Annotated in this window: 52 protein-coding genes, 1 tRNA gene and 1 riboswitch (2 of these 54 running past the window's edge); of the genes, 21 read left to right on the plus strand and 32 right to left on the minus strand. The window is 72.7% G+C overall.

Features of this window, described 5'->3' with window-relative positions; all coding sequences use genetic code 11:
- The 5 genes from IO40_RS0120160 to IO40_RS0120185 form a co-directional block, all read right to left on the minus strand.
- Positions 1-950, minus strand: the 5' portion of a protein-coding gene (locus IO40_RS0120160; protein ID WP_016469158.1) for an ABC transporter ATP-binding protein. The gene continues 106 nt to the left of window position 1, outside the view; the window shows 950 of its 1,056 coding nt (coding positions 1-950); it begins with the start codon at positions 948-950; its stop codon lies off the left edge, out of view.
- Entirely contained in the window at positions 943-1,692 is a 750-nt protein-coding gene (locus IO40_RS0120165) for a phosphonatase-like hydrolase (protein ID WP_016469159.1), read from the minus strand. The genes IO40_RS0120160 and IO40_RS0120165 overlap by 8 nt, the downstream gene beginning before the upstream one ends.
- The gene (locus IO40_RS0120170) at positions 1,689-2,843 is read right to left on the minus strand and encodes a TIGR03364 family FAD-dependent oxidoreductase (RefSeq protein ID WP_016469160.1); all 1,155 of its coding nucleotides are present in this window, start codon (positions 2,841-2,843) and stop codon (positions 1,689-1,691) included. Before IO40_RS0120170 ends, IO40_RS0120165 begins: the two co-directional genes overlap by 4 nt.
- A gap of 136 nt (positions 2,844-2,979) precedes the next feature.
- On the minus strand, positions 2,980-6,720 hold the full coding sequence (locus tag IO40_RS34920) for a hypothetical protein (RefSeq protein ID WP_031175867.1): 3,741 nt from the start codon (positions 6,718-6,720) through the stop codon (positions 2,980-2,982).
- A gap of 569 nt (positions 6,721-7,289) precedes the next feature.
- Entirely contained in the window at positions 7,290-8,072 is a 783-nt protein-coding gene (locus tag IO40_RS0120185) for a GntR family transcriptional regulator (RefSeq protein WP_016469162.1), read from the minus strand.
- Positions 8,073-8,738: 666 nt separating this feature from the next.
- On the opposite strand from IO40_RS0120185, the gene IO40_RS0120190 reads away from it, so the two are divergent.
- Positions 8,739-9,812: a Gfo/Idh/MocA family oxidoreductase gene (locus IO40_RS0120190; protein WP_016469163.1), complete on the plus strand. Its 1,074-nt coding sequence runs from the start codon at positions 8,739-8,741 to the stop codon at positions 9,810-9,812.
- Between the two features lie 87 nt (positions 9,813-9,899).
- On the opposite strand, the gene IO40_RS0120195 is transcribed toward IO40_RS0120190, so the two are convergent.
- Together IO40_RS0120195 and IO40_RS0120200 are read right to left on the minus strand one after the other, a co-directional pair.
- Positions 9,900-10,769, minus strand: a complete 870-nt coding sequence (locus IO40_RS0120195; protein ID WP_016469164.1) for a fumarylacetoacetate hydrolase family protein — start codon at positions 10,767-10,769, stop codon at positions 9,900-9,902.
- 109 nt (positions 10,770-10,878) lie between these two features.
- Positions 10,879-12,255 carry a DUF445 domain-containing protein gene (locus IO40_RS0120200; RefSeq protein ID WP_016469165.1) on the minus strand — a complete coding sequence of 459 codons (1,377 nt, stop codon included), beginning with the start codon at positions 12,253-12,255 and terminating at the stop codon, positions 10,879-10,881.
- Between the two features lie 994 nt (positions 12,256-13,249).
- Between IO40_RS0120200 and IO40_RS0120205 the strand changes: the two genes are divergently transcribed.
- Complete coding sequence (locus IO40_RS0120205; protein ID WP_031175869.1) at positions 13,250-14,548, plus strand: SGNH/GDSL hydrolase family protein; 1,299 nt, start codon at positions 13,250-13,252, stop codon at positions 14,546-14,548.
- 30 nt (positions 14,549-14,578) lie between these two features.
- Here IO40_RS0120205 and IO40_RS0120210 read toward each other — a convergent pair whose 3' ends face one another.
- From IO40_RS0120210 to IO40_RS0120220, 3 genes are read right to left on the minus strand one after another with little or no spacing between them, the layout of a single operon-like run.
- Complete coding sequence (locus IO40_RS0120210) at positions 14,579-15,544, minus strand: ABC transporter ATP-binding protein (RefSeq protein WP_016469167.1); 966 nt, start codon at positions 15,542-15,544, stop codon at positions 14,579-14,581.
- Positions 15,545-15,560: 16 nt separating this feature from the next.
- The gene (locus tag IO40_RS0120215) at positions 15,561-16,400 is read right to left on the minus strand and encodes an ABC transporter permease (RefSeq protein ID WP_016469168.1); all 840 of its coding nucleotides are present in this window, start codon (positions 16,398-16,400) and stop codon (positions 15,561-15,563) included.
- A 4-nt stretch (positions 16,401-16,404) separates the two neighbouring features.
- Entirely contained in the window at positions 16,405-17,211 is an 807-nt protein-coding gene (locus IO40_RS0120220; RefSeq protein WP_016469169.1) for an ABC transporter permease, read from the minus strand.
- Positions 17,212-17,426: 215 nt separating this feature from the next.
- Here IO40_RS0120220 and IO40_RS0120225 point away from each other — a divergent pair, with 215 nt between their 5' ends.
- Positions 17,427-20,600, plus strand: coding sequence for a transglycosylase domain-containing protein (locus IO40_RS0120225; RefSeq protein ID WP_031175870.1), 3,174 nt, complete (start codon positions 17,427-17,429; stop codon positions 20,598-20,600).
- A gap of 79 nt (positions 20,601-20,679) precedes the next feature.
- Positions 20,680-20,741, plus strand: a riboswitch (guanidine-III (ykkC-III) riboswitch).
- A 30-nt stretch (positions 20,742-20,771) separates the two neighbouring features.
- A complete protein-coding gene (locus tag IO40_RS0120230) occupies positions 20,772-21,092 on the plus strand; it encodes a DMT family transporter (RefSeq protein WP_016469171.1) in 321 nt (106 codons plus the stop codon).
- 97 nt (positions 21,093-21,189) lie between these two features.
- Here IO40_RS0120230 and IO40_RS0120235 read toward each other — a convergent pair whose 3' ends face one another.
- Together IO40_RS0120235 and IO40_RS0120240 are read right to left on the minus strand one after the other, a co-directional pair.
- Positions 21,190-21,492, minus strand: a complete 303-nt coding sequence (locus tag IO40_RS0120235; protein WP_016469172.1) for a GroES family chaperonin — start codon at positions 21,490-21,492, stop codon at positions 21,190-21,192.
- A 73-nt stretch (positions 21,493-21,565) separates the two neighbouring features.
- Complete coding sequence (locus IO40_RS0120240) at positions 21,566-21,919, minus strand: DUF3618 domain-containing protein (RefSeq protein WP_016469173.1); 354 nt, start codon at positions 21,917-21,919, stop codon at positions 21,566-21,568.
- Between the two features lie 268 nt (positions 21,920-22,187).
- Here IO40_RS0120240 and bcp point away from each other — a divergent pair, with 268 nt between their 5' ends.
- From bcp to IO40_RS0120265, 5 genes are all read left to right on the plus strand, one after another.
- The gene (gene bcp / locus IO40_RS0120245; RefSeq protein ID WP_016469174.1) at positions 22,188-22,664 is read left to right on the plus strand and encodes a thioredoxin-dependent thiol peroxidase; all 477 of its coding nucleotides are present in this window, start codon (positions 22,188-22,190) and stop codon (positions 22,662-22,664) included.
- Between the two features lie 61 nt (positions 22,665-22,725).
- Complete coding sequence (locus tag IO40_RS0120250; protein WP_016469175.1) at positions 22,726-24,231, plus strand: MFS transporter; 1,506 nt, start codon at positions 22,726-22,728, stop codon at positions 24,229-24,231.
- 93 nt (positions 24,232-24,324) lie between these two features.
- Positions 24,325-24,406, plus strand: a tRNA-Leu gene (locus tag IO40_RS0120255).
- A 555-nt stretch (positions 24,407-24,961) separates the two neighbouring features.
- Complete coding sequence (locus IO40_RS33810) at positions 24,962-25,612, plus strand: class I SAM-dependent methyltransferase (protein ID WP_234336584.1); 651 nt, start codon at positions 24,962-24,964, stop codon at positions 25,610-25,612.
- Positions 25,609-26,628, plus strand: a complete 1,020-nt coding sequence (locus tag IO40_RS0120265; RefSeq protein ID WP_031175872.1) for an HNH endonuclease — start codon at positions 25,609-25,611, stop codon at positions 26,626-26,628. Before IO40_RS33810 ends, IO40_RS0120265 begins: the two co-directional genes overlap by 4 nt.
- Positions 26,629-26,721: 93 nt before the next feature.
- On the opposite strand, the gene rdgB is transcribed toward IO40_RS0120265, so the two are convergent.
- The 4 genes from rdgB to IO40_RS0120285 all read right to left on the minus strand — a co-directional run bounded on the left by rdgB (position 26,722) and on the right by IO40_RS0120285 (position 29,014).
- A complete protein-coding gene (gene rdgB / locus IO40_RS0120270; RefSeq protein ID WP_031175873.1) occupies positions 26,722-27,339 on the minus strand; it encodes an RdgB/HAM1 family non-canonical purine NTP pyrophosphatase in 618 nt (205 codons plus the stop codon).
- A gap of 73 nt (positions 27,340-27,412) precedes the next feature.
- A complete protein-coding gene (locus IO40_RS0120275) occupies positions 27,413-27,793 on the minus strand; it encodes a hypothetical protein (RefSeq protein ID WP_016469179.1) in 381 nt (126 codons plus the stop codon).
- Positions 27,794-27,956: 163 nt separating this feature from the next.
- Positions 27,957-28,682 (minus strand): ribonuclease PH, encoded by a 726-nt coding sequence (rph, locus tag IO40_RS0120280; RefSeq protein ID WP_016469180.1) that lies wholly within the window; start codon positions 28,680-28,682, stop codon positions 27,957-27,959.
- A 98-nt stretch (positions 28,683-28,780) separates the two neighbouring features.
- Positions 28,781-29,014, minus strand: a complete 234-nt coding sequence (locus IO40_RS0120285) for a PTS sugar transporter subunit IIB (RefSeq protein WP_016469181.1) — start codon at positions 29,012-29,014, stop codon at positions 28,781-28,783.
- 245 nt (positions 29,015-29,259) lie between these two features.
- On the opposite strand from IO40_RS0120285, the gene IO40_RS0120290 reads away from it, so the two are divergent.
- The gene (locus IO40_RS0120290; RefSeq protein ID WP_031175874.1) at positions 29,260-30,564 is read left to right on the plus strand and encodes a PTS transporter subunit EIIC; all 1,305 of its coding nucleotides are present in this window, start codon (positions 29,260-29,262) and stop codon (positions 30,562-30,564) included.
- A 265-nt stretch (positions 30,565-30,829) separates the two neighbouring features.
- On the opposite strand, the gene IO40_RS0120300 is transcribed toward IO40_RS0120290, so the two are convergent.
- Complete coding sequence (locus IO40_RS0120300) at positions 30,830-31,417, minus strand: ester cyclase (RefSeq protein ID WP_016469183.1); 588 nt, start codon at positions 31,415-31,417, stop codon at positions 30,830-30,832.
- Positions 31,418-31,558: 141 nt separating this feature from the next.
- On the opposite strand from IO40_RS0120300, the gene IO40_RS0120305 reads away from it, so the two are divergent.
- Entirely contained in the window at positions 31,559-32,482 is a 924-nt protein-coding gene (locus IO40_RS0120305; protein ID WP_031175876.1) for a LysR family transcriptional regulator, read from the plus strand.
- 568 nt (positions 32,483-33,050) lie between these two features.
- Positions 33,051-34,052 carry a hypothetical protein gene (locus tag IO40_RS33815; protein ID WP_016469185.1) on the plus strand — a complete coding sequence of 334 codons (1,002 nt, stop codon included), beginning with the start codon at positions 33,051-33,053 and terminating at the stop codon, positions 34,050-34,052.
- Between the two features lie 15 nt (positions 34,053-34,067).
- Here IO40_RS33815 and IO40_RS37695 read toward each other — a convergent pair whose 3' ends face one another.
- Both IO40_RS37695 and IO40_RS0120320 read right to left on the minus strand, forming a co-directional pair.
- The gene (locus tag IO40_RS37695; protein ID WP_016469186.1) at positions 34,068-34,346 is read right to left on the minus strand and encodes a transposase; all 279 of its coding nucleotides are present in this window, start codon (positions 34,344-34,346) and stop codon (positions 34,068-34,070) included.
- Between the two features lie 310 nt (positions 34,347-34,656).
- Entirely contained in the window at positions 34,657-35,208 is a 552-nt protein-coding gene (locus tag IO40_RS0120320; RefSeq protein ID WP_030407211.1) for a helix-turn-helix domain-containing protein, read from the minus strand.
- A 99-nt stretch (positions 35,209-35,307) separates the two neighbouring features.
- On the opposite strand from IO40_RS0120320, the gene IO40_RS0120325 reads away from it, so the two are divergent.
- Complete coding sequence (locus IO40_RS0120325) at positions 35,308-36,255, plus strand: alpha/beta hydrolase family protein (protein WP_030407210.1); 948 nt, start codon at positions 35,308-35,310, stop codon at positions 36,253-36,255.
- Between the two features lie 87 nt (positions 36,256-36,342).
- Positions 36,343-37,221, plus strand: coding sequence for a CPBP family intramembrane glutamic endopeptidase (locus IO40_RS0120330; RefSeq protein ID WP_016469189.1), 879 nt, complete (start codon positions 36,343-36,345; stop codon positions 37,219-37,221).
- Between the two features lie 162 nt (positions 37,222-37,383).
- Here IO40_RS0120330 and IO40_RS0120335 read toward each other — a convergent pair whose 3' ends face one another.
- Positions 37,384-37,980 carry a TetR/AcrR family transcriptional regulator gene (locus tag IO40_RS0120335; protein ID WP_016469190.1) on the minus strand — a complete coding sequence of 199 codons (597 nt, stop codon included), beginning with the start codon at positions 37,978-37,980 and terminating at the stop codon, positions 37,384-37,386.
- Between the two features lie 109 nt (positions 37,981-38,089).
- Between IO40_RS0120335 and IO40_RS0120340 the strand changes: the two genes are divergently transcribed.
- Positions 38,090-38,779, plus strand: coding sequence for a nitroreductase (locus IO40_RS0120340; RefSeq protein WP_016469191.1), 690 nt, complete (start codon positions 38,090-38,092; stop codon positions 38,777-38,779).
- A gap of 189 nt (positions 38,780-38,968) precedes the next feature.
- Positions 38,969-40,210, plus strand: a complete 1,242-nt coding sequence (locus IO40_RS0120345) for a PTS transporter subunit EIIC (RefSeq protein ID WP_030407208.1) — start codon at positions 38,969-38,971, stop codon at positions 40,208-40,210.
- 63 nt (positions 40,211-40,273) lie between these two features.
- On the opposite strand, the gene IO40_RS0120350 is transcribed toward IO40_RS0120345, so the two are convergent.
- Positions 40,274-41,035 (minus strand): MBL fold metallo-hydrolase, encoded by a 762-nt coding sequence (locus IO40_RS0120350; protein WP_016469193.1) that lies wholly within the window; start codon positions 41,033-41,035, stop codon positions 40,274-40,276.
- A gap of 180 nt (positions 41,036-41,215) precedes the next feature.
- Between IO40_RS0120350 and IO40_RS38865 the strand changes: the two genes are divergently transcribed.
- Positions 41,216-41,644: a type II toxin-antitoxin system PemK/MazF family toxin gene (locus tag IO40_RS38865; RefSeq protein ID WP_234336585.1), complete on the plus strand. Its 429-nt coding sequence runs from the start codon at positions 41,216-41,218 to the stop codon at positions 41,642-41,644.
- Between the two features lie 40 nt (positions 41,645-41,684).
- Here IO40_RS38865 and IO40_RS0120360 read toward each other — a convergent pair whose 3' ends face one another.
- The 7 genes from IO40_RS0120360 to clpS form a co-directional block, all read right to left on the minus strand.
- Positions 41,685-42,635, minus strand: a complete 951-nt coding sequence (locus tag IO40_RS0120360; protein ID WP_016469195.1) for a PLP-dependent cysteine synthase family protein — start codon at positions 42,633-42,635, stop codon at positions 41,685-41,687.
- A gap of 3 nt (positions 42,636-42,638) precedes the next feature.
- On the minus strand, positions 42,639-42,917 hold the full coding sequence (locus IO40_RS0120365) for a MoaD/ThiS family protein (protein ID WP_016469196.1): 279 nt from the start codon (positions 42,915-42,917) through the stop codon (positions 42,639-42,641).
- Between the two features lie 110 nt (positions 42,918-43,027).
- Entirely contained in the window at positions 43,028-43,138 is a 111-nt protein-coding gene (locus IO40_RS39685) for a putative leader peptide (protein WP_309505366.1), read from the minus strand.
- Between the two features lie 79 nt (positions 43,139-43,217).
- Positions 43,218-43,643, minus strand: coding sequence for a M67 family metallopeptidase (locus IO40_RS0120375; protein WP_016469198.1), 426 nt, complete (start codon positions 43,641-43,643; stop codon positions 43,218-43,220).
- A gap of 97 nt (positions 43,644-43,740) precedes the next feature.
- On the minus strand, positions 43,741-45,249 hold the full coding sequence (locus IO40_RS0120380; protein WP_016469199.1) for an amino acid permease: 1,509 nt from the start codon (positions 45,247-45,249) through the stop codon (positions 43,741-43,743).
- 494 nt (positions 45,250-45,743) lie between these two features.
- Positions 45,744-46,436, minus strand: a complete 693-nt coding sequence (locus IO40_RS0120385) for a DUF2017 domain-containing protein (RefSeq protein WP_031175878.1) — start codon at positions 46,434-46,436, stop codon at positions 45,744-45,746.
- Complete coding sequence (gene clpS / locus IO40_RS0120390; protein ID WP_016469201.1) at positions 46,436-46,750, minus strand: ATP-dependent Clp protease adapter ClpS; 315 nt, start codon at positions 46,748-46,750, stop codon at positions 46,436-46,438. Before clpS ends, IO40_RS0120385 begins: the two co-directional genes overlap by 1 nt.
- A gap of 179 nt (positions 46,751-46,929) precedes the next feature.
- Here clpS and IO40_RS0120395 point away from each other — a divergent pair, with 179 nt between their 5' ends.
- Positions 46,930-48,249 carry a nicotinate phosphoribosyltransferase gene (locus tag IO40_RS0120395; RefSeq protein ID WP_030407204.1) on the plus strand — a complete coding sequence of 440 codons (1,320 nt, stop codon included), beginning with the start codon at positions 46,930-46,932 and terminating at the stop codon, positions 48,247-48,249.
- Between the two features lie 216 nt (positions 48,250-48,465).
- Positions 48,466-49,059 carry an isochorismatase family protein gene (locus tag IO40_RS0120400; RefSeq protein ID WP_016469203.1) on the plus strand — a complete coding sequence of 198 codons (594 nt, stop codon included), beginning with the start codon at positions 48,466-48,468 and terminating at the stop codon, positions 49,057-49,059.
- A gap of 281 nt (positions 49,060-49,340) precedes the next feature.
- Here IO40_RS0120400 and IO40_RS38870 read toward each other — a convergent pair whose 3' ends face one another.
- Positions 49,341-49,607, minus strand: coding sequence for a hypothetical protein (locus tag IO40_RS38870; protein WP_225841804.1), 267 nt, complete (start codon positions 49,605-49,607; stop codon positions 49,341-49,343).
- Between the two features lie 901 nt (positions 49,608-50,508).
- Here IO40_RS38870 and IO40_RS0120410 point away from each other — a divergent pair.
- Positions 50,509-50,826 carry a hypothetical protein gene (locus IO40_RS0120410; protein ID WP_016469205.1) on the plus strand — a complete coding sequence of 106 codons (318 nt, stop codon included), beginning with the start codon at positions 50,509-50,511 and terminating at the stop codon, positions 50,824-50,826.
- A gap of 61 nt (positions 50,827-50,887) precedes the next feature.
- On the opposite strand, the gene IO40_RS0120415 is transcribed toward IO40_RS0120410, so the two are convergent.
- Both IO40_RS0120415 and IO40_RS0120420 read right to left on the minus strand, forming a co-directional pair.
- Entirely contained in the window at positions 50,888-51,610 is a 723-nt protein-coding gene (locus IO40_RS0120415) for an RDD family protein (RefSeq protein ID WP_031029708.1), read from the minus strand.
- A gap of 82 nt (positions 51,611-51,692) precedes the next feature.
- Positions 51,693-53,720 carry an RDD family protein gene (locus IO40_RS0120420; protein WP_158706067.1) on the minus strand — a complete coding sequence of 676 codons (2,028 nt, stop codon included), beginning with the start codon at positions 53,718-53,720 and terminating at the stop codon, positions 51,693-51,695.
- A 355-nt stretch (positions 53,721-54,075) separates the two neighbouring features.
- Between IO40_RS0120420 and IO40_RS0120425 the strand changes: the two genes are divergently transcribed.
- A complete protein-coding gene (locus tag IO40_RS0120425; protein ID WP_016469209.1) occupies positions 54,076-54,486 on the plus strand; it encodes an SsgA family sporulation/cell division regulator in 411 nt (136 codons plus the stop codon).
- Positions 54,487-54,722: 236 nt separating this feature from the next.
- Here the strand turns inward: IO40_RS0120425 and IO40_RS0120430 are convergent, their stop codons facing one another.
- Positions 54,723-55,851: the 3' portion of an FAD-binding oxidoreductase gene (locus tag IO40_RS0120430; protein ID WP_016469210.1), read on the minus strand. It continues 239 nt past the right edge of the window; the window shows 1,129 of its 1,368 coding nt (coding positions 240-1,368); its start codon lies beyond the right edge, outside the window; it ends in the stop codon at positions 54,723-54,725.

The raw sequence follows: 55,851 nt of genomic DNA on the forward strand, positions 1-55,851 counted from the left end.
CCCGCCACCTCGACGGCCACCCGGTGCGTGGCGCCCCGCCACTGGACAGCGGTCACGGTGCCCCGCAGCACGTTGGCGGCCTCCTCCCCCAGGGTGATCCGGTGCGGCCGGACGCACAGGGTGGCCTCGGCCCCGGCGGACGGCGCCGGTGAGGCGACCTTCAGCCGCGCGTCGCCGAACCGCACCGTGCCGCCGGGGGCGCCCACGACCGGCAGCAGGTTCGCGGCGCCCACGAAATCGGCCGTGAAGGTGCGCCGCGGCGCCCGGTAGAGCTGCTCGGGCGTACCGACCTCCCGCAGCCGGGCCCGGTCCATCACGGCGACCCGGTCGGCCAGCGTCAGCGCCTCCACCTGGTCGTGGGTGACGTACAGCACCGACACGTCCGGCAGTTCGCGGTGCAGCCGGTCCAGTTCGGCGAGCATCCCGCTGCGCAGCCGCGCGTCCAGCGCGGACAGCGGCTCGTCCAGCAGCAGCACACCGGGCCGTACGGCCAGCGCGCGGGCGATCGCGACCCGCTGCTGCTGGCCGCCGGACAGCTCCCGGGGATGGCGCCGGGCGTAGTCGGCCATCCCCACCATCTCCAGCGCCTCGGCGACCCGCGCCGCGATCTCGCCGCGCGGCGTCCTGCGTGCCTTGAGGCCGAAGGCGACGTTGTCGGCGACGCGCATGTGCGGGAAGAGGGCGTAGCTCTGGACGACCATGCCCACGTCCCGCGCGTGGGGCGGCAGACCGGTGACGTCGCGGTCACCGATCAGCACCCGGCCGGCGGCCGGCCGCACGAACCCGGCGACGGCACGCAGCGCGGTGGTCTTCCCGGAGCCGGAGGGCCCCAGCAGGGCCATGACCTCGCCGGGCTCGACGGTCAGGTCGAAGCCGTCGAGGACGACCGTCCCGTCGTAGGCGACGGTCACCTCCTCGAAGCGGATGCCGCTGCGCCGCGCCTCACTCATCGCGGCTCTCCGCGGCGGCGAGCAGGGAGGGCAGGGCGGTCACGGACGGCAGTACGTGGGTGGCACCGGCGGCGCGCAGGGTGTCGGCGTCGTGGGCGCCGGTGAGCACCCCGGCCACGACGCCCGCCCCGGCGCGGCGGCCCGAGCGCATGTCGTAGGCGGTGTCGCCCGCGACGGCGATCCGCCGCACGTCGTCGGCGGCGCCGGTGCGCAGCAGCGCGGCGAGCACCAGATCGGGGTGGGGACGGCCGCGCCCGTGCGGGCCGGTGTCGGCGGGGCACAGGGTGGCGGCGACCAGATCGCGCCAGCCGAGCGCGTCGAGGATGGCGTCCTGGGTGACGCGGGCGAAACCGGTGGTCAGCACCACGGTGCGGCCGTCGGCACGGAGCTGTTCGATGGCCTCCCGCGCGCCGGGGACCGGTGCGCAGTGCCCCTCGGCGACCAGCCGCCCGTAGGCGCGTTCGAACTCGGTGTTGGCCCGGTGCGCCCGCTCCTCGTCGCCGCCGGCCAGATGGCGGAAGACGGAGATCTTCGACTCGCCCATGGTGGCCCGGACGTGGTCGAGCATCGCCGCGAAGGCCGGGGTGCCGCTCTCGGTGCCCAGCGGGCCGGCCGCCGCCGCGAAGGCCCGTTCGACCAGGCCGTCGTCGGCGACGGTGGTGCCCGCCATGTCGAGCACCACCAGTGTGGTGGCCCCCGCGTCGGCTGCCGTGGTGCCGGTTGCTGTCGTCACTGTGTTCACCAGCCCAGTTCGTCGGCGGTACGTTCGGCGATGGCGGGCGAGCAGGTCATGCCGCGCCCGCCGGGCCCGGTCACCAGCCAGGTGCCGGGGCGGCCGGGGACGGGCTCCCGCAGGACGACCCGCCCCGGATCGGTGCACTGCGCGTACACCCCGGCCCAGCGCCGGCGCACCGGCGGCAGCCGGCGGCCCAGCAGCCGTTCGGCCACCTGTGTCAGATGCCGGTAGGGGTCCTCGTCCACGTCGAACGCGAACGGTGTCGCGTACTCGTGGGTGTCCCCGATGGTCAGCGAACCGTCCGCGCGCTGCACCATGAGCAGCTGCATCCGGTGTTCGGCGGCCACGGGCGGCTGCGGCTGGCCGGCGGTCAGCGCGTCGAGGGCGGGGCCGCCGTAGGCCGGGTAGTAGCGGAAGCTGTCGGCGTCCGCGACGGAGGTGGTCAGCTTCTCGTCCAGCGGTGCCGTCTGCATCATCTGGAGCCGCACCCGCCGCACCGGCGCCTCGGGCACCAGCTCCCTGACGAGTCCGCCCAGCCAGGCGCCGGTGCACAGGACGACGGCGTCCCCCTCGTGGACCTCCCCCCGGTCGTCCCGCACCGCGGCGGCGGCAGCACCGGGACGCGGGGCGAGCACGTCGCGGACCTCACGCCCGCCGAGGAAGGCGTAGCGGCCGGCGGCATCCTCACGCAGCGCTTCCTGGAGCGCGCGCTGCGCGGTACGCGGCTCCACGGCCGCGTCCCGCTCGCACCACAGGCCGCCCAGCAGCGCGCTGCCGCGCAGCGCCGGGTTCAGTTCCCGCACCTGGTCCGCGTCCAGCAGGTGGTAGCCGCGCCGGGCGGCGTCGGGTCGCTCCGCCGCCGCCCGGGCGACCGCCAGCTCCGCCTCGGTGGTGACGGCGGTGAGGGACCCGCCCGCGCGGAAGCCGAGTGCCGGCACCCGGTCGCCGATCTCCTCCCACAGTTCGCGGGCCCGCAGGGCCGCCTCCAGCTCGGGGCCGTCCGCCCGGCCGCCGACCCAGACCAGGCCGAAGTTGCGCACCGAGGCGCCACGCGCCTGCTCCTCGCGTTCGAGGTGCACGACCTCGTGCCCGCGCCGCACCGCCTGCCAGGCGTGCATGGTCCCCAGCACGCCCGCTCCCACAACTATGACTCGCATGGGGCCGACCCTCGCGGGCCGCGATGACCGGACGGCGACGGCCGGGTGAACGCCCCGGCAATTCTGGTCCGGACCCGTTACCGTTCCGTGACCAAGGGAGGGCGGGCCCGCCGGGCAGGCCCGTCCCCCTCTCCCGTCAGTCCAGCAGGGCGGCTACCGGGGAGACCGGGTCCCACTGCGCATCACGCCCCGTCAGACGGGCCGTCACCCGCCGCCAGGCCGTCTCGTCGGTGCCCAGCCGGGACCGGACCAGCACGGCCAGCTCCCGCAGCGCCTCCCCCGCCGGCGCGGGCGCGTCACCGCGGCGGGCGGCACTGTTCAGATAGGCCAGCACCTGGGCGGCGGGGGCCGCCACATGCAGCAGATCTCCGGCGGAGAGCATCCCCGAGGCGAGCAGCCCGTCGAACTGGACGGCGGCCGGCCAGTGGTACAGCCCGCCCAGACCGTGCCGCGCACGCGCCCGGGTGACCTCGGCACCGTCGGGCAGACCGTCCGGCCCCGGCTCCCGCACCAGCGCGGCGTGCCGCAGCCGGACACCGGCCGGTACGCCGGGCAGATTCACCAGGTCCTCCCAGTACGGCAGCGGCTGCTCCTGCCGGTGGGCGGCCTCCAGCGCGGTCCAGTCCACGGCCGTCGGGACGGACTCCACCACGTGCCTGGCCTGCCAGCGGTTCCCGGCCCGCCGCAGCCGCGCCACCAGCCTGGCCGGTGCCGTCTCCCGCTCCAGCCGGGCCCGCAGCACCGCGGCCGGATCGGGGCCGGACAGCGCCTTGGCGCACAGCTTCATGGCGCCCTGCCCCAGCCGCCCGGCGGCGACCAGCGCGGCGAGCTGCGGCGCGCCCCCGTGCTCGACCAGCCGCAGACAGCCCAGGACCTGCCGCACGAAGGACAGTTCGGTCCCCCGCCGGGCCAGCACCTCCCGGACGAGTTCCGGTTCGGCCGAGTCGAGCCAGCGGTCGCCGCCGGCCGGCTCGGCGGCGGGCTCGGCCCGCAACCGCTCCAGCACCAGCGCCCCCACCCGGCCGACCGCACCGGGACGGGACCGCGCCACGATACGGCGGGCGAGCCGCTCACCGGTGCCGTACCGCAGCAGCGCCAGATCGACCTTCGCGTCCACCAGGTCCACCAGCCGGTCCGTCATGCCCTCGGACAGCCACCGGGACTGGGCGGCCAGCACCCGCAGCGCGTCCGGGTCCCGCCCGGCCAGCAGCCGGTCCAGGACGTGCCGCGGGGTGCGGTCGTACCGCAGCAGATAGGCGGCCAGCAGCCACGGCCCGTCAGGTCCCAGACGCGGCAGGACGGCGTCCAGGACCGCCGCGTCGGCCAGACACAACAAGGTGCCCTCCGGCCAGGTCCACAGATGGTCGCCGTGTTCCAGCAGCCGGAGCGCCTCGTCCGGAGTGCGCGGACGGTGCGTGGGCCGGAACCACGCCGCGGCCTCCGCCGGACGCCGGGCGGGGCCGGCCGCAGCGGGCGGCTCGGCGGCACGCGGGCCGGCCGCGCCGGGAGCGGTGGCCAGGCGGATCAACTCCAGCCAGGAGATGTCCGGTGACGTGTCGTCGAAGGTCCGATCGGCGCGGGCGGCGGCCGTCGCGGCGAGCCGCAGCCACGCGTCCGCGTCGGTACCGAGAGCGGCCCGCAGCCGGCGCGCGAGGGCGTCGCGCCACGCCTGGACGAACGCGAACCGGCGCCAGTCGTACGGCACTTGCAGCAGATGACGGGCCGGCAGCCCGTCGAGCAGCGCCTCGGGGGTCACAATGCCCTGGAGGTAGGCCCGTTCGGTCGGCACCGCGCTCGACCCCAGGGTGGAGGGCGGGGACAGCGGCTGGTTGCGCAGCTGCGCGGGAAGCGGCGCGACGTACCAGAACCTCCCCTCGGGCGGCCGTATCCCCTGCGCGGCGCACGCCCGTCGGAGCCACACCGGGGTGGCCAGACCGGGTGCGTCCGCACGGCTGTGCCGGGCCAGGAACCGCAGGACGCCCGGGTCCTCGGGCAGGGGAGCGTCCCCTCCGGCCAGCGAACGGAGCAGGTCGAGCGCGGCGAGGGCGGCCCGCTCCACGGGCCCGCGCGGCGCGGCGGGCGGCGTGGCGGGCGGCGCCTCCCCGTGCGCCTCCCGCTCGCCGCCACCCGCAGCCGCACCCGCTTCACCGGCACGCCCGGCACCTGCGGCGCCGCCGCTCCCGATGTCCGGGCCGGCCGCTGCGGCGGGGGCGCTCCCGGTGTCCGGGTCGGCCCCGGCGGCGAGAGCACTCCCGGAGTCCGGGCCGACCCCTGCGGCGGGGGCGCTCCCGGAGTCCGGGCCAGCCCCAGCAGCCGGAGCGCTCCCGGAGTCCGGGCCAGCCCCCGCGGCCGGGGCACTACCGGGGTCCGGACCAGCCCCTGCGGCGGGGGCGCTCCCGGAGTCCGGGCCAGCCCCGGCGGCGAGAGCACTCCCGGAGTCCGGGCCAGCCCCAGCGCCCGGGGCATTCCCGGCGTCCGGACCGACGCCGGGACCGGGGACACCATGGGCGGCCGGGGCGGCACCGGCAGTGGAGGCCGCGACCGAGCCCCGGACGTCACCGAGGGCCGCAGCGGCACTAGGGCCCGGGACCGCACCGGAACCCGGAACCGCACCAGGGTCCGGGGCCTCACCGGCAGCCGGTGCGGCGTCAGCGGCCGGCGCGGCGGCGGCAACCGGCGCGGTGGCGACAACCGGCGCGGTGGCGGCAACCGGCGCGGCGGCACCAGCAGTCGGCGCACCGTCGGCCACCGCGGCGGCACCGGCGACAGACGTCGCAGCCGCGCCCGAGCCGCCGTCGGTGGCAGGTGCCGGTCCCTCCTGCGGGCCGGCGGTGCGGCCTGCCGCGGTGATGAGGTCGTAGAGGGTGCCGTCGTGGGCGGGCAGCAGGTCGTCGATGGCGGCCCAGGCCGCGGGGCGGTCGCCGAGGTGGGTGCCGGCCAGGGAACGCAGTTGGGCGTGGGCGGCGCCGGTGAGCAGACCGCGCCGGGCGAGCCGGTCGAGGGCGGCGAGGGCGTGGCGGGCCGGCCGTGCGGCGTGCACGAGCGCGGCCGGGTCGAGGAGCCCGGCCGCCGCCATGCCCTCGGCCCACCGTGCGGCGTTCTCGTCCAGTTCCTCCTCGGCGAGCCGCTGCCCGGGCGGCGTGATGTTGCCGGAGCGGCGACCGCCGCGCCGCCAGGGCTCGTTGAGGACGGAGAGCCGGAAGGCATGGCGCTGCTCGTCGGAGGCGTCCTCGTGGCGGGCGAGTTCCTCGCACGCCTTGGGCATGAAGGGCCGTGCGGCGTGCGCCCGGGACAGGGCCGCGATGTCGTGGACGTACGGCTCGGACAGCAGGTCGCGCAGGCTGCTGGTGCCGCGCGTGACGGCCAGCAGGGCCGGCAGGCGTGCCGGGTCCTCGTAGGGTTCGCCGCTCTCGTACAGCCGGCGCGGGGCGGCGCCCGGCCCGTCGTCCTCGTCCAGGGCGGCGAGGGTGGCCGCCACGACGGGCCGCGCCAGGTACCGGCTGACGTTCCGGTCGGCGAGCAGCGCCCGCACCGCGTCGGCACCGGCCCGCTCCCACACCCGTACCAGCGCGTACTGCTGGGCCACGCCCCGGACCTCGACGGCGGCCAGCGCGCGGCCCACCAGTTGCGGGTCGCCGCAGCCGAGCAGCGGCGCGAGCCAGGTGCGCGGCACCTCGCGGGCGGGGTCCGTCAGTTCGGCCCGGAGTGCCGCGTCCATCGGCACCTCGTCGAGCCGGTGGGCGAGGGTGCGGCGCAGGGAGGGGGTGGCGCGCTGGTTGCGGTAGACGGCGGCGCCGACCGCGGGGTCACGGGTGCCGAGCAACCGGGCCAGCACCCGGGTGTCCAGCCGCGGGTGCCGGGCGAGGGCGGTACGCACACGGGTGTCGCCGTGTGCGACGACGGCGGCGGTGAGCGAGGGTCCCGGCAGGGCGCCGCCGGCCAGCAGGTGCTCCAGCGTCCGGTCGGGCAGCGCGGCCAGTGCGGTGGCGGCGGCCTCGGGTGCCGCGTGTTCCAGCAGCAGGGCGAGGGTGGCGGGGACGCTGCGGGGCTCGGGGGCCGCGTCTGCCCGGGGGCGGCCGGCGGTGCGGGCGCGGGGACGGCGGCGAGCAGGGCGGGCAGGGTGCCGCGGTGACGGGCCAGGGCGTCGTGGACGCCCAGCCAGCGCGTGGCCGAGTCGCCGAGCTGTGCGGCCAGTTCACGCAGACGCCGCGCTGCCGGTGCGTCCACGCCGCCGGCGGCGTGGACGGCGGCGGCGACGGTGCGCGCCGGGCCGGCCGTCTCCACCGCCCGGCGGGCGGTGCCCCGCTGTGCCGGTGCTTCCGCCGCCGGGCCGGCCCCGGTGGTGGCGAGAAGGCCGCGCAGGGTCTGCGCGGCCGGTCCGTTCCCCGTTGTCGTCATGATCGTCATGCTAGGGACGGGGACCGACAGCGCCTCCGGGACAGCGGGTCACTCGCCGAGACGCACCGTGAAGCTGAACCGGTCACCGCGGTAGAGCAGCCGTACGCGCTCCAGGGGGGCGCCCGCCGTGTCCAGGGAGCGCCGGTGGATCAGCAGCATGGGCAGACCGGGCGGGGTACCGACGAGCAGGGCTTCGCGGGGCGTGGCCAGCACCGTCTCCAGCCGCTCCTCGGCCCGGCCGAACCGGATGCCGAGCCGGTCGCGCAGGTAGGCGTAGAAGGAGGAGTCGGGGTCGAAGTCCGCCTCCAGGTCGGGGACACGCGCCACCGCGATGTAGGTGGACTCCAGTCCGACGCGTTCGTCGTCGGCGAACAGCACCCGCTCCAGGTGCCAGACCGGTTCACCGGGTGCGGTTCCCAGGTCGGCGGCGAGCGGGGCCGGGCACGGGTGCCGGGTCAGGCCGATGAGGGTACGGCCCGGGACGCGGCCCTGTCTGCGGACGCCCTCGGTGTAGCTGGCCAGGGCGAGCGGCTGGGCCAGTTTCGGCCCGGCCACGACGGTGCCCCGGCCCGCACGCCGCAGCCGCCCTTCCAGCAGCAGTTCCCGCAGGGCCTGGCGGACGGTCTCGCGGGACACCTCGTAGCGCAGGGCCAGTTCGCGTTCGGTCGGCAGGAGGCCGCCCTCCCCCAGTTCCTCCAGCAGCGGGACCAGCCGGGCCTTGAGCCAGTAGTACTTGGGCACGCGGCCGTGTTCGGGAATCCCGGCACGAACGGGGGCCGCCCCGTCGGCGGGGATCTCGTAGGGAACGGTGCTTTCACGCGAGGCAGCCACCCGGGCATCCTGCCAGGCGCCACCCCGCACACGGGGTGCCGCCCTTCACGGCGGGGCCGGCCGGCGGGTACCGGCTGCGACAGCCGGCGCCTGCCCGAAGGCGGCCGGTGCGTGCCACCGGGAACCTGCCGGCGCCCCACCGACGGCAGCCGGTGCATGCGACGAAAAGAGCCGGTGCCCACCCGACAGTCGCAGCCCGTGGACGCCGAAACCCCGCCCGACAACGACAGTCGGCATCGCTCGACGGCGACAGCCCGTGCGTGCCGACAGAAAGCACTGGTACCCGCCCGACCAGGGCAGCCGGCACCCACCCACCAGTAGCAGTCGGCGCCTGCCGGGCCAGGGCAGTCGGCGCTCACCCGACACCGGCACCCACCCGCCAGCGGCAGCCGTCACTCGTCCGACCAGGGCAGTCGGCGCCCGACCGACACCGGCACCGACACCGGTCACCGGCACCCACACCAGCGGCAGCCGGCGCCTGCCCGGCCAAGAAACCGGCACCCCCCCGACGACAGCATCCGGCGCCCGCCCGCGCGGCCAGGGCACCCGGCACCCCGCGTCCGCCCGGCGGCAGCCCGCCCGGCCAGGGCGCGGCGGCCGGTACCACGTCGGCCGGGGCGGCGACCGGGGCGTGCCCGGTCGGGAGCGCTTTGTCAGGGTGGAAACATGAACCGCATGGACACCTCCCACGCTCCGCTCCGTGTCGGCCTGCTCGGTTACGGTCTGGCCGGCTCGGTCTTCCACGCCCCGCTGATCGCCACCACGCCGGGGCTCGCTCTGGACACCGTCGTCACCTCCGATCCCGAGCGGCAGCGGCACGCCCGGGAAGCGGGCGGGGCCGGCGGCCCGGTGCGGACCCTCTCCTCGGCCGACGAGCTGTTCGCCGAGGCGGACCGGCTGGACCTGGTGGTGGTCGCCACCCCGAACCGCACCCACGTCCGGCTGGCGCACCAGGCGCTGGACGCGGGGCTGCCGGTGGTGGTGGACAAGCCGTTGGCGGCCACCGCCGCCGAGGCCCGTGAGCTGGCGGCCAAGGCGGAGGCGGCGGGGCTGCTGCTGGTGCCGTTCCAGAACCGCCGCTGGGACAACGACTTCCTCACCCTGCGCTCGCTCCTGGCGGAGGACGCGCTGGGCGAGGTGCACCGCTTCGAGTCCCGGTTCGAGCGCTGGCGGCCCCGTCCCAAGGGCGGCTGGCGGGAGTCCGGCGACCCGGTCGAGGTGGGCGGTCTGCTGTACGACCTGGGCAGCCATCTGGTCGACCAGGCGCTGACCCTGTTCGGGCCGGCCGCCTCCGTCTACGCGGAGTCCGATGTGCGCCGTGCTGGCGCCGAGGCGGACGACGACACCTTCATCGCCATCACCCATGAGAGCGGGGTGCGCTCCCACCTGTGGATGAGCGCGACCGCCGCCCAGCTGGGGCCGCGCTTCCGGGTGCTCGGCAGCAGGGCGGCGTACGTCAAGTACGGCCTCGATCCGCAGGAGGGCGCCCTGCGGGAGGGTGCCCGGCCCGCGGAGGGGGTGCGCTGGGGTGTGGAGCCGGAGTCCGCGTGGGGCACGCTCGGCGCGCTCGACGAGGTGCGGCGGGTGCCGACGCTGGACGGCGACTACCCGGCGTTCTACGACGCGGTGGCCGCCGCCCTGCGCGAGGGCACGCCGCCGCCCGTGACGGCGCACGAGGCGGCGGCCACCCTCCAGGTGCTGGAGACGGCACGCTCGTTCACGCGGGCCCGCACCCTGTGAGCGGGCGCCGAGCCCACCCGGGCCCGCAGCCCGTGAGCAGGTGCCGAGCCCACCCGGGCCCGCAGCCCGCCGTGAGCGGGCGCCGGCTCACGCGGACTTCATGACCTGCCGCTGGCGGCCCAGGCCGGTGATCTCCAGTTCCACGACGTCACCCTCACGCAGGTAGGGCTTGGGTTCGGGCTGTCCCATGGCGACACCGGCGGGGGTGCCGGTGGAGACGATGTCGCCGGGGCGGAGTGTCATGAAGTGGCTGAGGTAGCGGACCACTTCGGCGACGGGGAAGATCTGGTCCGCCGTGGTGCCGTCCTGACGGAGTTCGCCGTTGACCCACAGGCGCATGGCCAGCGCCTGCGGGTCGGGCACCTCGTCGGCGGTCACCAGCCAGGGGCCCAGCGGGTTGAACGTCTCGCAGTTCTTGCCCTTGTCCCACTGTCCGCCGCGCTCGATCTGGAAGGCGCGTTCGGACACGTCGTTGGCGACGGTGTAGCCGGCGACGGCGGCCATGGCCTCCTCGTGGGAGGACAGATAGCGGGCGGTGCGGCCGATGACGACGGCGAGTTCGATCTCCCAGTCGGTCTTGCGGCTGCCGCGCGGGATCAGGACGGTGTCGTCGGGCCCGACGACGGTGTCGGGCGCCTTCATGAAGACGATCGGTTCCTCGGGGACGGCGGCGCCGGTCTCGCGTGCGTGGTCGTGGTAGTTCAGCCCGATGCACACGATCTTGCCGATGCCCGTCAGCGGCGGTCCGGTCCGCAGCCCGTCGGCCTCCGTGCCGCCCGCCATCTCGGGCAGCCGGCCGGCCTTTGCCGCCTCCCGTACCCGTGCCAGTGCGGCACGGTCGGCGAGGAGGCCGGAGTCGATGTCGGGCACGATCCCCGACAGGTCGCGCAGTGTTCCGTGCTCGTCCAGCAGCGCGGGGCGTTCGGCTCCCGCTGTTCCGACGCGCAGCAGTTTCACGTCGCTCTCCCTCCCAGGCGAATCAGCCGATCCTCCAAGAGGGTGTTCAGATCCACAAGACCGCGTTCACGTACTGGACCGTAGGGGGCCGTAGGGGGCCGTAGCCGGGTCAGGCCCCCAGCAGATGCGCCACCGTGTGGATGGCGAGACCGGCCAGGGAGCCCACGACCGTGCCGTTGATGCGGATGAACTGGAGGTCCCGTCCGATGTGCGCCTCGATCTTGCGGGAGGTGTGCTCGGCGTCCCAGCCGGCGACCGTCTCGGAGATGAGGGAGGTGATCTCGTCCCGGTAGGTCGTCACCAGATGGACGGCGGCCCCCTCGACCCAGCCGTCCACCTTGCCGCTGAGCCGGCCGTCGGCGGCAAGCCGCTGCCCCAGGGACAGCAGGGCGGTACGGGCCCGCACCCGCAGTTCGCTGCGCTCGTCCTCGGAGGCGGCCACCAGCATCGACCGCACGGCGCCCCAGGCGGAGGAGATGAGGTCCTGCACCTCGCTGCGGGCCAGGGTCTCGTTCTTGAGCCGTTCGACCCGGGCCCGGGTGTCGGGGTCGGAGCGCAGATCGGCGGCGAAGTCGGTGAGGAACCGGTCGACGGCCCCCCGCGCCGGGTGCTCGGGCATGTCCCGCATCTCCGTCACGAAGCGGAGCAGTTCGCGGTAGACGCGCTCGCCGACCTTGCGGTCCACGAACCTCGGCGTCCAGCCCGGTGCCCCGCCCGCGACGGCCGCCATCACCGAGTCGCCGTGCTCCTCCAGCCACTCGGCGGCCCGGGTGCACACCAGGTCGACGACGCGGCGGTGCCCGCCGTCGGTGACGATCCGCTCCAGCAGGCCGCCGAGCCCGGGCGCGATCTCCTGGGCAGTGGCACGGCGGGTGATCGCCTCGCTGACGACGGCCTGCACGTCGGAGTCCCGCAGCACGGTGAGCGCGCCGCGCAGCGCGGTGGACAGTTCGGCGGTCACCCGGTCGGCGTTCTCGGGCTGGGCGAGCCAGGAACCGAGACGGCTGCCGATACCCACCGCCCGCAGCCGGGCGCGGACCACGTCGGCGGACAGGAAGTTCTCCCCGACGAAGTCGCCGAGGCTCTGCCCGAGTTGGTCCTTCTTGGTGGGGATGATGGCCGTGTGCGGGATGGGCAGTCCCATGGGCCGGCGGAAGAGGGCCGTGACGGCGAACCAGTCGGCGAGCGCACCCACCATGCCGGCCTCCGCCGCGGCGGCCACGTATCCGCTCCACGCCCCGGCCCCGGCGTGCTCCGCCCAGGTGGCCAGGGCGAAGACGGCAGCCATCAGCAGCAGGGCGGCGGTCGCGATGGCCTTCATCCGGCGCACCCCGCGACGGCGTTCCTCGTCGGCGGCGGTCAGCCCGGCGCTCCCACCGGGCCCCCGCGCCCCACCGGGCCCCAGGGGACCGCCGCCACCACCGGCGCCGCCCGGGCCCCCCGCGCCACCCGGACCACTGGCCCCACCGGCCCCGCCCGAGCCCATGGGTCCGCCGACACCCCCGGGCCCGTCGCTGCCGCCCGGCCCGCTCGTACCCCCCGGAGCACCGGCACCACCCGGACCACCCGGACCACTCGTACCGCCTGCCCCACCGGCACCACCCGCACCACCCGGGCCACCCACGCCACCAGACCCATCGCCACCACCGGCACCACCGGCCCAGCCCGAGTTCCCCGCACCACCCGGGCCACCAGACCCACCAGCACCACCGGCGCCACCCGAGCCGCCCGTACCACCGGGGCGGTCGGCGTCCGCCGGACCGTCGGGGACCGGCGGCAGCGCCACGGACGTACGGGGTCCGGACACCTCCGTACCGGCACCCGCCCCTCCTACAGACCCGGCGCCCGGCACCTCCACGGGATCCGCGAACGCGACGCCCGGCACTTCCACGGGTCCGGCGGACCCGGCGCCCGGTGCTTCCGCAGACTCGGCGCCCGGCACCTCCACAGGTTCCGCAGCCCCGGCGCCCGGAGCCCCCGCGGGTCCGGCGCCCGGGTCTCCCGCCGACCCGGCCGGGCCGTGTGCACCCGTTCGGCGTACCGCTCCGTCCTTGTGAAGGCGGTGTGCCCCGGATGCGGGAGCGTCGTGTGTGACAGCTCTCACGCCGACATCTCCGCGACCGGGCAATTCATCCTCGTTCGTCCGTTCCATCCGCTCCCACCGTCCCCCTGGACGCCCTGGACACCGCCCCCCGCCCCCGGTCCGGCAGGGGGCCCGGGGGCGTCCATTCTCCCTCCGCCACCACTCGGTGGAACGGACCGAGGCTGTTGCGCGTCTGTCTGATCGGCAACACGGAAAACAACACGGAAAACAGCATCAGCAAGGACTCGGTGCCGTGCCGGGAGACCCCCCGGCCGGCCCTGCGGCGCACGGCCCCCCGACGGGTTCCGTGCCCCTTTCGTGGGATCATGGCACCGCCGACCAACCGGAGCCGCGGGCTTCGTTCAGCCGAGGAGAACCATCGCGCGTGACCAGGAACATGGGCTATGCCCTGCTCGCCGGACTTGCGGCGATCGTGGTCCTCGTGTCGACCGCGATATTCATCGGAGTGGGCAGCAAGGGCACCGGACTGGGCGAGGACTCCCCCCAGTCCCGCAACTCGGCGGCGCCCGCCTCCTCGGGCAACTGGGTCGGCACCTGGTCGGCCGCCCCGGCGGCGGCCGAGCCGAACAGCCGCGACGGGTTCGCCGACATGTCGATACGGAACGTGGTGCACACGTCCGTCGGCGGCACCCAGGCCCGGATCCAGCTGTCCAATCTGTTCGGCAACCGCCCGCTGACGATCTCGCACGCGACCGTCGCCCTCGCGGCGGCGCCCAGCAACCCGACGGCCGCGGCGGGCAGCATGCGCCGTCTCAGCTTCGGCAACAAGCCCTCGGTCACCATCCCGGCGGGCGGTGAGGTCACCAGCGACTCGGTGCGGCTGAACGTGCCGCACGCCGCCGATCTGCTGGTCACGACCTACTCGCCGACCCCCTCGGGCCCGGTGACCTACCACCCCTACGCACGGCAGACCAGCTACGTGGCCGAGGGTGACCGCACCGAGGACACCTCCGGTACGGCCTTCACCCAGCAGAGCCCGTACTGGCGGTATCTGACGGCCGTGGACGTGTGGAGCGCCGAGACGGACGGGGCCGTCGCCGTGCTCGGCGACTCGATCACCGACGGCATCACCTCCAGCCCCGGTGCGAACCGCCGCTGGACGGACTTCCTCGCCGAGCGGCTGCGCACCGAACGCGACGCGCCCCGGCTGAGCGTGCTGAACGCGGGGATCAGCGGCAACCGCATCCTGGTGGACGGCAGCAAGTTCTCGCCCAACAACGGGCCGAGCGGGCTGAGCCGCGTCAACCGTGACGTGCTCTCCCGTACGGGCGTGAAGGTCGTCGTCGTCGAGATGGGGCTCAACGACATCATCAAGCCGCCGCGGCAGCGCGATCCGCGGCAGATCGTCGACGGCATGCGGGACCTGGTGCGGCAGGCGCACTCCAGGGGGCTGCGGGTCGTCGGCGGGACCCTGACGCCGTTCGGCGGGCACCGCGGGTACAACCCGCGGATGGAGGCCGTCCGCCAGGCCGTGAACGAGCAGATCCGCAGCGGCAAGGTGTTCGACGCGACGGTGGACTTCGACGCCGCCCTGCGGGACCCGGCGCACCCCGAGCGGCTGCGTGCGGCGTACGACTCGGGCGACCATCTGCACCCGAGCGACAACGGCTACCGGGCCATGGCCCAGGCCCTGGACCTCAAGACGCTGAAGGGCTCGCGGCCGGCGAAGCTGTGAGCCCCGGCCGCCGCGCGCCGCGAGGGCCGGTCAGCCTCCGTACATCCGTGCGATGACGTCCTCGATGTCCGGCTCCCGTACGGAGAGGTCCACCAGCGGGTAGTCGGCGGCGATCCGGGCGACGAGCGGTGCGGCGCTCGCCGAGGCGGGGAAGGCCAGCCACTGGCGCGGCCCCTGCGTACGGACCGTGCGCGCACCCGGTATCCCCTCGATCGGGGGAAGCTCGCGCTCCAGGTCCACCACCAGGGTGCGCTCGCTGCGGCCCGCCTCGTGCAGCCCCGCAAGGGCGCCGTCGTACAGCAGCCGGCCGTGGTCGATGACCACGACCCGTTCGCACAGGTACTCGATGTCGCTGAGGTCGTGGGTGGTCAGCAGCACGGTGGTGCCGCGCTCGGCGTTCAGCCGCAGCAGGAACTCCCGTACCCGCGCCTTGCTCAGCACGTCCAGCCCGATCGTCGGCTCGTCCAGGTACAGCACGTCCGGGTCGTGCAGCAGCGCGGCCGTGATGTCGCCGCGCATCCGCTGCCCGAGCGAGAGCTGCCGCACCGGGACGTCCAGCAGCCCGTCCAGCTCCAGCAGCTCCACGCAGCGGGCGAGGTTCTCCTCGAACCGGTCGCGCGGGATGCGGTACATACGGCGCACCAGCCGGTAGGAGTCGCGCAGCGGCAGGTCCCACCACAAAGTGGTGCGCTGTCCGAAGACGACACCGATACGGCGCACCAGCCGGGTGCGCTCCCGCCACGGGTCCGTCCCGGCGACGCGCAGCCGCCCGCCGCTGGGGGTGAGGATGCCGGTGAGCATCTTGATGGTGGTGGACTTGCCGGCGCCGTTGGGCCCGATGAAACCGGCCATCTCGCCGCGCCGCAGCCGGAAGGAGACCCCGTCGACCGCCCGCACCTCGCTGGTGGTCCGGCGCAGCCACCCTGTTCTGCGGCGCACCCGGAACGTCTTGGTCAGGTCCGTCACGTCGATGAACGCCTCGTCGGTCGTCGGCACGGCCCGCCGTCCTCTCTCAGTTTCCCGTGCTGCGGTACGCCCGCAGCCCCGCCCGCCACACCAGCCCGGCCACCAGACAGCACACGAGCGCGACGGCGGGCGCGGCCAGGTCCGCCCAGCCCGGCAGGCCCAGCGGATCGTCGCGGCCCAGCATCCGCAGGGCGGGCAGCCAGTTCACGAACGCCAGCGGCACCACGAACGTCACCCCGCGCACCAGCTCCTTGCCGAAGACGGTGGGCGGGTACTGGAGCACCGTCGTACCGCCGTAGGTGAAGGCGTTCTGCACCTCCGCGGCGTCCTGCGCCCAGAACTGGAACGCACCGCCGACGACGAACAGACACCCGAAGATGACGCCCCCGCACAGCAGCATCGAGACCAGCAGCGCCACCCGCCCCGCCGTCCAGTCCAGCTCCAGCCGCGTCAGCGCCCAGCCCAGTACGAGCGTCCCCTGGAGGATGCGGCCCAGCCGGCGCAGCGCGAAGCGGTCGGCCGCCACCTGGCTGAGGACGGGCACGGGCCGGGTGAGCAGGACGTCCATGGTGCCGTCGCGCACCCGGCGGCCGACCCGCTCGGCCGTGCCCAGGATCAGGTCGGCCAGCCCGAAGGCGACGCAGGCGGTGCCGTAGAGGAAGGCGACCTCCGGCAGCGAGAAGCCGCCGAGCGCGTCCACCTGGGAGAACATCAGCATGATCGCGACGAAGTCGAGGGCCGTGGTGGCGAAGTTGGCCGCCAGCATCATCCAGAACGAGGCCCGGTACGCCCATGAGGAACGGATCCACATGGCCGCGATGAAGCCGTACGCACGCACCCCCCACACGGCGCGGCCCAGCACCTTGCGGACCCGGCCCGCCGCCATGGCCTCAGCCACCCTGGACCACCACCTTGCGGGTCGCCAGGGCCTGCAGGAGCCGGCCCGCGGCCAGCAGCACCACCGCCCACACCGCCTGGAAGGCGAGCCCCGCCAGGGCCCCGCCGGGCTGGGTGCCCAGCAGGACATCGGCGGGCACCTGGAGCGTCGCGGCCCACGGCAGCTGCCGCGCCACGTCGCCGAACTCGCCGGGGAAGACGTTCAGCGGCAGCAGCATCCCCGAGAAGAACATGCTCAGCAGCGTGGACAGGGCGCTCAGTCCCGTGGAGTCCAGCAGCCAGAACCCGCACAGCGCCCACAGGTAGCGCACCGCGAAGCTGACGACGACCGCCAGCAGTACGGAGAGCAGGAACAGCGCCCACACGAGGGGGGAGGCCGGCAGCGCCAGGTCGAAGACGAGCGCCCCCGCGACCATCGGCACCACCCCGCGGCCCACCAGCTGGAAGGCGGCCCTGCCCAGGTCGTGGGCGAGCCACCACAGCTGGAGGTCCACGGGCCGGTACAGGTCGACGGCGATGTCGCCGTTGCGGATCCGTTCGTGGAGCTCGTCCTGGAAGCCGCCGCCCATCAGCGCGGCGGCGGCCAGCAGCGCCTGACCGGTCCAGACGAAGGTCAGCGCCTGTGACTGGCCGTAACCGCCCAGCTGCGGACGCTCGTGCCACAGAGCGATGAACGTATAGGCGAGAATGAACCCGAAGACGGTGTTGGTGAAGACGCCGGCCGCCGTGGCGACGCGGTAGGTGGCGTACCGCCGGAAGCCGCTCGCGGCCACGGCAAGATTGAGGCGGAGCAGATGCATCCTTTCGCGCTCCTCCACCGTCTTCCTAGTAGCACTTCCGTGCGAGAACCGAGCCTGGGCAAGCGAGGAAGCTTAGTGCGGGGCCGGGCGGGTGACCACCGAATATTCACCGGTCCCCGCGGCCCCTGGGCTCGTTCCGCGGTGCGGAGGGTGCGAAAGTGTTCTACGGGGCGTACCACGAATCGCCCGCCATTGGACGAGGAGTCCCTGCAGACATGAGTGACGAGCCGAAACGCGACGCCGAAGGCCGAGAGCCGGAGTCGGACGGCCCGCCAGGAAAGAACCCGCCCCACAAGGACGCCCGGCCCCGGGGCGCCGCCCCGAAGAACGGCCCCGACCGGGGCAAGGGCACCCCCGACGACGCCCCCGGCGGCAACACCGGGGGTGCCCCCGGTGGTACCCCCGGCGAGAGGGACACCCCCGCCGCGCGCGGTACCTCCGGCAAGGGCGGCGACGCAGGGAAGAGCGGCAGTACCGGCAAGAGCGGCGGCACCAGTATGAGCGGCAGCTCCGGAGAGAGCGGCGGTACCGGCAAGAACGGCCCCGCGGACAAGAGCGGCCCCGCCGCCGAGGGTGCCTCCGGCACGGAAGGAGCCCCCGCCAAGGGGGCCGCCGCGCCCGGTGGCAACGGTGCCAAGGGGAGAGGCGGCAAGACCGGCGCTCCCACGGGTTCCGCCACCCCGGCGGAGGGCACCCCGAAGGGCACCGCCCCCGGGGGCACCCCGGCGCGGCCCGTCTCGTCGAAGGGCGCGGCGGCCGGCAAGAGCGCCGGCGACGGTGGTTCCCCCGCCAAGGGCACCCCGCCCGTCCCGGGAGCCCCCGGCAAGGCCACACCCACCGGTGCCGCACCCGGCAAGGGCGCACCCGACGGCGGCACCCCCGCCAAGGGCACCCCCGACAGCGGCGTACCCGGCAAAGCCACCCCCGGCAAGGGCGTACCCGCGGGCAGCCCCGCAGGCAAGGGCGTACCCGCAGGCGGCGCCCCCACAGGCAAGGTGCCCGCTGGAGGCGGGCCCGGTGCCGAGGAGACGGCTCTGCTCCAGCAGGCGGGCAGGCTCTCGGACGGCCCGGGTGCGGAGCGGACCCCGCCCCCGGACGGCAAGGGCAAGAAGAAGGGCCGGGAGAAGCGGCAGAAGCGGCGCCGCACCGGCTGGCGTCGGCTGCTGCCGACCTGGCGCATGGTGCTGGGCGGCGTCCTGCTGATCGTGCTGCTCGTCTCGGGCGCGCTGGTCGCCGGCTATCTGCTGGTGAGCATCCCGGCCCCGAACAAGGCGGCTGCCGCGCAGACGAACGTCTTCCTGTACGCGGACGGCACCCAGATCGCCCGGGACGGGGACGTCAACCGGGAGATCGTGCCGCTGAGCAAGGTGCCCAAGAAGACGCAGCACGCGGTGCTGGCGGCGGAGGACCGCGACTTCTACCACGAGTCGGCGGTGGACCCGCAGGCCATGCTCCGCGCGGGCTGGAACATGCTGACCGGTGGTGAGCGCCAGTCCGGCTCGACGATCACCCAGCAGTACGTGAAGAACTACTACCTGAGCCAGGACCAGACGGTCACGCGGAAGGCGAAGGAGTTCTTCATCGCGCTGAAGCTGGACAACGAGGTCGGCAAGAACGACATCCTGGCCGGCTATCTGAACACCAGCTACTTCGGCCGCAACGCGTACGGCATCCAGTCGGCCGCGCACGCCTACTACGGCAAGGACGTCGGTGATCTGACCACCGCCGAGAGCGCCTATCTGGCGGCGCTGGTCAACTCGCCGAACGCCTACGACACCCGCGTGCACCCGGAGAACAAGGGGCGCGCGGTGGCCCGCTGGAACTATGTGCTGGACGGCATGGTGACCAAGGGCTGGCTGAGCAAGAGCGAGCGGCAGGGGCTGAAGTTCCCCGAGCCGGAGGCTCCCAAGCCGCCCCGGAACATGTCGGGCGAGCGCGGCTACCTGGTCGAGGCGGTGAAGAACCACCTCATCGAGAACAAGATCATCGACGAGCGGCGGCTGCGGGCCGGCGGCTTCCGGATCACCACGACGTTCCAGCCGAAGAAGCAGAAGGCGATGCGGGACGCCGTGAACGACGAGCTGATGTCGCAGCTCGACAAGAAGAACCGCAAGATCGACAAGTACGTCCGGGCGGGCGGCACCTCGGTGGACCCGAAGACCGGCAAGGTCGTCGCCATGTACGGCGGCATCGGCTACACCGAGCAGTACACCAACAGCGCCACCAGCCGTGAGTACCAGGTCGGTTCGACGTTCAAGCCGTTCGTCTTCACCTCGGCCCTGCAGAACAAGGCCACGACGCAGGACGGCCGGCCGATCAAGCTGAACACGGTCTACGACGGCACGAACCGGCGCGAGGTGGTCAGCAACGGCCAGGGCACCGGCTACGCACCGGCCAACGAGGACCAGCGGTCCTACGGCCGGATCCCGGTCACCACGGCCATGGACAAGTCCGTCAACAGCGTCTTCGCCCAGATGGGCATCGACGTCGGCCCGAAGAAGGTCAAGAAGACGGCGACCGACCTGGGCGTGCCCGCGGCGGGCACCCAGATGCCCGAGGACGGTTCCATCTCGCTGGGTGTCGCCACCGCCTCGACGCTCGACATGGCCGAGGCGTACGCCACGCTCGCCAACCACGGCAAGCACGGCCACTACACGATGGTGGAGAAGATCACCCGCGGTGGCGAGGTGGTCAAGCTGCCGGACCGCGACGTCAAGCAGGCCGTGCCGCGGGCCGCGGCCGACACCACGACGGCCGCACTGCGCAGCGTGGTGGAGGGCGGCACCGGCCAGGCGGCGAAGGCCGCGGGGCGTCCGGCGGCGGGCAAGACGGGTACCGCCGAGGAGGACAAGGCGGCCTGGTTCGCCGGCTTCACCCCGGATCTGTCCACCGTGATCAGCGTGATGGGCAAGGACCCCAAGGACGGCGCCCAGAAGCCGCTGTACGGGGCGGGCGGGCAGGCCCGGGTCAACGGTGGCGGCTTCCCGGCGCAGATCTGGGGCGCGTACACCAAGGCGGCACTGGAGGGGCGTCCGGTCAAGAAGTTCGACCTGGACACCTCGGGCAACGGCAGCGTGCCGAGTTCCGAGGCGCCGGATCCCTCGGACACGGCGAGCGCACCGCCCAGTTCCGAGGGGCCCAGCGACAGCCCGAGCCAGTCGCAGCAGCCGAGCGACGACCCCCCGTCGTCGCACGAGCCGCCGCCCTCGCAGGAGCCGACGTCCGATCCGCCGAGCCCGCCGGGGATCGGCGGGGTCGACGGCGGTGACCCGGGCGGCAGCCCCGGCGGCAACGGCGACCCGGGCGGCAGCCCCGGCGGCAACGGTGATCCCGGCGGCATCGGCGGTGACCCGGGCAACGCCTGGGACGGCGGCGCGCGCGAGCACTGAACGGCGGAGCGGCCCGGGGTGGTGATCTGAGCCACCACCCCGGGCCGCTCCCTTTGCTACGGTCCAAGGGCCGGTCCCCGCACAGGTCGGGACCGGTCCCGACGAGACGCGCCGTACCGGGCAGAGCAAAGACGACGCACCCCCGCAGTCGTACGCAACGGAGGTGCCGTCATGGCCTGGATCATGCTTGTCGTCGCCGGTCTCGTCGAGGTCACCTGGGCGATCGGTCTCAAATTCACCGAGGGCTTCACCCGGCTGTGGCCCAGCGTCTTCACCGTGGCGGGGTTCGCCACGAGCATGGTGCTGCTGTCGCTGGCCGCCAAGAGCCTGCCGATCGGGACGGCCTACGGCGTGTGGGTCGGCATCGGTGCGGCCGGCGCCGCGGTCGTCGGCATGCTGGCGCTGGGCGAACCCGTCACGGCGGGCCGCCTCTTCTTCATCGGGCTGCTGCTGGTCTCGGTGATCGGTCTGAAACTCACCTCGGGCCACTGAGCGGCCACGGGCGCAGCAGGTGCCCCCGCAAGGCGCAAGGGGGTGTCGCGGGGCGCCGTGCGGTTCCCTTCCCGGGGAGCCGCACGGCGCCCGGGTGTCACAGGTAGAGGCCGGTCGAGTCGTCGGTGTCCTGGAGGCGTTCGGCCGCCACGGCGTGCAGGTCGCGTTCCCGCATCAGGACGTAGGCGACTCCGCGTACCTCGACCTCGGCGCGGTCCTCGGGGTCGTACAGCACCCGGTCGCCGGGCTCGACCGTCCGTACGTTCTGTCCGACGGCGACGACTTCGGCCCAGTCCAGCTTGCGTCCTACGGCCGCCGTCGCGGGGATCACGATGCCGCCGGAGGACCGGCGCTCGCCCTCGCTGGTGTCGGTCCGGACGAGCACGCGGTCGTGCAGCATGCGGATCGGCAACTTCTCATGTTGTGCGGAGGCAGGGGTCTTTGGGCTCACCGGAAGACCGTATCTCAGCCTCTCAGTGGCGTCGGCGGCGAGCCGCCCGACGGGACGCCGGCTTGCGGCGGGAGGAGACGGCGAGGGCGCCGCCGGCCAGCGCGAGGACGAGCACCGCGACGGGCACGATGCGCTCCACCCTGGGGGCGCCGTCCTCGGTGACGAACTGGGCGCGCACGTCGCTGACCGCGCGGTTGGCGACGACGTACGCGCGTCCCGCCGTGCGGTCCACCGCGGCGGCGGCCTTGGCCTTGGCGTCGCCGATGATCGTCTTCGGGTGCACGCGTACGGCGATCTCGTCGAGCGCTGCCGCGAGATCCTGCCGCCTGCGGACGATGTCCGCCTCGATGTCCGCGGGGGTCCTGGCTTCCGGCACCGAGCTGCCTCCGTCGCTGTCAGTCCTGCGTCCTACCGTGTTGACGGCCATCCTGTCAGCTCGCCCGGCCCGATGCCCCACGGCACCCCCGATCGGCGGCTTTTGGCTACGCTCGGGCAGGGTGAGCCCGGTGCCGTCGCCACCGCACCGTACCGGCGGGTAGGGGTGTGGGCCGCACACCGGCGGCACGACACCACCGGTGGGTACCGCGGCGGGCACCGGAGGAAACACAGCGCACGCAGTGACCGCCCCAGTGAAGGAGCCCCCGATGAGCCAGCGTCTTCAGCCCGGCGATGCCGCCCCCGACTTCACGCTCCCCGACGCCGACGGCAACAAGGTGTCGCTGGCCGGCCACCGGGGCCGCAAGGTGATCGTCTACTTCTACCCGGCGGCGCTGACCCCGGGCTGCACCAAGCAGGCGTGCGACTTCACCGACAATCTGGAGCTGCTGGCCGGCCAGGGCTACGACGTGATCGGCATCTCGCCGGACAAGCCGGAGAAGCTGGCGAAGTTCCGGGAGAAGGAGTCCCTGAAGGTCACGCTCGTCGGCGACCCGGACAAGGAGACGATGCAGGCGTACGGCGCCTTCGGCGAGAAGAAGCTGTACGGCAAGACCGTCACCGGCGTCATCCGGTCCACGGTGATCGTGGACGAGGAGGGCAAGGTCGAACGTGCGCTCTACAACGTGAAGGCCACCGGCCACGTCGCCAAGCTGATCAAGGACCTGGGGCTGGCCTCGGAGTGATCTGAGGCACCCGGACGGGCCGAGCGTGCTTCGTCCCGTCCGGGTGCGGTACTCATGAGGGATGAAGCAAGAGGAACAGCCCTACGACCCGGCTGCCCTCAAGCGGCACCGGCACCTCTTCCGCGCTGTCAGACGCAGGCGGGATCCGAAGGTCCGTCGTAGCGACATCACGGTGACGGACGAGGCCACCGTCAAGCGCGCCACCATGGCCGCCGCAGTCGGCAACGCCATGGAGTGGTTCGACTTCGGGATCTACGCCTATCTCGCGGTCACCATCGGCAAGGTGTTCTTCCCGGCGGGCAGCACCCAGTTGCTGGCGTCGTTCACCGCCTTCGCCGCCTCCTTCCTGGTGCGCCCGCTGGGCGGGCTGTTCTTCGGGCCGCTCGGTGACCGGATCGGCCGCAAACAGGTGCTCGCGCTGACCATGGTGATGATGGCGGCGGGCACCTTCTGCATCGGGCTGATCCCCTCCTACGCCTCCATCGGGCTGGTCTCGCCCGTGCTGCTGCTGATCTGCCGCCTGGTGCAGGGGTTCTCCACGGGCGGCGAGTACGGCGGCGCGGCCACGTTCATCGCCGAGTACGCGCCGGACAAGCGGCGCGGCTTCTTCGGCAGCTTCCTGGAGCTGGGCACGCTCACCGGCTACACCGGTGCCGCCTCGCTGGTGCTGGTGCTCAACACCACGCTGGGCGACCAGGCGATGCTCGACTGGGGCTGGCGGATCCCGTTCCTGGTGGGCGGGCCGATCGGCGTGGTCGGTCTGTATCTGCGGATGAAGCTGGACGACACCCCGGCCTTCCAGAAGCGGGCCGCACAGCTGTCCCACTCCCCCGAGGCCGGCGCGGAGGAGGCGGCCGAACCGCGGCTGTCGGAGAACGTCCCCCAGAAGGAACTCAAGACGATCTTCGCCCAGCAGTGGCGGACGCTGCTGCTGTGCATCGGCCTGGTGGCGGCCTACAACGTCACCGACTACATGCTCCTGTCGTACATGCCCGCCTATCTGACCGACGCGCTCGGCTACGAGAACTCCATGGAGCTGGTCGCCGCCATCATCGCGATGGTGGCGATGGCGCTGGTCATCCAGCGGGTGGGGCATCTGAACGACCGGTTCGGCCGCAAACCGCTGCTGCTGGCGGGCATGGGCGGCTTCGCCGTGCTGACCATCCCCGCCTTCGCCCTCTTCCAGCAGGGCAGCTTCGTGGCCGTGCTGATCGGTCTGCTGGTGATGGGCGCCTGCCTGGTGTGCCTGCTGGGCACCATGTCGGCGACGCTGCCGGCGCTCTTCCCCACGGATGTGCGCTACGGCTCACTGTCCATCGGCTACAACGTGGCCACGTCCCTGTTCGGCGGCACGGCACCGGGCCTGATGACGTATCTGGTGGACAGCACCGGCGACAAGCTGGCTCCCGCCTACTACGCCTCCGGTGCGGCCCTGCTGGGCATCGTCGCCGTGGTGTGCATGAAGGAGACGGCCCGCAAGCCGCTCCAGGGTTCGCCGCCGTCGGTCAGCACCCACGAGGAGGCCCGCCGGCTGGCCCGGGCCGAGACGAACGAGCCCACGTTCTGAGGGCACGCACAAGGCCCGCGCAGCTGCGGGCGCGGGCCTTGTGCGTGCCCCGGCCGGGGTCATCCGCCCGGCCCCGCAGTACGATACGTGCGCGCGCGAGTGCCGGAATTGGTAGACGGGACGGCTTTAGGTGCCGGTGTCTTCGGACGTGGGGGTTCGAGTCCCCCCTCGCGCACTCCGAGGGCGAGCCCCCTGACCTGCGAAGACGCGGCGGGAGGGCTTTTTTCGACGCTGCTCCCGTGCACACCGTGTGCGCACGGAGGTGCATCACCTGGCCTGTGCGGCGCGGAGGCGACGTCCACCTCGATCTCGTCCGCGTCTGCCAGGACTGCTTTCGCGTCTCCGGAGGAGAGGCGCGCGGTGATCGCGTTCGCCAGCGTGCGGGCGACAGAGTACGGAACGAAGTCGATGCACGCGGTGAGTCCCACGGGAAGCTCCTGCTGGTGCTCCGAGAGCGTCAGGGCCCGGCCGATCGCGGCTTCCGGCCGCGGCGCGGTCTCCCATTCGGGCGTACGCCCGGGCGCAGCCGTGCACGAGCAACCGAATGGCCTGTGGGTTTTCGGGAGAGAGATCGACTCCGGCCTGTGCCGCGCGCGCTGCTTCCGCGTAACGCCCCGCGTAGTACAGGCCGAGCGAACGGGTTCCGTGGACCCGGCATACGCGGTGCAGCTCCTGAGCGCGGCACTGAATGGCCATCAGCGCTGTCAGTGGGGCGCCGTACGCTTCCAGCATGGCGACGGGCGAGGCGAGCGAGACGGGCGATGACCCCTCGGAATCGGGGCTCCGGCACACGCGGGGCTCCGCGTACTACGCGCGGAACGCGGAGTGGTTGGCCAAGAGGTACGAGAGCCTGTCGTTCGAGACTGTTCACCAGGAGTCCTTGTCCTTCCTGCCCCCGGCTCCCGCCCGGGTGGCGGACATCGGCGCGGGCACCGGGCGGGACGCCGCCGCGCTCACCGAGCGCGGGTACGAGGTGGTGGCGGTCGAGCCGGTCGCGCGGATGCGCGAGGTCGCGCAGCGGCTGCACGCCGACGCGCCGGTGGTGTGGCTGGAGGGCGCGCTGCCGCACCTGGCGTGCCTGAACGGCCCGTTCGACGTGTTGCTGGTCTCGGCGGTGTGGATGCACCTGGCCGAGAGCGACCGCGAGCCCGCCATGCGCCGCCTGCACGAGCTGCTGACCCCGGGGGGCGTCCTCTTCCTCACCGTGCGGCACGGTCCGGGACCGGAGGAGCAGCAGCTCTTCGAGGTCCCGGACGACGAGACCCTCGACCTCGCCCGAGCCTGCGGACTGCGCCCTGTCAACGTGTGGGAGGGCGCCGACCGGCTGGGCCGCGGACAGGTGTGCTGGACCCGACTCGTACTGAGCAGGGAGTGCGCATGACCGGTGACGCCTTCTTCGCCGCCGACCCTGCGGCTCGCACGTCATGGCGCCAGGCGATCCTGATGGGCGCCAACTCCCGCACCTACAAATTCGCACTGGGGCGCGCGCTGCTCGTCCACGCGCGCGCCGGTCGGACCGAGGTCCCGCTCCGCGAACTGGCCCGTACCTACGCGATGGAGCTGGTCGAGCATCTGCGCACGGCGCCCCAGGCGCCCGAGATCACCTCGATGAAGGAGACGGACTTCCTCTCCGTCGCCACGGCGGAGAGCGAAGCGTCGCTGGCGGCGGGTGAGCCTACGGAGCGGCTGGTGGAGTCCGCGATGCGGTCCATGCCGGGCATGGTGATGCGTAAGTTCCACAACCTGCGGAACGGCTCGCCGATCGCCCACACCTTCTACGAGCTGATCCCCGACTCCCGCCCTCCCATGGTCCGTCTGCTGCCGGATCTGTTGCGCGTGGCCGCCCAGTCCGAGCAGGTGGACGGCCTCCTGGACGAGCTGACGGGGCGGTGGAACATCGTCGAGTGCTCCTTCACCACCGGGATCGGCCGCAGCCTGGTGACCGACGGCATGACGGTCGACTGGGCCACCGAGACCCTCACCGACAAGCGCCGGCGCCGCTCGGTGACCGGCGTACGGGAGGCCGTCCTCGGGTTCCAGCACGGCCGCTGCCTCATCTGTGACAATCCGATCGGCCCGAGCGACCAGGTCGCGATCGACCACGTCTTCCCGTACGTCATCATGGAGCGCTACGGCGGCGTCTCCGGCTGGGAGGGCCCCGACCTGGACGCGGTGTGGAACCTCGCACCGGCCCACCAGCATTGCAACGCCGAGAAGAGCGACGCCTTCCCCGGCCCTGAGCTGGAACGGCGCCTCGTCCAGCGCAACGAGGCGATCATGAGTTCGCTCAAGCCCCTCAGCCGCACCCTCCGCCTGGCCCTGGGCCGTAACCCGGGCGGCGCGGACGGCAAGCAGTGGACCCGTTTCGTCCACGAGGTGAGGTCACTGTGCAGGTGATCCGAGTCCCGCCCGAGGAAGGACGCCGATGGCACTCCATATTGGAGTACGCGCGGGTTCCCGGTGACCACCCAGTGGCCGCGGATCCGCATCTCAGCAGCCGAGGCCGAGCGCTTCCCTGACGAGGGGGGCCAGCGCGCGGAACGCCTTGCCGCGGTGGCTGATGGCGTTCTTCTCCTCGGCGCTCAGCTCCGCGCAGGTCCGGGTCTCGCCGTCGGGCTGGAGGATCGGGTCGTAGCCGAAGCCGCCGCTGCCGGCGGGGGCGTGCCGCAGGGTGCCGCGCAGCTGTCCGGCCACGACCCGTTCGGTGCCGTCGGGCAGGGCGAGCGCCGCGGCGCACTCGAAGTGCGCCGCGCGGTGCGGGGTGTCGATGTCGGAGAGCTGGGCGAGCAGCAGTTCGAGGTTGGCGCGGTCCTCGCCGTGCCGGCCCGCCCAGCGGGCGGAGAAGATGCCGGGCGCCCCGCCGAGCACGTCCACGCACAGGCCGGAGTCGTCGGCGACGGCGGGCAGCTTGGTGGCCTGCGCGAGGGCGTGCGCCTTGAGCAGGGCGTTCTCCGCGAAGGTCACCCCGGTCTCCTTGACGTCGGGCACCTCGGGGTAGGCGTCGGCGCCGACCAGCTCCAGGTCGATGCCGGCGTCGGCGAGGATCGCCTCCAGTTCGGTGACCTTGTGGGCGTTGCGGGTGGCCAGGATCAGGCGCTGGGTGCTCATGGGCACCCAGTATCGCGCTGCCGCCCCCGCCGGTGCCGCCCGGGGAGGGCGACACCCGGTGGGGCGGCGTGGCTCAGCCGGGTGTGCAGACCTTGGTCAGTTCGTCGGCGGCGTCGGTGACCGGGCCGGTCTGCGGCGTGCGGCCGGCCTCGACGTCTGAGCGGACGCCGTCGACGGCGTCCCGCAGCGAGGAGACGGCCTTGCCGACATCCCCGTCGTCGGTCTCGTCCTGGATCTTGGTGAGGTTCTTGTCTATCGCCTTGAGGGACTTGTCCGCCTGGGCGGGGTCCTCCCCCGCGTCGGAGACCGCCTGCTGGAGGTCGTCGACCGACTCGGCGATCGTGGCGGCGGTGCCGGCGCAGTCCAGTGCGCGGTCGACGGCCGAGCAGCCGGCCAGAACAGGAACAGCGAGCATGAGAGCCGCCGCAGCGGCGACGGCCTGACGACGGAGCACGTCCGGTCCCCTCCCGAGGTCTGGTCGGGCCGCACGGTTCGACACGTGCGGCCCGCACCTGTTCAGACGCGTAAAGCGGCGGCAAAGTTCCCCGGGCGGGACAACACCGTGCAACGGATCCGGCCGGGGCCCTCGCGGGCGCCCGGCCGGACCGCGGGCGGTCTCAGCGGCCCAGTGCGGTGCGCTGGGCGCCGTCGAGCTGGGCGCAGCCGGCCACGGCCAGGTCGAGCAGGCCCTCCAGCTCCTGGCGCGCGAACGGCACGCCTTCCGCGGTGCCCTGCACCTCGACGAAGCGGCCGTCGCCGGTGCACACCACGTTCATGTCCGTCTCGGCGCGCACGTCCTCCTCGTAGCGCAGGTCCAGCACCGGGGCGCCGTCCACGATGCCGACGCTGACGGCGGCGACGCTGCCGGTCAGCGGCTGGGCCTTCGGCTTGATCAGCTTGCGCTCCTGGGCCCAGGCCACGGCGTCGGCCAGCGCCACGTAGGCGCCGGTGATCGCGGCGGTGCGGGTGCCGCCGTCGGCCTGGAGGACGTCGCAGTCGAGGACGATGGTGTTCTCGCCCAGCGCCTTGAAGTCCACGACGGCGCGCAGGGAGCGCCCGATGAGACGGGAGATCTCGTGGGTGCGTCCGCCGATCTTGCCGCGTACGGACTCGCGGTCGCCGCGCGTGTTGGTGGAGCGCGGGAGCATGGCGTACTCGGCGGTGACCCAGCCCTCCCCGCTGCCCTTGCGCCAGCGGGGCACGCCCTCGGTGAGGCTCGCGGTGCACAGCACCCGGGTGTCGCCGAAGGAGATGAGGACGGAGCCCTCCGCGTGCTTGCTCCAGCCGCGCTCGATGGTCACCGGGCGCAGTTCCTCGGCCGTACGGCCGTCGATACGTGACATGCGGGTGAGCCTAGCCCCGGTGGGGGCTTCGGCAGAACGGGGCCCGCATCCCCCGGACGGGGCGGCGGGCGGCCCCGTCCGGAGTGCCCGTCGGGGCGTCACAGCTGGTCGTTGATCTCCTCGGCGATCGGGTCGGCGTCGGTGCCGATGACGACCTGGATCGCCGTGCCCATCTTGACGACGCCGTGTGCGCCGGCGGCCTTGAGGGCGGCCTCGTCGACGAGGGAGGAGTCGTTGACCTCGGTGCGGAGGCGGGTGATGCAGCCCTCGACCTCTTCGATGTTCTCCAGTCCGCCGAGCCCGGCGATGATCTTCTCAGCCTTGGTGGCCATGTCGTACTCCTGTGTTCCGGCCTGGTGGACGCGGGCGGCCCCGATGACGCAGTTGTCACGTTAGTCCACGATCAGCCCATCTACGCGGGCATGTGTCCGCTTGTTGGCGAAAGATGACGAGTGTCGGCGCCGTGGATGTCCGCCGGCACCGGCGGACGGGCCGCGGCCCGCTACCACTAGTGGTCTACACCAGTATGCGTCAGCCGTCCGGACGGTGGACGGGGGGCCGACAGTCAGGAGGGGCCGTGAGCGCCGACGCCGCAGCCGGGCCGAGCCGCAAGTGGGCCTCCACCTTCTTCCAGGGCCTCCAGAAGATGGGCCGCAGCCTCCAGCTGCCCATCGCGGTGCTCCCGGCCGCCGGCATCCTCAACCGGCTCGGCCAGCCCGACATCTTCGGCGACGAGGGCCTGGGCTGGACCGACGTGGCCAAGGTCTTCCTCGGCGCCGGCAGCGCCCTGCTGGACTCGGCACTCGGGCTGCCGCTGCTGTTCTGCGTCGGCGTGGCCATCGGCATGGCCAAGAAGGCCGACGGCTCGACCGCGCTGGCCGCCGTCACCGGCTTCCTCGTCTACTACAACATCCTCCACCAGTTCCCCACCTGCCCGCCGGGCACCTCCTTCGACACCGCGAAAGGGACCTGCCTGGGCGAGGGCGGCACGGCGGCGGGCGCCGCGACGTACCAGAACCCGGGGGTCTTCGGCGGCATCGTCGTCGGGCTGCTGGCGGCGTGGTTCTGGCAGCGGTTCCACCGGGTGAAGCTGGTGGACTGGCTGGGCTTCTTCAACGGCCGCAGGCTGGTGCCGATCATCATGGCGTTCGTCGCGCTCGTCTTCGCGGTGCTCTGCCAGTGGGTGTGGCCGCCGATCGGCGACGGGCTGACGACCTTCTCCAAGTGGATGACGGATCTGGGCGCCTGGGGCGCGGGGATCTTCGGCCTGGCCAACCGGGCGCTGATCCCGATCGGCATGCACCAGTTCCTCAACACCTTCATGTGGTTCCAGTTCGGCAGCTTCCGCAAGCCGGACGGGGAGGTCGTGCACGGCGACATCAACCGGTTCCTGGCGGGCGACCCGTCGGCCGGCCAGTTCACCTCCGGGTTCTTCCCGATCATGATGTTCGCGCTGCCGGCCGCCGCGCTGGCCATCACGCACGCGGCCCGTCCCGAGCGGCGCAAGGTGGTCGGCGGACTGATGCTCTCCACCGCGCTGACCTCGTTCGTGACCGGGGTGACCGAGCCGATCGAGTTCTCGTTCCTGTTCGTGGCCCCGGCGCTGTACGTCATCCACGTGGTGCTCACCGGTGTGTCGATGGCGCTGACGTGGGGGCTGAGCGTGCACGACGGGTTCAGCTTCTCCGCCGGACTGATCGACTACGTCATCAACTGGAGCCTGGCCACCAGACCCTGGCTGATCATCCCCATCGGACTGTGTTTCGCGGTGGTGTACTACGCGCTCTTCCGCTTCCTGATCGTGAAGTTCGACCTGAAGACACCGGGCCGCGAACCCGAGGAGGTCGCCCACGAGATCGAGCAGGACAACACCCGCGCCTAGGTGTGTTGTCCTGCCAGGGCCTTGCGCCCTCGCACCGTCGCTTTGGGGATTGCGGCGAGCAGGGACTGGTGGAAGGAGAGATCGAGGGACATCCGGATTCCCTCCGGCGTGCGAGGCCCGCAGGTCAACCGCATGTACGAGGAGATGCTGCAGCTCGGTGACACCGAGCGGGCCACCGAGCCGGCGGCCCGGCACGCCATCCCGACGACAGGGGCACCGCTGCCCTCTCCCGCGCGGTCCATCCAGGCCGAAACGTCTCCTTCACCTACCCGGGAGCGGCCACACCCGCGCTGCGCGGGGTGAGCCTCACCGTTCGCCGGGGCGAGGTGACCGCTCCCTGACGTCCCTTGAAGGCACCCGGGCGGCGGGACGCCCGCCGGGGTATCGGCCAGCGCCCCTCAGTGAGGTCGACGCCGAGCTGACGCAGGAAGCCGACGTTGTCGTACTGGACCCATTCCTCGGCCAACCGGCCGTTCTCGTGGTAGCGGAAGAGGTTGATCAGTTCGAGTCGCATCGGCTGCCCGTTCGGCGGGATCGTGCCGATCGGGGACGCCTCGAAGGGCGCGGTGAAACGCCCCGACATACAGGTACGCGCACCGATGTACTCACCCTCGCTGACAATGGTGCGCCGCTCGCACGCGAATCCCTCGAACGCGGCACGCATGGCCGCGAAGAAGGAACGGAGCTGCACGTACGTCATGTCGCCGTCGGGGCCGTGGAAAACGAAGTCGTCCGCGAAGTAGGCGTCCAGCTTCTCGTCGTCGGCCACGGCGATCGCCTCACGGCCTATCCGCACCAGGGCGCGCGCCCGCTCGTCGTAACGGGTGTCATCAGGGGAAATGAACTCACTCACGGGAAATCCTTTCGGGGGTAGTGGCATTGCCGCCGCTTTCGACACTAGCCCCCGCAAACTCCTTTTTGGCCCTGCGCAGCATGCAATTATCGACCATTTCCCATAACGAGCGTGCATGGCTCGGACGGCTACGATGACGCCGTGCCCGAACTCAGCATCAGCGCTCTGCGCGTCGTGCGCGCGGTGGCCGCGCACGGCTCCCTGAGCCGCGCGGCGCGCACCCTCGGCTACTCCCAGCCCGCCATCTCCCGCCAGGTCTCGGCCGCCGAGAAGGCCGCGGGGCAGCCCCTCTTCGTACGCGGGGCGCGCGGCGTCACCATGACGCGCGCGGGGGAACTCGTCGCCCGGTTCGCCACCGAGACCCTCGCCGGCCTTGACCGACTGGACGAACGGCTCGACGAGCTGGCCCACGGACCCGAGGTGCGGGTCCGGGTGGGAGCCTTCCCCTCCGCGAACGCCGCTCTGCTCCCCTTCGCGCTGGCCAGGGCGCTGGAGCAGCAGCCCAGGCTGACATTCGCACTCACCGAGGCGTCCTCGCCGCAGCTCGTGCACCAGGTCATCAGCAAGCGGCTGGACGTCTCGGTCGTGGCCTCCGGGCCCGGCCTGCCGCAGCCGGCCCTGGAGGGGCTGCGGACCGCCCCGCTGCCGGGCGGCGAGCTGACGGTGGGCGTGCCACGCGGGCACCCTCTCGCCGCGGTGGAAGGCACCGTCCCGGTGCGTGAACTCGTCCACGAGTCATGGATCGTGGGCAAGGGCGCACGTGACGAACCGCAGTTCGGCGCCTGGCCCACGCTGACCGATCCGCTCATCGCCTTCCGTACACGGACCTGGCACAGCCGCTTCGGACTCGTTGCCGCCGGTCTTGGAATCTGCGTCGTTCCGGACCTCCTCGCTCCGGTCGTCCCTGAGAACATTGCCCTGGTACGCGTGGACGACCCGAACTGGCTCGGCCGGAGCATTCTCGCGGTCACCAGGAATGACGGGGTGGAAACGCACGAAATCGTTGTCCGGGCCCTGCGGGAACCATTGACAATCAGAAGGGGCGCTGACGGAGGCGGAGGGTGAGGAATGCCCACGGCGAGTTCCGCGCGGCGCTTCTCGTTTCGGCCCCGTTACGGCGGTTTCGACGCGGAAACGGCCGGCGCTGCGTCGAGCCCGTCGGACGCGCCGCGCCGGAGAGTTGGCGGCCGGACACCTCGCGACGTTCGCCGGCGCGGTGGTCACCGGGTCGCCGGCGGCCCCGCCCGATCAACAAGTTCAAGGCCGGGCACGCATCGCCACCCTGGACGACAAGGCCACGGGCAACTACCTCGCCGGTCTCCACCTGCGTGCCGCGATGATCTGGATCAACGGCCTTGCACAGACCACTCATCGATCACGACCCGATACGTGCTCCGGTGCTGTGACCACTCACGTTCACGGGGTTCGGTGACACATTCGCCCGCTTCCGCGACGCCGGCGGCGCTGCCCTGCGTTCGTGGCACGCCGACGGCCACAGCCGCTCCCTGTAGGCTCTGCTGCGATCACGAGTGAGGACTCGGAGGACGGACGTTGACGGAGGCGGGGCGTCGCCACATCAACCCGATCGAAGCCGTGGAGCACCTGTTCGCACTGTCGGCTGCCGCGATGGCGCTTGGCGGTCATCGGCGGCGAAGCTCCGGCGTCCTACGAGGAAGACTGGACCACCGCTCCCTCCCTGGCCGAGGTTTCGGACTACGGGAGGTTCCCGTTGACGTTCGCCGGTCTCGACGGGCGGCGCTACCCGGTAGCCGTTGAGCGGTTTGGTATCGAAGCCCCGGACGAGACATCTGCCGGCCCCCTGCACGCCTCGTGGGGTCGGCCCGACGCGGGCGCTGAGCAGGCGTACGCGTTCCTCGTCGAAGCATTGGAGTCCGGGCCTGACGGCCTGGACCGGCGAGGCCGGGCGCTGGCCGGATATCTGGCAGGCTGCCTGGCAGCAGACGGTACGGACCTGCTGCGGGTCACGGTAGCTGCCCGGCCCGGTGCCCCCGCGCTGGACGATGAGCTTCATCTGCTGGTGCGCTCTGGCAAGACGACAACGCGTCTGGCACTGGCCCCCCTGCCGGCCACCTCCGCCAACGAGGAGACCGAATACCGGATCGCCTGCGTCACGACACTGCTCGGCGAGTTCCTCCGGATCAACAACGTCGACGCGGTGACCTTCGATGTGACCTTCGGAACCCATGACATCGACTTGAACGTCGCCGACCCAGACGCTGCCTTCCGTGCGGGCTGGGCCGGAGACGGCCACTGGCTGATCGCGGAGGACTCCGACGACGAAACCGACGATGTCCTCTGGGCACTGGACGCCGCCTCCTTGAGAGCCGCGCTGACACAGTCCGAACAGAACATGATCGAGGCGTCCCGGGCTCAGTCCCTGATCTGGGAGTTCGACTTCACCACGCCCGAGGCCCCCGGCGATGAGCTCGTCTCCTGGCTCGCCCGCGAGCTCCTCACAACAATCGTCACCAAGACCACTGGAAGCTCTCAAACCCCACCGCTCCTCGCCTACGCCAAGAACTTTCCCCTCGAATCGGTCCTGGCCGGTGAGGGAGATTCCTGTCTCCTGCTGGTCGGGGCACAACGCACCGCACTCGTCCACGTCAGCGGCTAGGCAGCGTCTTGTCGATCATGTCTCGAACAAGATGAGCGTGCCGGCCAGGGTGCCGGCGGCGAGGTAGCGGTCGGGCGGCTTGCCGTAACGGGTGGCGATGCCCCGCCATCGCTTGAGGCGGTTGCAGCAGCGTTCGACGACGTTGCGGCGCCGGTGGACGGCTCCGTCGAAACCGCAGGGCCGTTCTCGGCGCCGGCACGCGAGCTGGTCGACGCGCTCGGGAATGGTCGCCTTGATGCCACGTTGACGCAGATAGGCCCGGAAGATCCGGGCCGAGTAGCCCTTGTCGGCCACCCCTGCGCGGGCCGGACGCGGGGCGTCCCGGCTCGTGGCCGGGTGACGCGGATGGCGTCGACGACCGTCTCGGCCTGGGTGCAGTCGTTGCGGGTGCCGGCCGTGACCGTGAAGACAGCGGTCGGCCTCGCCCGTCGCAGGCCAGGTGGATCTTGCTGGCCGGCCCGCCGCGGGAGCGTCCGGGCCCGCGTTCGTCGAGCCCCCTTCGGCGGCCGTGTGCTGGTGGGCTCCGACGATGGTGGAGTCCGGCGCGACGAGACGGGAGGGCTCCTGCCGTCGGCCGCCGGAGCCCTCCCGGCCGGGGTGCTGCTCAGGGCGTCGGGTCGTCCGCCGACGCCGCCTTGTCGGGGACGAGGGCGAGGCTGATGATGTGGCGGATGCGGCCGTCGCCGGGGGTGTGGGCGGTGCGCCGGGCGACCAGTGCCTCCAGTTCCTCGACCAGTTCGGCGAACTCCCCGGGGGTCGCCCACACCGCCCCTTGCCGGTAGAGGACCCCTTCGCGCGGGGGGTCGGCGTCGTCGCGGGAGAGGTAGCGCTCGAAGCCGTCCATCAGCGCGCCGGTGAAGACGGTGACGGCCTGCCGGTGGTCCTCCTTGGTCATGGCCGCGCGGGCTTCCTCGTCGACCAGGGCCTCGTCCTGCCGTACCCGGTAGCTGCGCTCCACCGTCCCGCGCACGGGTCTTTCCTGGACGACCTCGATGATGCCGGCCTTGGTGAGGGTGGCGACGTGCCGGTACATGGTCGCCGGAGCGACGTCCGGAAGGCGCTCCCGTAGCTGAGCGGTGGTCAGTTCGCCCGCACCGACCAGGGTCTGGAGGATGCGCATCCGGACCGGATGGAGGAGGAGATTCGCGGCTGCCATGACCCTATGGTCTCACATCTGATAACGTTCTCGAAGTTGAGAACGAAACGTGTCCGGCACCACGTCTGCCACGACGCGTGGGATCAGAGAGGCGGAGCCTTGCGCGACATCGACATGACGGTCACCGCGGACGACGGGACCCCGCTCGCCGGCAGTCTGACGCTGCCCGCAGGCCCCGGACCGCACCCGGCCGTCCTGCTGCTGCACGGCTCCGGCCCGCTCGACCGCGACGGCAACACCGCCAAGCTCCGGATGAATCTGGCGGCGCCGGTGGCCGAGGCCCTCGCGGCACGGGGGATCGCCACCCTCCGCCACGACCGGCGCGGGAGCGGTGCCACCCCCGGCGACTGGCGGACCGCAGGTTTCACCGACAACCGCCGGGACGCCGCGGCGGCCGTGCGCGCCCTGGCGGACAGGGCCGACATCCGCGCGGACGCGATCGGCGTGATCGGCCACAGCGAGGGCGCCCTGCACGCCATGGCCCTGGGCTCCCGCACGGACGTCCGCGCGGTGGTGCTGCTGGCCGGCTTCGCCGGCCCGGGCGAGGAAGCCTTCCGCAAGCAGGGCCGCTCCATCGTGTCGAGCATGCCCGCCCCCGTCCGGCTGCTGCGCCGGCCGCTGGCGGGGCTGGGCAGCCACGTCCTCGCCCGGGTGAAGAGGACCCGTACGGATGTGGCACGCGTGGCCGGCAACAAGGTCAACGCCCGCTGGATGCGGGAGATGCTCGCCCACGACACCCGGGACGACCTCGCCGTCCTCGACGCCCCGGTCCTCGCCGTCACCGGCGACAAGGACCTCCAGGTCGACCCGGACGACCTGAAGGAGATCGCCCGGCTGGTCCCCGGCGGCGCTGAGACCCACCGTGCCGCCGGCCTCACCCACGTCCTGCGGCGCGACTCCGCCCGCCCTTCCCTGAGCCGCTACCGCCGCCTGCTGCGCCAACCGGTCGACCCCGAACTGCTCGGCCTGGTCACCGACTGGCTCGCCCGCCACCTGGACGCGGAGGCGCGCCGGACATCCGCCGGAAGCCGGCCCGCCGCCCGCTGACCTCCCTCTCGCGGGGGTGTGCCCGCCGGCCCCGCCCCGCCCGCTCACGACAGCTCACGCCCCCACCTCACGGAGAGCCTCCGCAACATGACGACCTCACACGACTCCGCGTCCCGCCCGCAGGGCTACCGGGGCGATCTGACCCTCTTCTTCTCCCTCGCCTTCGGTGTGAGCTGGGTGGCCTGGGCGACGGCCTGGGCACTCGGCGGGCCCGCGAACTCGCCCGCCGCCTCGGGCGTCCACCTCATCGGCGCCTTCGGCCCGCTGCTGGCCGCGCTCGTGCTCCGCATCCGCCGCGGCCGGCGCGGGGAGCCCGCCCCCGCCCAGGTGGTGCGCTTCGGGCGCGGCACGCTGCTGTGGGCGCCGCTGCTGCTGGTGCTCGCCTCGGCGACGGTCTGGGCGGGCGTTCTGCTCGCGCAGGCGGCAGGCGGTCCGGCGCTCAGCCTGGACGGCATCAAGGACACGGTGGGCGACGCCGGCGGCATCGTCGCGTTCGTCGCCATGATGCTGGTCGGCGGCCCGCTCGGGGAGGAGCCGGGCTGGCGCGGCACCGTCCACCCGCGGATGCGCGCCACGATGGGCCGCTTCCAGGCCGTGCTGGTGCTCGGCGTCGTCTGGTCCGTCTGGCACCTGCCGCTCTTCTTCCTGGAGGGCACCGTGCAGTACGAGCTGGGCCTGGCGACCGCGGGCGGCGTCCTCTTCGCCGTCAGCGTCGTGCCGATGGCGATGCTGATCGGGTACGCCTACGAGCGGGGCGGGATCGTCGCGGCGATCGCGGTCCATTTCGCCGGCAACACCACGATGGTGCTCCTCGGCGTCAAGGCCGCCGAGACGCTCGCCCTGCTGCTGGGCCTCCAGGCGCTCGTCGCCGTCCTGCTGCTGACCTTCGCCCCGCCGCGGGCGCTGCCCCGTACGCCGCGGGCCGGCGCCGTGGGCGCCGCGCCGGAACCGGCGGTACGCGTCTGAGGTCCGCACCCTCCGCGAGCGCGGTGCGGCGATGCCACCCGGCGTCGCCGCACCGCGCTCGTCGGCGTGCGGAAACCGCGGGCACGGTCGCAGTCGGCGCACCGGCCACCGGCCCGGGCCGACCGGGCAGGCCGGGCCGGGCGGGCAGGCCGGGCCGGGCGGCTAGCCGGCCGTCGCGGGCGCGGCGCTGTCCAGGAGGATCTGTGCCGCCGCCCGTGCGTGCCGTCCGTAGTCCGGGTCGCCCAGGACCATGGCGCGGCTGGCGGCACCGTCCGCGAGGGTGACGAGCTGTTCGGCGAGTGCGGCGGGCTCGCGGCAGCCCAGCTCCGTCACCAGTGCGGTCACCAGCCGCACCATCAGCAGTTTCTGTTCGCGGGCGTAGGTGTGGACGGCGCTGTCCGGGTCGGGGAACTCCGCGGCGGCGTCGATGAAGGGGCAGCCGCGGACCGGGGCCGCGTCCGCGGCGGGCAGGGCGAACAGCGCCAGGATGCGTTCTCTCGCCGGGATGTCCTCGCGCGTCAGCACGCTCTCCAGGGTGAGGCCGGTCGAGGCGAGGTCCTGCAGGTGGGCGATGACCAGGTCGCTCTTGGTCCGGAAGTGCGCGTAGAGGGTGCGCTTGGACACCGGTGCCTGCTCGGCGACCTGTTCCATGCCGGTCGCGTTGATCCCTTGCGTCGCGAAGAGGTGGGCGGCGGCGGCCAGGATGCGTTCGCGGCCTCCGCGTCCCTGTCGTCGGGGCGCCGTCGTCACCGTACTCATACCGCTAAGTATACGGGCTCGTTTACTTCCAGAGAGGCAGTCGGCTACAGTGGCATCGCAAGTAAACGCATCCGTTTACCTAAGCCACCCCCTACCCGAGGAGAGTTCCATGAGCGAGCCGATGATCACCGAGCTGAGCGACTACGCGGAGAAGCTGATCCGCGGTCGCCACGCGACCCGCGCCTTCCGCCCCGAGCCCGTACCCGAGGACACGCTGCGCGCGATCTTCTCGCTCGCCGGCGCGGCGCCGTCCAACTCCAACGCGCAGCCGTGGCGGATCGAGGTGGCAAGCGGCGCGAAGCGCGACCGGCTGGCGCGCGCCCTGCAGGCGGCCCACGCCGAGCGGCACCTCTCGGTCGACTTCCCGTACTCCGAGGACATGTACACCACCCTCCACCAGGACCGGCGGGCGGCGTTCGGCGCCGAGCTGTACGGAGCGCTGGGCATCGGCTTCGAGGACCACGCGGCCCGCGCGGCCTACGACGCGGAGAGCCTGGGCTTCTACGGGGCGCCGCACGCCGCGTTCCTGTTCGTCACCGGTGACGGCGGTCCGCGGCTGGCCGCCGATGTCGGCGCCTACATGCAGACGCTGCTGCTGGCCATGACCGCGTACGGCGTGGCCAGCTGCCCGCAGGGCCTGCTGAGCTTCTACGCCGACACCGTCCGGGACGAACTGGGCGTCGACGAGGGGAAGTTGCTCGTCGGAATTTCCTTCGGTTACGCCGACGAGAGCGCGCCGGTGAACCGGATCACGACCGAGCGTGCCGCACTGGAGGAGACCACCAGTTTCCACGGCTGACCGGCACCGCGGCCCGTCCGGCCCCTCCGGCCTCCCGGCGGGGCCCGGTGTGGCCCAGATCAACCGGAACCATCCGTTCCGCGGCATGGCACACCCATGCTACTAATGGTCTACACCACTAAGTGGACTAGACCACCATCGGGTCCCTCACCCCACGGGACCCGCTTTCACCTGGAACGGAAACACGCCATGAGCACGGACACCGCTGCGCCCGCGAAGAAGCGGGGTTCCGGCCTGTTCCAAGGGCTGCAGAAGGTCGGCCGCAGCCTCCAGCTGCCCATCGCCGTCCTGCCCGCCGCCGGTATCCTCAACCGGCTCGGCCAGCCCGACGTCTTCGGCGACAAGGGCCTCAAGTGGCACGACGTGGCCGCGGCGTTCTCCGGGGCCGGCGGCGCCATCTTCGACAACCTGCCCCTGCTGTTCTGCATCGGCGTCGCCATCGGTTTCGCCAAGAAGTCGGACGGCTCCACCGCACTCGCCGCACTGGTCGGCTTCCTCGTCTACAAGAACGTCCTGGAGGCGTTCCCCGTCCACGAGGCGGTCGTCAAGGCCGGTGAGGACACCCCCGCGGTCTACAACGACCCCGGGGTGCTCGGCGGCGTACTGATGGGCCTGATATCCGCCGTGGTCTGGCAGCGCTTCCACAAGACGAAGCTCGTGGACTGGCTCGGCTTCTTCAACGGCCGCCGCCTGGTGCCCATCCTGATGGCCTTCATCGGTCTGGCAGTCGGTGTGGTCTTCACCCTGATCTGGGGCCCCATCGGGGACGCGATCACCGCGTTCGGCGAATGGATGACGGGGCTGGGCGCCACCGGCGCGGGCATCTTCGGGCTGATCAACCGCGCGCTGATCCCGGTCGGCATGCACCAGTTCCTCAACACGGTCGCCTGGTTCCAGCTGGGTGACTACAAGAACGCCGCGGGCGACGTCGTGCACGGCGACATCGCGCGGTTCTTCGCGGGCGACCCCTCCGCCGGCCAGTTCATGACCGGTTTCTTCCCGATCATGATGTTCGGCCTGCCGGCCGCCGCCATCGCCATCGCCCACTGCGCCAAACCGCACCGCCGCAAGGCGGTCATGGGGATGATGGTCTCGCTGGCGCTGACCTCGTTCGTGACCGGCATCACCGAACCGATCGAGTTCACCTTCATGTTCATCGCGCCGGTCCTCTACGTGGTCCACGCCATTCTGACGGCCGTCTCGATGGCGGTGACCTGGATGTTCGGCGTCCACGACGGATTCAGCTTCTCCGCCGGATTCATCGACTACGCCATCAACTGGAGCCTGGCGAGCAAACCGTGGCTGATCATCCCGATCGGACTGTGCTTCGCCGTGGTCTACTACGCCCTCTTCCGCTTCCTGATCGTGAAGCTGGACATCAAGACCCCCGGCCGCGAGCCGGACGAAGAGGTCGAGGACCTCACCAAGTGAGCCGGCGGACGGGCCGTACCGCACACGCGGTGCGGCCCGTCGCCGTGTCGGGCCCGGCATGCCTCACAGTTCGTAGACGGCACCAGGCCGGGCCAGTTCCACCGGCCCGTCGAAGACGGCCTTGGCGTCCCGCAGGTTGATCTGCGCGTCCGTCCACGGCGGCACATGGGTGAGCACCAGCCGCGAGACCCCGGCCCGCGCGGCGGTCTCCCCGGCCTCCCGGCCGTTCAGGTGCAGCCCGGGGATCTGCTCCTTGCCGTCCGTGAAGGACGCCTCGCACAGGAAGAGGTCGGCGTCCCGGGCGGCCAGCTCCAGCGCGGGGCACGGCCCGGTGTCCCCGGAGTAGGTGAGCACCTTGCCGCTGGGCACGTGCTCGACGCGGAACGCGTACGCCTCGACGGGGTGGTCGACCAGCTCGGTGCCGACCCGGAACGGGCCCGCCTCGAAGCCGCCGCGCGGCGCCAGGCTGTGGAAGGTGAAGACCTCGCTCATGGACGACTCGGACGGGGTGTCCGCGTAGGCGGTGGTCAGCCGCTGCTCGGTGCCGGGCGGACCGTGCACCGGGATGGGGGCGCAACGGCCGCCGTCGTGACGGTAGTAGCGGGCGACGAAGTACCCGCACATGTCGATGCAGTGGTCCGCGTGCAGATGGCTGAGCGCGATGGCGTCCAGGTCGTAGAGGCCGCAGTGCCGCTGGAGTTCCCCGAGCGCGCCGTTGCCCATGTCGAGCAGCAACCGGAAGCCGTCGGCCTCGACGAGATAGCTCGAACAGGCCGACTCCGTGGACGGAAACGACCCGGAACAGCCGACGACGGTGAGCTTCATGGAGAGGGAACCTCCGTGGGCGGCATGCGGGACGGTCCCCATGTCGTGGACGAGGGGACTTACGAGCGTAAGCCGCACGGGTCCCGGTGGGTCCTCGCTGAGGCGTCGGTGTGGGCGGAATCACCAGCCCGGGGTAGCGTCGTTCCCCGGCGGCTCACCGCACAAACGCCCGGCGACGGCATGGAGGCGAACGGAGTGGACACCTTCTGGTGGCTGGCCCTCGGCCTCGTGATGCTGCTCGCCTTCGTCGCCGCCCTCGTCGACGGACGCGGCCGGCTGGGTCCCGGCGGCCGGGGCGCGGCCCGCGCCGCGCGCGCCGTCGGCCGGGACGGTGTGCCCGCCCCGCGGCCCGGCGAGATCTGGCGCACGGCCCTGCCCGACGGCACCGACGCGCTCTTCCTCGTCCTGGCCGTACGCACCGACGGTGTCCGGCTCGCCCCGCTGACCCGCAGCCCGTCCCCGGTGACCGTGCTGCCGGCCGGCTCCGGGAGCGGACCCGTCTACCTGGAGCCGGGCCCGGTCGCCGAGGCGGGACTGGCCAGGCTGCGGGAGCGGTGCGGCGAGGTGGACGCCGCCACCTGGGAGCGGGTCCGGCACCTGGCCGGATGACCCGCCCCCCGCTCCCGGCCGTCCCGAAGGGCGCGGCCGGCTACGCCCACAGCTGGCCCTGCACGGCGGCCACGGCCTCGTCGTCGGACGCGGCCGTGTACAGCCCCGTGGACAGGTACTTCCAGCCGCCGTCGGCGACGATGAAGACGATGTCCGCGCTCTCGCCCGCGCGCTGCGCCTTGCGGCCGACCCCGATCGCCGCGTGCAGCGCGGCACCGGTGGAGACCCCCGCGAAGATGCCTTCCTGTGCGAGGAGTTCCCGGGTGCGGCGCACCGCGTCCTCGGAGCCGACCGAGAAGCGGGTGGTGAGCACGGACTCGTCGTACAGCTCGGGAACGAACCCCTCGTCCAGGTTGCGCAGCCCGTAGACGAGATCGTCGTAGCGCGGCTCCGCGGCGACGATCCGGATGCCGGGCCGCTGCTCGCGCAGATAGCGGCCGGCCCCCATCAGGGTGCCGGTGGTGCCCAGTCCTGCGACGAAGTGGGTGACCGACGGCAGGTCGGCGAGGATCTCGGGGCCCGTCGTGGCGTAGTGGGCGCCCGCGTTGTCCGGGTTGCCGTACTGGTAGAGCATCACCCAGTCCGGGTGCTCGGCCGCCAGCTCCTTGGCCACCCGCACCGCGGTGTTGGACCCGCCCGCCGCGGGCGACGAGACGATCTCGGCCCCCCACATGGCCAGCAGCTGGCGGCGCTCCTCACTGGTGTTCTCCGGCATCACGCACACGATGCGGTAGCCCTTGAGGCGGGCCGCCATGGCCAGCGAGATGCCGGTGTTGCCGGACGTGGGCTCCAGGATGGTGCAGCCCGGCTGCAACCGCCCGTCCTTCTCGGCCTGTTCGACCATGTGCAGGGCCGGGCGGTCCTTGACGGAACCGGTGGGGTTGCGGTCCTCCAGCTTCGCCCAGATCCGGACGTCCTCGGAGGGCGAGAGCCTGGGCAGCCGTACGAGCGGGGTGTTGCCGACGGCGCCGAGCGGGGAGTCGTAGCGCATCGGTCAGCGCATTCCGCCCGCGACCGCCGGCAGGATGGTCACGCTGTCGCCGTCGCTGACCTTGGTGGAGATGCCGTCGAGGAAGCGGACGTCCTCGTCGTTGAGGTAGACGTTCACGAAGCGGCGCAGCTCACCGCCGTCCACCAGCCGCTCCTGGATGCCGTTGTGCCGGCTCTCCAGGTCGGCGAAGAGCTCACCGATGGTGGCGCCCGTGCCCTCGACCGCCTTCTGGCCGTCGGTGTAGGTGCGGAGGATGGTCGGAATGCGGACCTCGATGGCCATGAGAGTGCTCCTGTCGGAGAGGGAGAGTGGCTGTGCGTGGGCAGGCGGCGGGGCCGGGGCCCCGGGCCGGCCGGGGCGCGGCGGGGACGGGCGCCGCGCGGGCGCGCGCGTCAGGCCGGCCGACAGATCGCGCTGGCGAGGCGGCACAGATCGACGTGCAGGCGCCCCACGAGCAGCATGCCCGGGGTTTTGTCGAAAGCGCTCACGTCGTGGACAACCATGGGCTCATCGTAACGATTCCCGGACAGGGAATCGGATCGCAGTTTCATGATGCGGACGATTCCGTCTCACGAACGCCGGTCAGTAGCTCTCTACGATCTTCACTTCCTCCTCGGTGACCTCACCGTCCACGATCCGGAACGAACGGAAGGAGAAGGGGCCTTCGTCGTTGCCGCACTCGGCGGTGGAGACGAGGACGTAGTGGGCGCCCGGCTCGTTGGCGTAGGTGACGTCGGTGCGCGAGGGGTACGCCTCGGTGGCGGTGTGCGAGTGGTAGATCACCACGGGTTCCTCGTCGCGGTCGTCCATCTCGCGGTAGAGCTTGAGCAGATCGGCCGAGTCGAACTCGTAGAACGTGGGCGAGCGTGCCGCGTTCAGCATCGGGATGAACCGCTCCGGGCGGCCCGTGCCGGCCGGTCCGGCGATCACTCCGCACGCCTCGTCGGGGTGGTCGGCCCGGGCGTGGGCGACGATCCGGTCGTGCAGCTCTCGTGTGATGGTCAGCATGGGGGCAAGGATAAGCACGCGTCCCGCGACCGCCTCGGGGTGAGGCGGCACGCGGGACGCGTGCGGAAGCGGGAGCCGGCGGGGCCCGGCGGGCCCGTCAGGGCTGTTCGGGCTGCTTCACCGGGGCCGCGGCGGGCGTCGGCCGGGCGAAGACGTCGGGAGTGCGGGCCTTGACCACGAAGTAGGCCACGGTCAGCAGCACCGCCCAGATCGGCGCCGCGTACAGCGAGACCCGGGCGTCCTTGTCGAAGCCCATCAGCACGATCACCAGGAAGATGAACGCCAGCGCCACGATCCCGGTGTACGGCGCCCCCGGCATCCGGAAGTCGGACCTGGGCAGCTCGCCCCGGTCGGCCTTGGCGCGGTAGCGCAGGTGGGAGAAGAGGATCATGATCCACGCCCACATGCCGGAGATCGTCGCGAAGGAGACGACGTAGTCGAACGCCTTCGACGGCCACTCGTAGTTGATCCATACACCGATCATCATGAGCGCGGCCGAGACGGTGGTGCCTATGAACGGCAGGCCCGTCCTGGACAGCCTCGTGAAGAACTTCGGCCCCTGCCCGTTGAGCGCCAGGTCGCGGAGCATCCGGCCGGTGGAGTACATGCCGGAGTTGCAGGAGGAGAGCGCCGCGGTCAGCACCACGAAGTTGACGATGCCGGCGCCGGCCGGCAGGCCGATCTTCTGGAAGGCGGCGACGAACGGGCTGGTGCCCGGCTCGAACGCGGTCCACGAGACCACGGAGAGGATGACGATCAGCGAACCGATGTAGAAGAGCGCGATACGCCACGGCACCGTCTTGATCGCCCGCGGCAGCGCCTTCTCCGGGTTGGTCGCCTCGCCCGCCGTGACACCGACCAGCTCGACGGCCAGGAAGGAGAACATCACGATCTGGAGCGTCATCAGCGTGCCGCCGATGCCCTTGGGGAAGATCCCGTCGTGCTGGTAGAGGTTGGCGAACGACGCCGTGTCACCGGCCTGCGAGAAGCCGAGCGTGACCACGCCCAGACCGATCAGGATCATGCCGATGATCGCGGTGACCTTGACCATCGAGAACCAGAACTCCAGCTCGCCGAAGAGCTTCACGGAGATCAGGTTGATGAAATAGAGGGCGACGGTGAACACCAGCGCGGAGATCCACGGCTGGATGTCCCACCAGTAGTTCACATACGTGGCCGCCGCCGTGACTTCGGTGATGCCGGTGACGACCCAGAAGAGCCAGTACGTCCAGCCGGTCACGAATCCCCAGTAGGGGCCGAGCAGCTCGCGCGCGTACTCGGAGAACGAGCCCGAGACCGGGCGGTACATCAGCAGCTCGCCCAGTGCACGCATGATCAGGTAGATGACGGCGCCCGCGACGAGGTACGCCAGGATGATGCTGGGTCCGGCTTTGTAGATGGACTTGCCCGCGCCGAGGAAGAGTCCCGTCCCGATGGCACCGCCGATGGCGATCATCTGGATCTGCCGGCCACCGAGCCCCCGCTGATAGCCCTCGGACGAGGTGTCGCCCTGGACCGCGCCCTGAGCACCGGCCTCGCTGTTCTCTCCCCGTACACCGGGAACACGGTCCGGAGCCGGACCGTGGTCTTCGACCTCGGAGGTCATGTGGTGCGCCTTTCTCCATTACCGATCCGGTCTGCCCGGATCGGGTTCCGATCCCCCCGGATGGAGTTGTGCGTGCCGGCGGTCGGCCGACGGTGCGCCGCGGTCGGGGCAGGGGTGGCGCCCACAAGACAGCGGATCGTGCAGGTGTACCACGGAGGACTGTCCACGACGAGTGGTACAGACCACGGATAGAAGGGGCAGAGAGGGACATCACACGCGGAAAATCGACCGCCGTGACCTGTTCGTTAACCGGTCTTTGCTTCCCGTTTAAAGAACACCCATAAGGCGCAGACCGGTATTCAGTGGGGCATCTTCATTCCGGATTTTTCCGTTCCGGCGCTTCCCGCTCCGGCTCTTCCTCGTCCGCCTCCTTTCCCGTCCTCTTTCCCGTCTTCCTTCTCGATCTTCCTTCTCGATCTTCCTTCCCGGTCTTCCTTCTCCGTCTTCTCGTCGGATCCCTCGTCGCGCCGCCCGGGCCGGGCCGGCACCGTCCTTCAGGGCGTCATCGTCTCGACCAGCGTCTCCTGGAGCCCGCCCAGCCACAGATACGCCATCACCAGCGGCTTGCGCGCGTCCGAGTCCGGCAGCGAGTACAGCTCGTCGTCGTCCTCGGTCACCTCCAGCCGGGTGCCGATGGCCAGCCGCAGATCGTTGAGCGCGCCCAGCCACTGCTTGCACTCCTCGGGCCGCAGGGTGAGCACCGCGCCGCGCTCCCCCGGCGTGAGCGAGTCCAGTGCCCGCACCACCGCCAGGCCGTCCTCCCGCTTGCGGGCCCGCAGATCGTTCTCCGTGTAGCGGCGGAACTCCGCGGAGGCCGCCCGGTCCCGCTTCCTGCGCGCCTCCTCGTCGCTGCCCGGCTCCGCGCCCTCGTCCGGCCGCGCGGCCGGCCCCGGGCCGTAGGCGTCCGGGAAGAACCGGGCCAGCACCGGGTCGGAGGGCGGCTCGCTGGGGCCGTCGGAGAACGGCGGCCAGGACACCCCCTCGATGCCCGCCAGTTCGTCGTCCGTACTGCCCACCGCGCCCTCGCCGGGCGGCGTCTCCGGGTGCGACCCGCCGGCGGCGGGCTCGGTGCCCGGGCCGATCAGCTCCAGCAACTGCACCGCGAGGCTGCGCAGGATGGAGATTTCCACCTCGTCCAGGGCGATGGCCGCGCCGCCGCCGTCGGCCGGCTCGAAATAGCCCGCCATCAGCGGTCCTGGGTGAGCGTCGCCCACAGGCCGTAGCCGTGCATGGCCTGCACATCGCGCTCCATCTCCTCGCGGGTACCGCTGGAGACGATGGCACGCCCCTTGTGATGCACGTCGAGCATCAACTTCTTCGCCTTCTCCTTCGAATAACCGAAGTACGCCTGGAACACATACGTCACATAGCTCATGAGATTGACCGGGTCGTTGTGCACGACGGTCACCCAGGGCACATCCGGCTCCGGAACCTCGACGGGCTCCCCGGTGGTCTCCGGGCGCTCGATCTCCATTGGGGTGGCGACACTCACATTCCCCATGCTGCCACCCGGTGCCCCGGGCCGCCCAAACAGCGGTCCGGAGGACCGTATATCGTCAGGCTGACGAGATCCGGGGTACGCTCACAGCGACAGACTCGAACACACGAGGTGACACAGCAGTGCTGGAATCCCCCGGGGCACAGACCCCGCACGAGAACCGGCAGGAACACGCCCGGCGGATGGAGACCGGGCTGCCGGTGTCCGTGCCCTCTACTGCGCTCTTCACCGACCAGTACGAGCTGACGATGCTCCAGGCCGCGCTGCGCGCCGGGACCGCCGAGCGCCGCTCCGTCTTCGAGGTCTTCACCCGCAGACTGCCCGAGGGCCGCCGCTACGGCGTCGTCGCCGGCACCGGACGCGTCCTGGACGCGGTGGAGAACTTCCGCTTCGACGACCAGCTGCTCGCCTTCCTGCGCGACACCCGTGTGGTGGACGAGCCCACCCTGGAATGGCTGGCCGGCTACCGCTTCCGCGGCGACATCCTCGGCTACCCCGAGGGCGAGGTCTACTTCCCCGGCTCCCCCCTGCTGCGCGTCGAGGGCACCTTCGCCGAGTGCGTGCTGCTGGAGACCGTGATCCTCTCCATCCTCAACCACGACTCCGCCGTGGCCGCCGCCGCCTCCCGGATGGCCGTCGCCGCCGGCGGGCGCCCGCTGATCGAGATGGGCGCCCGGCGCACCCACGAACTCGGCGCCGTCGCCGCCGCCCGCGCCGCCTACGTCGGCGGCTTCGACACCACCTCCGACCTGGCCGCCGGCTTCCGCTACGGCATCCCCACCGTCGGCACCAGCGCGCACGCCTTCACCCTGCTGCACGACACCGAGCGGGACGCCTTCCAGGCCCAGGTCGACTCCCTGGGCCGCGGCACCACCCTGCTCGTGGACACCTACGACGTCGCCGAGGCCGTCCGCACCGCCGTCGAGGTGGCCGGACCCGAGCTGGGCGCCGTCCGCATCGACTCCGGCGACCTGCTCCTGGTCGCCCACCGGGTCCGCCAGCAACTGGACGAGCTGGGCGCCACCGACACCAGGATCGTGGTCACCAGCGATCTGGACGAGTACGCCATCGCCTCCCTGGCCGCCGCGCCAGTGGACGCCTACGGCGTCGGCACCCAGCTGGTGACCGGCAGCGGCCACCCCACCGCCTCGATGGTCTACAAACTGGTCGCCCGCGCCGACTCGGATGCCCCCGACGCGCCGCTGCGCCCCGTGGCCAAGCGCTCGCTGGGCGGGAAGACCTCCATCGGCGGCGCCAAATGGGCCGCCCGCCCGCTGGACGCCGAGGGCGTCGCCGAGGCGGAGATCGTCGGCAGCGGCCCCGTGCCCGGGGAACTGGCCGACCACCTGCTCCAGGTCAAGCTCGTGGAGGGCGGCACCGTCGTCGGCCGCGAACCGCTGCAGGCCGCGCGCGAGCGGCACCGTGCCGCCGTCGCCCGGCTGCCGATGTCCGCCATGCAGCTCTCCCGCGGCGAGCCCGTACTCCCCGTCGAGCACCGGTGAACCGGCCGCGCCCCGGCGTCCGGCCGCGCGCCGCACGGCCGAATGCCGGGGCGGCCCGCGCACTGCCGTGCGACGCCGGGAGTGTCTAGTCTCGGAAGTGACGGGCAGCGGCCCGAGGAGAACCACGGACGCGGCCCGGGTACGCCCGGGGCACGCCCGGGGCCGGTCATCCGGCCCCGCCCCACCACTCGACCCACCAGCCGAAAGGTGTGCACCATGCACCGGGCACTGATCGTCGTGGACGTCCAGAACGACTTCTGCGAGGGCGGCAGTCTCGCCGTCGCGGGCGGCGCGGACGTCGCCGCCGCCATCACCGACCTGGTCGGGGACGCCTCCGCCGGCTACCGCCACGTCGTCGCCACCCGCGACACGCACATCGACCCGGGGGAGCACTTCTCCGACACCCCCGACTTCGTCCGCTCCTGGCCGCCGCACTGCGTGGCCGGCACCGAGGGCGTGGGCTTCCACCCCAACTTCAGCCCCGCCGTCGCCTCCGGCTCCATCGAGGCGGTCTTCGACAAGGGCGCGCACACGGCCGCCTACAGCGGCTTCGAGGGCGTCGACGAGAACGGGGTCGGTCTCGCCGACTGGCTGCGGGCCAAGGACGTCACCGAGGTCGACGTCGTCGGCATCGCCACCGACCACTGTGTGCGCGAGACGGCACTGGACGCCGCCCGCGAGGGCTTCCGCACCCAGGTGCTCCTCGACCTGACGGCCGGCGTCGCCCCGAAGACGGTGGAGCGGGCCCTGGAGGAGCTGCGCGAGGCGGGCGTGCACCTCAGCGGCAAACCGGTGGTCGCCTCCGCGTAGGAGGAACCGAGGACGCGGCCTGCGCGCAGGCACCATGACGCTGCCTCCATGCGGGAGGCACACGGGGGAGGCACCAGCACGCAGCCGCCGCGCGGGACCGAGGACACGGCCTGCGCGCAGGCGGCGCCGAGGACGAGCGGCCTCCGCAGGGGACGAACGCACCACGGCGTGCCGTCTCAGCGGAGGAGGGCGGACGCACGCGGTCCCGTGGGGCCGTCACGGGGTGTGCCGTGGCGGGCCCACGGGACCGCGCCGTTCCAGGGGCACCGCGCGCCCGGGGCTCAGGCCGGGGTGGCCCTCAGCAGGGCGGCGATGGGGCGCCAGGAGCTGTGTGCGTCGTCGGGCACCGTGCGCCAGACCAGGCCCTCGGGGTGGTGCAGCACCGCCGTCACCTCGTCGGCCGTGGGCGGCTCCGCGTTCCCGCGCAGGTAGACGGCGCGCAGGCCGAGGTTGCGCAGCCGGGTCAAGGCGCGGGCCCGGTTCCCGGCGTGCACCAGCACTCTGACCCGGCGCTCCTCGCCGGGTCTGCGTGCGGTCGCCTCACGCACCGTATGCGGTTCGTCGGCGAACGCCGACCAGCGGCGGGCGGCCGGCAGCAGTCCGCCACGGCGGGCTGGGCCGCCGCTGCCCCGGTCCCGCGGGGCCGCGGCCCCGGTCGCCGCGGCGTTCGGATCGCGCGGCACCGGAAGTGTCAGCGCGACGATCACGCTGCCGTCGGGCAGCCTGACGAATCCGCCAACTGACATGATCACCATCTCCCCCGTGAGACTCGTTCGGGTGGGTCGTGCGGGACCGCCGAGGAGGCGGTCCCACGTGGCATCTAAACGCGATCGAGCGCCGATCGCCAGGGGGTAACGGATGATCATGTTTTGACCTGCAACGATGCAAACAAATTCATTCCTGGGTTGCACGCTCGTCGATCACCAGTTCCCGCACCCTGCGTCATCGACCTTCACCTTCTCTTCACACTGGGTGATTACCGGGACGGTATGCCCCTTTTCTACGGATTGGCGCCTTTTACCAGCGGTGGTTGAACCCCGGACCACCACCCGCCCCGCCATTGGTCCGGACCGCTGGCGCTCGCCACCCCGGACCACCCGAACCACCGAAACGGAAGAGTCGACTCCTCGTCAGATCGCGGCTGCGAACATCCGCGAAGGGCGTTGCCGCCTGCTGTGCACCACCCCGCGCGCGGCCGGCGGCGCCGCGTCCCGCACCCGTCGCACAACAGCCCCCGCCCGTCCGCCAGTTGGGACGCGGCGGAACCCGTGCGTCCGTGCGCCCCCCGTGCAACAGGGGCGTGGGTCACCTCACGCTTGGGCCGCTTTCCGCCAGGGCATTCCGGACCGTAGAGTCGTTCGACGGGGCCCCTCGCACCGGGGCAACCGCCAGCGCGCAACGACCCGTTCACGTCCACACCGTTCCCACACCCCCGAGGACGGATCCGCCATGCCGCGTCCGAGCCCCGCCCAACTCGCCTACGGTTCGGTCACCGTCGTCTGCTCCACGCTCGCCATGCTGCTGCTGTCCCAGACCCGTTCCGGCGGTTGGATCGTCGTGATCGTCTGCACGGCGCTCGCGCTCGGCCTGTTCGTGGCCGTCACCGCCCCCACGGCGCACGCGAACCTCCGGCGGCGCAGGGCCGCAGGCACCGCCGCCCGGGCCGCAAGCGGGGCGGCGAGCCCCTCCCCCGCCCGGGCCGAGGCCCTCCCCCGGCACACCGCCGCCCCGTCGGCGACCCCCGCGGGCATGGCGTCCCGCCGCTGAGAGCCACCGTTCAGGCTTTCGGCCGGGCCGCCGGACAAGCGGCCGGACGAACATCGCCCGGTCAGTCCGCGGCGACCACCACCGTGCGGGCCGCCTTGTCGTGCACGCACTGCTGGTACGGCTTGTCCCAGGTGCAGAACAGCACGTTCACCAGCCAGAAGAGCGAACCGATGCACGGCACGAGCGGGGGGATCTGGTAGACGGCGGCCCGCAGCCAGCCGGGTGAGCCCGCCGGGACGGCACCGTTCTGGAGCATCGCCACCCGGATGCGCATCAGTTTCTTGCCGACCGTCTGCCCCGACGTGGTCAGCATCAGCCCCTCGTAGACGAGATAGACAAGCGTGTACGCCAACTGCGGCCAGTAGCCGACGCTGTTGTAACCGGCGGCCCGGTCGCCGTAGTCGAAGCCGCCCTCCACCAGTCCGGTGATGACACCCACCGGGATGCCGATCAGCAGCGCGTCGATGATCCGGGCCAGCAGGCGTTTGCCGCGCGACGCCAGCGGCGGCATCCCCGCCAGCGGATCGGTCGCTCCCGCCGCCCCGCCGTACGGGTTGTCGTACGGGCTCCCGTAACCCCCTCCGCCCGGCCCGCCGCCGTAACCACCGCCCCCCGGAGGCGGTGGCGGACTGCCGTACGGCGCACCCGAGCCGCCAGGAGGCGGCGGCGGACTCCCGTACGGCTCGCCGGGGCCGCCCGGAGGCGGCTGCTCCCCCCGTGGCGGCGGCTGTCCCGGCTGCTGCGGCTTCCGGAACGGGTCGTTCTCCGGCTGCTCCGTGCTCATGGCCCGAGTGCACAGCGCCCGCGCGTCCGCCGCATCCGCAGGCGGGCCGTTCGGGGGAGCGCCGCACACCCGGGCCGACGGGCTACAACCGCAGTTCGCCGGCGTCCGGGCCGCCCTTGGCCACGAACGTTCCCGCCACCTTGTCGTGCCAGCACTGCCGCCACGGGCGGTCGACGAAGCACCACAGCAGATTGACGACGCCGACCACCAGTACGCCCAGCACCCCGTAGACCAGCCAGCGCAGCAGGGACTTGGTGAAGGCGGGCTTCTCGTGGCCCTCGATGTTGACCACCGAGACGCCGAACAGCTTCTTGCCCAGCGTGCGGCCCCAACGGGCCGTCGGCCACACCTCGTAGAGCAGCCCGAACACCAGCAGGACGCCCAGCACCAGCGCCAGATAGCCGCCCGTCGTGCCGTCGATCAGCCACACCCGCTGGGTGACGCCCGCCTGTTCGACGGCGTCCACCTTGGCCTCGATGTGGTCGACCGTCTTGCCGACGAACGGCACCGCGGCGCCCGCGCCCACCGCCAGGGTGAGCACCAGATCGACCAGCCGCGCGCCGAACCGCCTGCCCAGTCCCGCCGGGCGTGCCTCCCGCGCCGCGACCCGGGCGAACGGGTCGTCCACAGGGGGCCGCCACGGCGTCACGGCGTCGGGACCGCCCGACTGCGGCGCCGCGGGCAGGCCCGCCGCGGGCGGCTGCGACCAGGAGGGCGCGGCGGCGCCCTGCGCCTCACCGGCCGGGGCCGGCCCGCCCGCCACGGGAGCCGGCACGGCGGCGGCCGGGGCGGCGGCACCGGCGGCCGGGGCGGCGGCACCGGCGGCCGGGGCGGCGGCCGACGCGGCGGAGGGGACGGCGGACGGAGCGGCAGCCGGTACGGCGCCGGCCGCCCGGTCCGCCACGCCCGGCGCGGCTGCCTCGTGCACTCCTGGGGCGCCGCCGAACGGCACGGTCCCGCCCGCGGCGGCCGGCCCCGGCTGTCCCGGCACCCCGGCGCCCGGTCCGTCACCGGAGGCACCGGTCCGCGGGCCCGGCGCGGGTACGCCTTCGGCCTCGGGCTGCCGCGCCGGTGCCCCCGCCTCGGGACTGCGGCCGGCCGACGCGTCGGGCGCGGCCCCCGATCCGGCGGGCCTGCCCGGCACCCACGGCGCCGGCTGCGCGGCCCGGCCCGGTGTCCCCGCTTCGGCGCCGGGTCCGGTCCGCACCGTCACCGCGCCGCCGCGGTCGCCCGCCGGGTGCTGTCCTGATCCGGGCGGGCCCTGCGCGGGCACGGCCGGCTCGTCCGGCCCGGCGGCCTGCGCTGCCGGCCCGCCGGCGGCCTGACCCGTACGGACCTGGGGGCGCCCCGGCGAGGCCGGACCGGCCTGCGCGGCGGGCTCCGGACGGGCGAACCGTCCCTGCTCCGGTCCCGGGGTGCCGGCCCCGGCCGGTGCGGTGGCCGCCGCGCCCGGCTCCCGGCTCGGCGCGGGCGGCTGCCGGTCCCCGGTGTCCTGGCCGGTGCCCGCGGGCCGGGGGTCGCCCTGTGCGGCACCGACGGCGTGCGGCTGGGCGGGGACCGTCTTGATGCTGTCCGGCCGGTCCGGGCCCGCCTGTCCCGGCACCGGCCCGGCCTGTGCCTCCGCGCTCCCGGCGTGCGGGGCGCCGGAACGGCGCAGGCCGACCGTGTGCTCCCGGCCGCCCTGGGCCGCCGGGGGTTCGGCAGTGGCCGCACCGCGCCCGTCCGGGCCGCCGGCGGGTGCGGCACCGCCCCAGCCGCCGCGCGGGTCGGCGGCGGCCGGCGGGCCGAAGCCCTGCCTGCGGGGTTCCGTCCCGCTGTCGCTCTCCTCGTCGAGGAAGACCGGACCGGTCTCCTCGGACGCCGGCCGGCGGGGTGCGACGGGCGGGCCCGCCGGTCCGTCCTGCCGGGGTGCCGGAGGCGGCGCGGGCGCGGCGGCCGGCGAGGAGGCCACCGGGGGCGGTGCGGGCATGGGCTCGCCCTCGCGCGGTTCGGGACGGCTGGTGCCCGGAACCCAGGACGAACCGTTCCAGTAGCGGATGTACCCGGGGATGGACGGATCCGGGTAGTACCCCGCACGGGGTACCTCACCATGAGTACCGGAGGGCCCCACTGCCTCCAACTCCCCTCACGTACGACACACATGACCGGTGTGCGGCGGGCGCCGTGTGGCGGGCCGCCGCCGGCGGGGTGGCGGGAACCTCCGCCAGTCCAAGGAGGACAGTAACGAAGATGACCGCGCCGTAAGGAGACAGACGGGTGGGAAGTCCGCCTTCGAGCGATCCGGCGGCGGTGCGCGGACCCGCTCCGGCCCTCCGGTGCCGCGCTGCCGCCGGGCGTGTCGGGCGCGTCGGGAATCCGCCGGAAAAATTCCGCGAACCCGTGTAACGAACCGCGTGCTGCGGCCTCTAACGTGTGCGGGCCTCTCGCAGCGGCCCGCACCGCGACAGAGGGAAAGGGCGCAGGGTATGCACACCGTCGTCGAACGCGAACTGGAGATGAGGCTCGTCCTTGCACCTGAGCACAGCGTGGCCGTACCGGCCCGGCTCAGCTACCGCACGGACGACCCGTACGCCGTGCACGTGACCTTCCACATCACCTCCGAGACCCCCGTCCACTGGACGTTCGCCCGGGAGTTGCTGATGGAAGGGGTGACACAGCCGTGCGGGGACGGCGATGTGCGGGTGTGGCCGACGCGCGTCGGGACGCGGAAGGTCGTGTGCATGGCGCTCAGTTCGCCCCATGGGGACGCGCTGCTGGAGGCCGACTCGCCGCTGCTGACGGCGTGGCTCGACCGCACACTTCGGGTGGTGCCACCGGGCGAGGAGGCGGAGGCGATGAGTCTGGACGCGCAGTTGAGCGCGCTGCTTCAGCAGTGACCGTCCTGGGCACCGGCACCCGGGCGGCTCCGATTCCCCTCGTTCGGGTGACCGGTCAGGCGGCCGGTACGGCGCTGCTCTCCCGGGCGAACACGGCGGCGGTGTGGACGGCGCGGCCGGAGCGCCGCCCACCGGGAGCGAGCCGCCCGGCGGCGGCCCGGACCCCGGCGGACGGCGGGCCCCGCCGTCCGCCGGGGCGGAGACCGTCCGTCCGGCGGGCGCGCAGGGCCGTTCCCTCAGAAGACCTTGCCGGGGTTGAGGATGCCGTGCGGGTCGAAGACCTGCTTGATGCCGCGGTGCAACTCCAGGCTCACGGGGCCCAGTTCCTCGGCCAGCCAGCTCTTCTTGAGCAGCCCCACACCGTGCTCGCCGGTGATGGTGCCGCCCAGTTCGAGTCCCAGTTTCATGATCTCGTCGAAGGAGAGCCGTGCCCGGCGGGCCTCGTCCTCGTCGGAGGGGTCGAAGCAGACGGTCGGATGGGTGTTGCCGTCGCCCGCGTGCGCACACACCCCGATGGTCAGCCCGTGCCGTTCCGCGATCTGCGCCGTCCCCTTGAGCAGCTCGGCCAGCCGGGTGCGCGGCACGCACACGTCGTCGATCATCGAGGTGCCCTTGACCGCCTCCAGCGCGGTCAGCGCCGTCCGCCGCGCCGCGAGCAGCATCTCGGACTCGGCGGCGTCCTCGGCGGGCACCACCTGGGAGGCGCCCGCCGCCGTGCACAGTTCGCCGACGGCCTCCAGGTGCGGGCCGGGGTCGGGCGTGTCGAAGGCCGCCAGCAGCAGGGCCTCCGTCGTCTCGGGCAGCCCCATCTTCGTCATGTCGTTGACGGCGCGCAGCGTGGTGCGGTCCATCAGTTCCAGCAGAGAGGGGGTGTGTCCCGCCGCCATGATGCGGCAGACGGCGTCGCAGGCCGCGTCGGCGGAGGGGAACTCGGCGGCGAGCGCCAGTTGCCGGGGCGGCGCGGTCTTCAGCGCGAGGGTGGCCCGCACGACGATGCCCAGACTGCCCTCGGAGCCGACGATCAGCCGGGTGAGGTCGTAGCCGGCCACACCCTTGGCGGTGCGCCGGCCGGTGGTCAGCAAACGGCCGTCCGCGAGCACCACGTCGAGGCCCAGCACGTACTCGGCGGTCACGCCGTACTTCACACAGCACAGTCCGCCCGAGGCGGTGCCGATGTTCCCGCCGATGGTGCACATCTCCCAACTGGAGGGATCCGGCGGGTAGAAGAGTCCGTGTTCGGCCACGGCCCGGGACAGCGTGGCGTTGACGACGCCCGGTTCGACCACCGCGATCCGGTCGACGGGGTCGATGTGGAGGATGCGGTCCATCCGCACGAGGGAGAGCACCACGCACCCCTCGGTGGCG

It is taken from the genome of Streptomyces albus subsp. albus (assembly GCF_000725885.1).
GTDB classification, from domain to species: Bacteria; Actinomycetota; Actinomycetes; order Streptomycetales; family Streptomycetaceae; genus Streptomyces; species Streptomyces albus.

Excerpts from the sequence above, each read along its gene's own strand:
- rdgB (WP_031175873.1), bottom strand. The coding sequence starts at position 27,339 with ATGAGCACCCAGCGCCTGATCCTGGCCACCCGCAACGCCCACAAGGTC.
- IO40_RS0120380 (WP_016469199.1), bottom strand. The coding sequence starts at position 45,249 with ATGACCTCCGAGGTCGAAGACCACGGTCCGGCTCCGGACCGTGTTCCC.
- IO40_RS0120320 (WP_030407211.1), bottom strand. The coding sequence starts at position 35,208 with ATGGCAGCCGCGAATCTCCTCCTCCATCCGGTCCGGATGCGCATCCTC.
- IO40_RS0120285 (WP_016469181.1), bottom strand. The coding sequence starts at position 29,014 with ATGGCCACCAAGGCTGAGAAGATCATCGCCGGGCTCGGCGGACTGGAG.
- IO40_RS33810 (WP_234336584.1), top strand. The coding sequence starts at position 24,962 with ATGGCGACGGGCGAGGCGAGCGAGACGGGCGATGACCCCTCGGAATCG.
- IO40_RS0120425 (WP_016469209.1), top strand. The coding sequence starts at position 54,076 with ATGCACACCGTCGTCGAACGCGAACTGGAGATGAGGCTCGTCCTTGCA.
- IO40_RS0120385 (WP_031175878.1), bottom strand. The coding sequence starts at position 46,436 with ATGGCGGGCTATTTCGAGCCGGCCGACGGCGGCGGCGCGGCCATCGCC.
- clpS (WP_016469201.1), bottom strand. The coding sequence starts at position 46,750 with ATGGGGAATGTGAGTGTCGCCACCCCAATGGAGATCGAGCGCCCGGAG.
- IO40_RS0120200 (WP_016469165.1), bottom strand. The coding sequence starts at position 12,255 with ATGGGCTCGGGCGGGGCCGGTGGGGCCAGTGGTCCGGGTGGCGCGGGG.
- IO40_RS0120235 (WP_016469172.1), bottom strand. The coding sequence starts at position 21,492 with ATGCTGCACGACCGCGTGCTCGTCCGGACCGACACCAGCGAGGGCGAG.
- IO40_RS0120230 (WP_016469171.1), top strand. The coding sequence starts at position 20,772 with ATGGCCTGGATCATGCTTGTCGTCGCCGGTCTCGTCGAGGTCACCTGG.
- IO40_RS0120375 (WP_016469198.1), bottom strand. The coding sequence starts at position 43,643 with ATGCTGACCATCACACGAGAGCTGCACGACCGGATCGTCGCCCACGCC.
- IO40_RS0120360 (WP_016469195.1), bottom strand. The coding sequence starts at position 42,635 with ATGCGCTACGACTCCCCGCTCGGCGCCGTCGGCAACACCCCGCTCGTA.
- IO40_RS0120170 (WP_016469160.1), bottom strand. The coding sequence starts at position 2,843 with ATGCGAGTCATAGTTGTGGGAGCGGGCGTGCTGGGGACCATGCACGCC.
- IO40_RS0120345 (WP_030407208.1), top strand. The coding sequence starts at position 38,969 with ATGAGCACGGACACCGCTGCGCCCGCGAAGAAGCGGGGTTCCGGCCTG.
- IO40_RS0120350 (WP_016469193.1), bottom strand. The coding sequence starts at position 41,035 with ATGAAGCTCACCGTCGTCGGCTGTTCCGGGTCGTTTCCGTCCACGGAG.
- IO40_RS0120225 (WP_031175870.1), top strand. The coding sequence starts at position 17,427 with ATGAGTGACGAGCCGAAACGCGACGCCGAAGGCCGAGAGCCGGAGTCG.
- IO40_RS0120250 (WP_016469175.1), top strand. The coding sequence starts at position 22,726 with ATGAAGCAAGAGGAACAGCCCTACGACCCGGCTGCCCTCAAGCGGCAC.
- IO40_RS0120265 (WP_031175872.1), top strand. The coding sequence starts at position 25,609 with ATGACCGGTGACGCCTTCTTCGCCGCCGACCCTGCGGCTCGCACGTCA.
- IO40_RS0120395 (WP_030407204.1), top strand. The coding sequence starts at position 46,930 with ATGGAGACCGGGCTGCCGGTGTCCGTGCCCTCTACTGCGCTCTTCACC.
- IO40_RS0120365 (WP_016469196.1), bottom strand. The coding sequence starts at position 42,917 with ATGGCCATCGAGGTCCGCATTCCGACCATCCTCCGCACCTACACCGAC.
- IO40_RS0120190 (WP_016469163.1), top strand. The coding sequence starts at position 8,739 with ATGAACCGCATGGACACCTCCCACGCTCCGCTCCGTGTCGGCCTGCTC.
- IO40_RS0120415 (WP_031029708.1), bottom strand. The coding sequence starts at position 51,610 with ATGAGCACGGAGCAGCCGGAGAACGACCCGTTCCGGAAGCCGCAGCAG.
- IO40_RS0120220 (WP_016469169.1), bottom strand. The coding sequence starts at position 17,211 with ATGCATCTGCTCCGCCTCAATCTTGCCGTGGCCGCGAGCGGCTTCCGG.
- IO40_RS0120215 (WP_016469168.1), bottom strand. The coding sequence starts at position 16,400 with ATGGCGGCGGGCCGGGTCCGCAAGGTGCTGGGCCGCGCCGTGTGGGGG.
- IO40_RS0120410 (WP_016469205.1), top strand. The coding sequence starts at position 50,509 with ATGCCGCGTCCGAGCCCCGCCCAACTCGCCTACGGTTCGGTCACCGTC.
- rph (WP_016469180.1), bottom strand. The coding sequence starts at position 28,682 with ATGTCACGTATCGACGGCCGTACGGCCGAGGAACTGCGCCCGGTGACC.
- IO40_RS38865 (WP_234336585.1), top strand. The coding sequence starts at position 41,216 with ATGGAGGCGAACGGAGTGGACACCTTCTGGTGGCTGGCCCTCGGCCTC.
- IO40_RS39685 (WP_309505366.1), bottom strand. The coding sequence starts at position 43,138 with ATGGTTGTCCACGACGTGAGCGCTTTCGACAAAACCCCGGGCATGCTG.
- IO40_RS0120330 (WP_016469189.1), top strand. The coding sequence starts at position 36,343 with ATGACGACCTCACACGACTCCGCGTCCCGCCCGCAGGGCTACCGGGGC.
- IO40_RS0120400 (WP_016469203.1), top strand. The coding sequence starts at position 48,466 with ATGCACCGGGCACTGATCGTCGTGGACGTCCAGAACGACTTCTGCGAG.
- IO40_RS0120205 (WP_031175869.1), top strand. The coding sequence starts at position 13,250 with ATGGGCTATGCCCTGCTCGCCGGACTTGCGGCGATCGTGGTCCTCGTG.
- bcp (WP_016469174.1), top strand. The coding sequence starts at position 22,188 with ATGAGCCAGCGTCTTCAGCCCGGCGATGCCGCCCCCGACTTCACGCTC.
- IO40_RS0120340 (WP_016469191.1), top strand. The coding sequence starts at position 38,090 with ATGAGCGAGCCGATGATCACCGAGCTGAGCGACTACGCGGAGAAGCTG.
- IO40_RS0120335 (WP_016469190.1), bottom strand. The coding sequence starts at position 37,980 with ATGAGTACGGTGACGACGGCGCCCCGACGACAGGGACGCGGAGGCCGC.